53 protein-coding genes (2 of these 53 cut by a window edge) are annotated in these 55,781 nt (G+C 68.1%); 41 read left to right on the top strand and 12 right to left on the bottom strand.

The features are described from left to right. Together WJ16_RS14640 and WJ16_RS14635 are read left to right on the top strand one after the other, a co-directional pair. Positions 1-1,312 carry the 3' portion of a sensor histidine kinase gene (locus WJ16_RS14640; protein ID WP_069257663.1) on the top strand. Its footprint begins 698 nt before the window's first position, so 1,312 of the gene's 2,010 nt are visible here — the last part of the coding sequence; its start codon lies beyond the left edge, outside the window; it ends in the stop codon at positions 1,310-1,312. A gap of 94 nt (positions 1,313-1,406) precedes the next feature. Further along, positions 1,407-2,762: a sigma-54-dependent transcriptional regulator gene (locus WJ16_RS14635; protein ID WP_069257662.1), complete on the top strand. Its 1,356-nt coding sequence runs from the start codon at positions 1,407-1,409 to the stop codon at positions 2,760-2,762. 97 nt (positions 2,763-2,859) lie between these two features. Here the strand turns inward: WJ16_RS14635 and WJ16_RS14630 are convergent, their stop codons facing one another. Then, positions 2,860-3,393, bottom strand: coding sequence for a TlpA disulfide reductase family protein (locus WJ16_RS14630; RefSeq protein WP_069257661.1), 534 nt, complete (start codon positions 3,391-3,393; stop codon positions 2,860-2,862). A 160-nt stretch (positions 3,394-3,553) separates the two neighbouring features. On the opposite strand from WJ16_RS14630, the gene WJ16_RS14625 reads away from it, so the two are divergent. Further along, entirely contained in the window at positions 3,554-4,126 is a 573-nt protein-coding gene (locus WJ16_RS14625; protein WP_069257660.1) for a hypothetical protein, read from the top strand. 332 nt (positions 4,127-4,458) lie between these two features. Here the strand turns inward: WJ16_RS14625 and WJ16_RS14620 are convergent, their stop codons facing one another. Together WJ16_RS14620 and WJ16_RS14615 are read right to left on the bottom strand one after the other, a co-directional pair. Beyond that, a complete protein-coding gene (locus WJ16_RS14620) occupies positions 4,459-6,102 on the bottom strand; it encodes a YifB family Mg chelatase-like AAA ATPase (RefSeq protein WP_069257659.1) in 1,644 nt (547 codons plus the stop codon). 307 nt (positions 6,103-6,409) lie between these two features. Beyond that, positions 6,410-6,661 (bottom strand): accessory factor UbiK family protein, encoded by a 252-nt coding sequence (locus tag WJ16_RS14615; RefSeq protein ID WP_006489451.1) that lies wholly within the window; start codon positions 6,659-6,661, stop codon positions 6,410-6,412. Between the two features lie 355 nt (positions 6,662-7,016). On the opposite strand from WJ16_RS14615, the gene WJ16_RS14610 reads away from it, so the two are divergent. The 7 genes from WJ16_RS14610 to ptsP (WJ16_RS14580) all read left to right on the top strand — a co-directional run bounded on the left by WJ16_RS14610 (position 7,017) and on the right by ptsP (WJ16_RS14580) (position 14,438). Then, positions 7,017-7,355: a P-II family nitrogen regulator gene (locus tag WJ16_RS14610; RefSeq protein WP_027789049.1), complete on the top strand. Its 339-nt coding sequence runs from the start codon at positions 7,017-7,019 to the stop codon at positions 7,353-7,355. A gap of 37 nt (positions 7,356-7,392) precedes the next feature. Continuing rightward, complete coding sequence (locus WJ16_RS14605; RefSeq protein WP_069257658.1) at positions 7,393-8,901, top strand: ammonium transporter; 1,509 nt, start codon at positions 7,393-7,395, stop codon at positions 8,899-8,901. 246 nt (positions 8,902-9,147) lie between these two features. Beyond that, positions 9,148-10,437 (top strand): glutamate--cysteine ligase, encoded by a 1,290-nt coding sequence (gene gshA, locus WJ16_RS14600; protein WP_069257657.1) that lies wholly within the window; start codon positions 9,148-9,150, stop codon positions 10,435-10,437. 26 nt (positions 10,438-10,463) lie between these two features. Further along, positions 10,464-11,420, top strand: coding sequence for a glutathione synthase (gene gshB, locus WJ16_RS14595; protein WP_069257656.1), 957 nt, complete (start codon positions 10,464-10,466; stop codon positions 11,418-11,420). Between the two features lie 230 nt (positions 11,421-11,650). Next, positions 11,651-12,121 (top strand): PTS sugar transporter subunit IIA, encoded by a 471-nt coding sequence (locus WJ16_RS14590; protein ID WP_069257655.1) that lies wholly within the window; start codon positions 11,651-11,653, stop codon positions 12,119-12,121. Positions 12,122-12,194: 73 nt separating this feature from the next. After that, positions 12,195-12,464, top strand: coding sequence for an HPr family phosphocarrier protein (locus tag WJ16_RS14585; RefSeq protein ID WP_006477716.1), 270 nt, complete (start codon positions 12,195-12,197; stop codon positions 12,462-12,464). 201 nt (positions 12,465-12,665) lie between these two features. Next, positions 12,666-14,438: a phosphoenolpyruvate--protein phosphotransferase gene (ptsP, locus tag WJ16_RS14580; RefSeq protein ID WP_069258078.1), complete on the top strand. Its 1,773-nt coding sequence runs from the start codon at positions 12,666-12,668 to the stop codon at positions 14,436-14,438. A 72-nt stretch (positions 14,439-14,510) separates the two neighbouring features. On the opposite strand, the gene WJ16_RS14575 is transcribed toward ptsP (WJ16_RS14580), so the two are convergent. From WJ16_RS14575 to gpmA, 3 genes are all read right to left on the bottom strand, one after another. Further along, a complete protein-coding gene (locus WJ16_RS14575) occupies positions 14,511-15,263 on the bottom strand; it encodes a HesA/MoeB/ThiF family protein (protein ID WP_069257654.1) in 753 nt (250 codons plus the stop codon). Between the two features lie 105 nt (positions 15,264-15,368). Next, positions 15,369-16,916, bottom strand: a complete 1,548-nt coding sequence (locus WJ16_RS14570; protein ID WP_069257653.1) for a S41 family peptidase — start codon at positions 16,914-16,916, stop codon at positions 15,369-15,371. 281 nt (positions 16,917-17,197) lie between these two features. Continuing rightward, complete coding sequence (gpmA, locus tag WJ16_RS14565; RefSeq protein WP_069257652.1) at positions 17,198-17,944, bottom strand: 2,3-diphosphoglycerate-dependent phosphoglycerate mutase; 747 nt, start codon at positions 17,942-17,944, stop codon at positions 17,198-17,200. A 135-nt stretch (positions 17,945-18,079) separates the two neighbouring features. Between gpmA and WJ16_RS14560 the strand changes: the two genes are divergently transcribed. The 5 genes from WJ16_RS14560 to WJ16_RS14540 all read left to right on the top strand — a co-directional run bounded on the left by WJ16_RS14560 (position 18,080) and on the right by WJ16_RS14540 (position 20,986). Continuing rightward, positions 18,080-18,502 (top strand): rhodanese-like domain-containing protein, encoded by a 423-nt coding sequence (locus WJ16_RS14560; protein ID WP_069257651.1) that lies wholly within the window; start codon positions 18,080-18,082, stop codon positions 18,500-18,502. Beyond that, on the top strand, positions 18,499-18,759 hold the full coding sequence (grxC, locus tag WJ16_RS14555) for a glutaredoxin 3 (protein WP_069257650.1): 261 nt from the start codon (positions 18,499-18,501) through the stop codon (positions 18,757-18,759). Before WJ16_RS14560 ends, grxC begins: the two co-directional genes overlap by 4 nt. A gap of 107 nt (positions 18,760-18,866) precedes the next feature. Then, entirely contained in the window at positions 18,867-19,349 is a 483-nt protein-coding gene (gene secB, locus WJ16_RS14550) for a protein-export chaperone SecB (protein WP_011353285.1), read from the top strand. Positions 19,350-19,377: 28 nt separating this feature from the next. Then, on the top strand, positions 19,378-20,376 hold the full coding sequence (locus WJ16_RS14545; RefSeq protein WP_069257649.1) for an NAD(P)H-dependent glycerol-3-phosphate dehydrogenase: 999 nt from the start codon (positions 19,378-19,380) through the stop codon (positions 20,374-20,376). An 85-nt stretch (positions 20,377-20,461) separates the two neighbouring features. Next, positions 20,462-20,986 carry an O-acetyl-ADP-ribose deacetylase gene (locus WJ16_RS14540; RefSeq protein ID WP_069257648.1) on the top strand — a complete coding sequence of 175 codons (525 nt, stop codon included), beginning with the start codon at positions 20,462-20,464 and terminating at the stop codon, positions 20,984-20,986. A gap of 41 nt (positions 20,987-21,027) precedes the next feature. Here WJ16_RS14540 and trmL read toward each other — a convergent pair whose 3' ends face one another. Further along, the gene (trmL, locus tag WJ16_RS14535) at positions 21,028-21,498 is read right to left on the bottom strand and encodes a tRNA (uridine(34)/cytosine(34)/5-carboxymethylaminomethyluridine(34)-2'-O)-methyltransferase TrmL (protein ID WP_069257647.1); all 471 of its coding nucleotides are present in this window, start codon (positions 21,496-21,498) and stop codon (positions 21,028-21,030) included. 103 nt (positions 21,499-21,601) lie between these two features. Beyond that, positions 21,602-22,405, bottom strand: a complete 804-nt coding sequence (locus WJ16_RS14530) for a ComF family protein (RefSeq protein WP_069257646.1) — start codon at positions 22,403-22,405, stop codon at positions 21,602-21,604. An 81-nt stretch (positions 22,406-22,486) separates the two neighbouring features. Here WJ16_RS14530 and WJ16_RS14525 point away from each other — a divergent pair, with 81 nt between their 5' ends. From WJ16_RS14525 to WJ16_RS14495, 8 genes are all read left to right on the top strand, one after another. Continuing rightward, positions 22,487-23,452 carry a methyltransferase domain-containing protein gene (locus WJ16_RS14525; RefSeq protein WP_069257645.1) on the top strand — a complete coding sequence of 322 codons (966 nt, stop codon included), beginning with the start codon at positions 22,487-22,489 and terminating at the stop codon, positions 23,450-23,452. 196 nt (positions 23,453-23,648) lie between these two features. After that, entirely contained in the window at positions 23,649-24,173 is a 525-nt protein-coding gene (locus WJ16_RS14520; RefSeq protein WP_069257644.1) for a DUF2244 domain-containing protein, read from the top strand. Positions 24,174-24,230: 57 nt separating this feature from the next. After that, positions 24,231-25,829 carry a cytochrome c oxidase subunit II gene (gene coxB, locus WJ16_RS14515; RefSeq protein ID WP_069257643.1) on the top strand — a complete coding sequence of 533 codons (1,599 nt, stop codon included), beginning with the start codon at positions 24,231-24,233 and terminating at the stop codon, positions 25,827-25,829. A gap of 43 nt (positions 25,830-25,872) precedes the next feature. Further along, positions 25,873-27,480, top strand: coding sequence for a cytochrome c oxidase subunit I (gene ctaD, locus WJ16_RS14510; protein WP_021163746.1), 1,608 nt, complete (start codon positions 25,873-25,875; stop codon positions 27,478-27,480). Between the two features lie 85 nt (positions 27,481-27,565). After that, complete coding sequence (locus tag WJ16_RS35290; RefSeq protein WP_167375373.1) at positions 27,566-27,706, top strand: cytochrome oxidase small assembly protein; 141 nt, start codon at positions 27,566-27,568, stop codon at positions 27,704-27,706. 35 nt (positions 27,707-27,741) lie between these two features. Then, positions 27,742-28,350 (top strand): cytochrome c oxidase assembly protein, encoded by a 609-nt coding sequence (locus WJ16_RS14505; protein ID WP_039346202.1) that lies wholly within the window; start codon positions 27,742-27,744, stop codon positions 28,348-28,350. Positions 28,351-28,366: 16 nt separating this feature from the next. Beyond that, positions 28,367-28,567, top strand: a complete 201-nt coding sequence (locus WJ16_RS14500) for a DUF2970 domain-containing protein (protein WP_021163748.1) — start codon at positions 28,367-28,369, stop codon at positions 28,565-28,567. A 138-nt stretch (positions 28,568-28,705) separates the two neighbouring features. After that, positions 28,706-29,563, top strand: coding sequence for a cytochrome c oxidase subunit 3 (locus WJ16_RS14495; protein WP_039346195.1), 858 nt, complete (start codon positions 28,706-28,708; stop codon positions 29,561-29,563). Positions 29,564-29,734: 171 nt separating this feature from the next. On the opposite strand, the gene WJ16_RS14490 is transcribed toward WJ16_RS14495, so the two are convergent. Beyond that, the gene (locus WJ16_RS14490) at positions 29,735-29,944 is read right to left on the bottom strand and encodes a twin transmembrane helix small protein (protein WP_006477735.1); all 210 of its coding nucleotides are present in this window, start codon (positions 29,942-29,944) and stop codon (positions 29,735-29,737) included. A gap of 84 nt (positions 29,945-30,028) precedes the next feature. Here WJ16_RS14490 and WJ16_RS14485 point away from each other — a divergent pair, with 84 nt between their 5' ends. Genes WJ16_RS14485 through WJ16_RS14465 form a run of 5 tightly spaced genes read left to right on the top strand, consistent with a single transcriptional unit; the run spans position 30,029 to position 34,111 of the window. Next, the gene (locus WJ16_RS14485) at positions 30,029-30,739 is read left to right on the top strand and encodes an SURF1 family protein (protein WP_069258077.1); all 711 of its coding nucleotides are present in this window, start codon (positions 30,029-30,031) and stop codon (positions 30,737-30,739) included. A gap of 60 nt (positions 30,740-30,799) precedes the next feature. Then, on the top strand, positions 30,800-31,426 hold the full coding sequence (locus tag WJ16_RS14480) for an SCO family protein (RefSeq protein ID WP_069257642.1): 627 nt from the start codon (positions 30,800-30,802) through the stop codon (positions 31,424-31,426). 25 nt (positions 31,427-31,451) lie between these two features. Continuing rightward, a complete protein-coding gene (locus WJ16_RS14475; RefSeq protein ID WP_069257641.1) occupies positions 31,452-32,564 on the top strand; it encodes a COX15/CtaA family protein in 1,113 nt (370 codons plus the stop codon). Between the two features lie 8 nt (positions 32,565-32,572). Continuing rightward, positions 32,573-33,475, top strand: a complete 903-nt coding sequence (gene cyoE, locus WJ16_RS14470; RefSeq protein ID WP_034189234.1) for a heme o synthase — start codon at positions 32,573-32,575, stop codon at positions 33,473-33,475. 18 nt (positions 33,476-33,493) lie between these two features. After that, positions 33,494-34,111: an SCO family protein gene (locus WJ16_RS14465; RefSeq protein WP_069257640.1), complete on the top strand. Its 618-nt coding sequence runs from the start codon at positions 33,494-33,496 to the stop codon at positions 34,109-34,111. Between the two features lie 141 nt (positions 34,112-34,252). Here the strand turns inward: WJ16_RS14465 and WJ16_RS14460 are convergent, their stop codons facing one another. Continuing rightward, on the bottom strand, positions 34,253-34,543 hold the full coding sequence (locus WJ16_RS14460; protein ID WP_069257639.1) for a YciI family protein: 291 nt from the start codon (positions 34,541-34,543) through the stop codon (positions 34,253-34,255). Between the two features lie 233 nt (positions 34,544-34,776). Between WJ16_RS14460 and WJ16_RS14455 the strand changes: the two genes are divergently transcribed. Together WJ16_RS14455 and WJ16_RS14450 are read left to right on the top strand one after the other, a co-directional pair. Then, positions 34,777-36,417, top strand: coding sequence for a methyl-accepting chemotaxis protein (locus tag WJ16_RS14455; RefSeq protein WP_069258076.1), 1,641 nt, complete (start codon positions 34,777-34,779; stop codon positions 36,415-36,417). Positions 36,418-36,622: 205 nt separating this feature from the next. After that, positions 36,623-37,438, top strand: coding sequence for a MetQ/NlpA family ABC transporter substrate-binding protein (locus tag WJ16_RS14450; RefSeq protein WP_069257638.1), 816 nt, complete (start codon positions 36,623-36,625; stop codon positions 37,436-37,438). 72 nt (positions 37,439-37,510) lie between these two features. Here WJ16_RS14450 and WJ16_RS14445 read toward each other — a convergent pair whose 3' ends face one another. Beyond that, on the bottom strand, positions 37,511-37,819 hold the full coding sequence (locus WJ16_RS14445; protein ID WP_069257637.1) for a VF_A0006 family four-cysteine protein: 309 nt from the start codon (positions 37,817-37,819) through the stop codon (positions 37,511-37,513). 325 nt (positions 37,820-38,144) lie between these two features. Between WJ16_RS14445 and WJ16_RS14440 the strand changes: the two genes are divergently transcribed. From WJ16_RS14440 to nagE, 11 genes are all read left to right on the top strand, one after another. Beyond that, complete coding sequence (locus WJ16_RS14440) at positions 38,145-39,110, top strand: ABC transporter substrate-binding protein (RefSeq protein ID WP_069257636.1); 966 nt, start codon at positions 38,145-38,147, stop codon at positions 39,108-39,110. 144 nt (positions 39,111-39,254) lie between these two features. Further along, entirely contained in the window at positions 39,255-40,151 is an 897-nt protein-coding gene (locus tag WJ16_RS14435; protein WP_069257635.1) for an ABC transporter permease, read from the top strand. 1 nt (position 40,152) lies between these two features. Continuing rightward, positions 40,153-40,947 (top strand): ABC transporter ATP-binding protein, encoded by a 795-nt coding sequence (locus WJ16_RS14430; RefSeq protein ID WP_069257634.1) that lies wholly within the window; start codon positions 40,153-40,155, stop codon positions 40,945-40,947. Between the two features lie 293 nt (positions 40,948-41,240). After that, positions 41,241-41,948 carry a translesion DNA synthesis-associated protein ImuA gene (imuA, locus tag WJ16_RS14425; protein ID WP_069257633.1) on the top strand — a complete coding sequence of 236 codons (708 nt, stop codon included), beginning with the start codon at positions 41,241-41,243 and terminating at the stop codon, positions 41,946-41,948. Next, positions 41,881-43,368: a Y-family DNA polymerase gene (locus WJ16_RS14420; RefSeq protein WP_069257632.1), complete on the top strand. Its 1,488-nt coding sequence runs from the start codon at positions 41,881-41,883 to the stop codon at positions 43,366-43,368. The genes imuA and WJ16_RS14420 overlap by 68 nt, the downstream gene beginning before the upstream one ends. Before the next feature lie 6 nt (positions 43,369-43,374). After that, positions 43,375-46,578, top strand: coding sequence for an error-prone DNA polymerase (locus WJ16_RS14415; RefSeq protein ID WP_069258075.1), 3,204 nt, complete (start codon positions 43,375-43,377; stop codon positions 46,576-46,578). 311 nt (positions 46,579-46,889) lie between these two features. Next, positions 46,890-47,624 (top strand): GntR family transcriptional regulator, encoded by a 735-nt coding sequence (locus WJ16_RS14410; protein WP_069257631.1) that lies wholly within the window; start codon positions 46,890-46,892, stop codon positions 47,622-47,624. Between the two features lie 93 nt (positions 47,625-47,717). Continuing rightward, positions 47,718-48,821 (top strand): N-acetylglucosamine-6-phosphate deacetylase, encoded by a 1,104-nt coding sequence (gene nagA, locus WJ16_RS14405; RefSeq protein WP_069257630.1) that lies wholly within the window; start codon positions 47,718-47,720, stop codon positions 48,819-48,821. Next, complete coding sequence (locus WJ16_RS14400; RefSeq protein WP_069257629.1) at positions 48,814-49,830, top strand: SIS domain-containing protein; 1,017 nt, start codon at positions 48,814-48,816, stop codon at positions 49,828-49,830. Before nagA ends, WJ16_RS14400 begins: the two co-directional genes overlap by 8 nt. A gap of 15 nt (positions 49,831-49,845) precedes the next feature. Next, positions 49,846-52,428, top strand: coding sequence for a phosphoenolpyruvate--protein phosphotransferase (gene ptsP, locus WJ16_RS14395; RefSeq protein WP_069257628.1), 2,583 nt, complete (start codon positions 49,846-49,848; stop codon positions 52,426-52,428). 97 nt (positions 52,429-52,525) lie between these two features. After that, positions 52,526-54,295: an N-acetylglucosamine-specific PTS transporter subunit IIBC gene (gene nagE, locus WJ16_RS14390; protein ID WP_069257627.1), complete on the top strand. Its 1,770-nt coding sequence runs from the start codon at positions 52,526-52,528 to the stop codon at positions 54,293-54,295. Positions 54,296-54,482: 187 nt separating this feature from the next. Here nagE and WJ16_RS14385 read toward each other — a convergent pair whose 3' ends face one another. After that, positions 54,483-55,781, bottom strand: the 3' portion of a protein-coding gene (locus tag WJ16_RS14385) for a family 20 glycosylhydrolase (protein WP_069257626.1). 1,197 nt of this gene lie beyond the right edge of the window; 1,299 of the gene's 2,496 nt are visible here — the last part of the coding sequence; its start codon lies beyond the right edge, outside the window; it ends in the stop codon at positions 54,483-54,485.

Raw genomic sequence — 55,781 nt, 5'->3', positions numbered from 1 at the left:
CCACGGCGTCGTGTTCCTGTCGTCGGTGCCCGCGTGGAAGTACCACACGCTGCGCCCGCTCACGGGCCCCGTCGCCGCGTCGATCTATGAGACGCGCCAGTACGCGCAGCAGCCCGTCACGCCGCTGCCGCTGCGCATCGAGCAGGTGCTCGGCGCCGATGCGGAAATCGTGCGCCTGGGCCCGGGCCTGCGCGCGCCGCGCTTTCTCGCCAGCAAGCGCCGGATCGGCGAGCCCGACTGGCTGCTCGTCACGCTCGCGCCGATCGCGCCCGTCGACGCCGATGCGCGCAACGCGACGATCGTCACGGGTTTCGGCTTCGTGTCGGTCGCGTTGCTCGCGTTCTACTGGCGCATGCGCCGCGCGCGCGTGCGTGAAATGATCCGCGGCCGCGCGCTGCTGCAGCAGGCGTACGCGGAGCTGAACCGGCGCGTCGAGGAGCGCACGGCCGACCTGTCGGAAGCGAACGTGCAACTGCAGAAGGAAGTCGGCGACCGGATCCGCGCGGAGCAGGAGCTGCGCGCCGCGCACGACGAGCTGATCCAGGCGAGCAAGCTTGCCGCACTCGGCCAGATGGCGGCCGGCATCACGCACGAACTGAACCAGCCGCTCGCGGCGCTGCGCAGCTTCTCGGACAACACGCGCGTGCTGCTCGACCGCGGCGAGCAGGCGGCCGCGCGCGAGAACCTCGAGGCGATCGCCGCGCTCACCGAGCGGATGGGCAAGATCACGAACCAGTTGAAGCTGTTCGTCGGCCGCGCGAAGCCGCGCAACGAGCAGGCGCTCGTCGTGCGCGCGCTGCGCAGCGTGCTGTCGCTGCTCGCCGAGCGGCTGCGCGGCGTCGCGCTCACGCTGACGCTGCAGGATGCGACCGTGTCGCCCGCGCACGACGCGCCGCTCGACCTGGCGCGCGACTATCCGGAACTCGTCGCGCGCTGCGAGGATCTGCGCCTCGAACAGGTGCTGATCAACCTGCTCGGCAACGCGCTCGACGCGGTCGCCGGCGTGGCGGCGCCCGCGATCGAGGTGACGATCGCGGTGTCGGCCGCGACGCTCGCGGTCGAGGTGCGCGACAACGGCTGCGGCATCGCGCCCGACCTGCTGCCGCGCCTGTTCGAGCCGTTCTTCACGACCAAGGAAATGGGGCGCGGGCTCGGGCTCGGCCTCGCGATCTCGTCGTCGATCGCGAGCGACGCGGGCGGCGCACTGACCGCGCGCAACGCGCCGTCGGGCGGCGCGCTGTTCGTCTTGACGCTGCGCCGCGCCCGCACGCATCATCCGGACTCCGTGTCCGAGCCGGCGGGCTCGCGCTAGGCGCGCCACGCCGCCCGCCCGATCGGCGCACGATCGGTATCAACGACGCCGCGCGCGCTGCCGCCGCGCGGCCCGTCAGGAGCAAGTGAGTACGATGGCCAACCGGCTGCAAGTGATCTATATCGAAGACGACGCGCTCGTTCGCCGGGCGAGCGTGCAGAGCCTTCAGCTGGCGGGCTTCGACGTCGCCGGCTTCGAGTCGGCCGAAGCGGCCGAGAAGGCGATCGTCGCCGATACCGCCGGCGTGATCGTCAGCGACATCCGGCTGCCCGGCGCGAGCGGGCTCGACGTGCTCGCGCAATGCCGCGAGCGTGTGCCCGACGTCCCGGTGATCCTCGTCACCGGGCACGGCGACATCTCGATGGCCGTGCAGGCGATGCGCGACGGCGCGTACGACTTCATCGAAAAACCGTTCGCGGCCGAGCGCCTGATCGAGACGGTGCGCCGCGCGCTCGAGCGCCGCGAGCTCGTGCTCGAGAATCACGCGCTGCGGCGCGAGCTGGCCGGGCAGAACGTCGTCGCGCCGCGCATCATCGGCCGCAGCCCGGCGATCGAGCAGGTGCGCAAGCTGATCGCGAACGTCGCGCCGACCGACGCGTCGGTGCTGATCAACGGCGACACCGGCGCCGGCAAGGAACTGATCGCGCGCAGCCTGCACGAGCTGTCGCCGCGCCGCGACAAGCCGTTCATCGCGGTGAATTGCGGCGCGCTGCCCGAGCCGATGTTCGAATCCGAGATGTTCGGCTACGAGCCAGGCGCATTCACCGGCGCCGCGAAGCGCCGCGTCGGCAAGCTCGAATACGCGTCCGGCGGCACGCTGTTTCTCGACGAAATCGAAAGTATGCCGCTTGCGTTGCAGGTGAAGCTGCTGCGCGTGCTGCAGGACGGCGTGCTGGAGCGGCTCGGCTCGAACCAGCCGATCCGCGTGAACTGTCGCGTGGTCGCGGCCGCGAAGGGCGACATGAGCGAGCTCGTCGCCGCCGGCACGTTCCGGCGCGACCTGCTGTACCGGCTCAACGTCGTGACGATCGCGCTGCCGCCGCTCGCCGAGCGCCGCGAGGACATCGTGCCGCTGTTCGAGCACTTCATGCTCGATGCGGCCGTGCGTTACGCGCGGCCCGCGCCGGTGCTGACCGACCGGCAGCGCGCGAGCCTGATGCAGCGCGACTGGCCCGGCAACGTGCGCGAGCTGCGCAACGCGGCCGACCGCTTCGTGCTCGGCGTGGCCGACATGCCGCAGGAGACGGGCGCAAGCGGCGACGCGGCCGACAACGAGCAGACGCTGAAGGAGCGCATCGAGCAGTTCGAGCGCGCGGTGATCGCCGAGGCGCTGAACCAGACGGGCGGTGCGGTCGCCGCGACGGCCGACCGGCTGCATGTCGGCAAGGCGACGCTGTACGAGAAGATGAAGCGCTACGGGCTGTCGGCGAAAGGCGAAACCGAGCGCTGAAAAGCAGACGGACCGCGGAACCGGGTTGCCCGGTCGTGCGGTCCGTCGTGACGGGAAGGGCGCCGGATGCGGCCCTTCGATCCGGATGCCGCGGCGCTCAGGCCGCGTTGCCGAGCGCCTTCTTGAGCAGCGCGTCGAGTTCCGCGAACTGCGGCGCGCCGACGTAGCGCTTCAGGATCTTGCCGTCCTTGTCGACGACGAAGGTCGTCGGCGTGAGCTGCACGTTGCCGAACTGCTTCGCGGCGCTGCCGTCGTCGAGCGCGACCTTGAACGGCAGCTGGCGCGTTTGCGCGTAGTTCGCGACGTACATCGGCGGATCGTAGTTCATCGCGACCGCGACGAATTCCAGCCCCTGGCCCTTGAAGCGGTTGTAGGTCTCGACCATCTGCGGCATTTCCTGCATGCAGGTCGCGCAGCTCGTCGCCCAGAAGTTGACGAGATAGACCTTGCCTTTCAGGTCGCCGGCGGTCGAGACTTTCTGGCCCGACAGCAGCGTGAACGTCGCGTCCGGCACGCTGGATTTGCCGTTGAACGCGAAGAAGCCGGCGACGACGATCGCCGCGACGACGACGGCGGCGACGATGTAGCGGACGGGGCCGGCGCTGCGGCGGGCGGGAGGCGTGGTGTTCATCTGGTGCTCTCGGAGTCGGTCGATGACGCGGATCAAAGCGAAGGACATCGAAATTCGGCGCTCATTTTAGCGCGAATGCGGGTTACGCACCGACGGCGGTCACCCATCCCCGGTTTCACGTTCGGCGGATAATGCGCGTTTTGCCTGCCCGATCCACGCCATGCCGAAGGAAGTCACCGTTTCGTTGCGCCCCCTTTTTTGTCCACTGCGACACTTCGCCGCGCTTGCGTGCGCGAGCGTCGCGCTGGCCGCGTGCTCGCCGTCGTACGACTGGCGCACGCTGCACAACGACGCCGGCTACACCATCGACCTGCCGGCGAAGCCGACCGTCGAGGAGCAGCCGGTGGCGATCGGCGGCGTGCCGATGCCGATGCGGATGCAGGCCGCGCACGTCGACGGCGCGGTGTTCGCGGTCGGCACGCTGACGCTGCCCGACGACCGCGACGACACGCGCCGCGCGGCGCTCGAATTCCTGCGCGCGGGGCTGTCCCGCAACCTCGAAGGCGCGCCGCAGACGGCTTCGGTGCCCGTGCCGCTCGCCGCCGGCGGCGCGGTGAACGGGCTCGAACTGCGCATCGCGGGCGCGGCCGCTGGCGGCGACCACGCGCACAAGACGATCGTCGCTCGCCTCGCCGCGCGCGGCCGGCATGCGTACCAGGCCGTCGTGATCGCCGACGGGCCGCTCGCGCAGGAGCAGCTCGAGCAGTTTTTCGGGTCGTTCAAACTCGACTGACGGCGGCCGGCATCGGCCGCCGACACACTGTGACAACTGAAAGTTCATTCGCAGCTTTCGACGCTAGTCGCCGGATTTTGCGAGGTTTTTTCGACTATCCACAGCGCATGTGGATAACTTTGTTGACAAGTAGCACGGATTTCCCGCCGAGCCTCGCCGGACGGCCTTCCGGCCCGTTTGGCCGCCCGCTCGAGGTTTGATAAAAGTCAATCAAAACAAGGAGATACGGATTCCGTGCCGCAAAGACCCCGCCGCGTTCCAATCCGGGGCCGGATTCGTGGAATTGTGCATAAGTCAAGTCTTGACAGCCGGATTTTGTCCTTCCAGGGCATTCAGAGCGCCGTGAGCGCACGCCGGTAGCGGATCGCTTCCGCGATCTGCGCGGCCGTCGGCAGCGGGTCGCCGGCCAGATCGGCGATCGTCCGGGCGACCTTCAGCACGCGGTAATACGCGCGCGCCGACCAGCCGAAGCGCTCGCCGGCCTCGCGCAGCAGCCGTTCGCCTTCGTCGGTCGGCCGGCACAGGTCGTCGGTCTCGCGGCCGCTCAGCATGTGATTCGTCTTGCCCTGCCGATCGAGCTGCAGCGTGCGCGCCCGCGCGACCCGCGCTGCCACTGCGGCGCTCGGCTCGCCGGGGGCCGATGCGCGCGTCGCCAGCTCGGCCGGCGACAGCGCGGGCAGGTCGATCTGGATGTCGATGCGGTCGACGAGCGGCCCCGACAGCTTGCGCAGGTAGCGCGCGGCGACATCCGGCGAGCAGCGGCAGCGCCCGGACGGATCGCCATGCCAGCCGCACGGGCACGGGTTCATCGCGGCGATCAATTGGCACGCGGCCGGAAAGTCGGCTTGCTGGGCCGCGCGGGAAATCGTGATGCGGCCGGCCTCCAGCGGCTCACGCAGCATCTCGAGCACGTGCCGGTCGAATTCCGGCAGTTCGTCGAGGAACAGCACGCCGAGGTGCGCGAGCGTGATCTCGCCCGGTTGCGGCGGGTTGCGCCCGCCGACCAGCGCGGCCGCGCTCGACGAGTGGTGCGGCGCGCGGAACGGCCGGCGGCGCCACTGCGCGGGCGAGAAGCCGAGGCGGCTCGCGGAGAGGAGCGCCGCCGACGTCAGCGCCTCGTCGTCGGTCAGCGGCGGCAGCAGGCCCGGCAGCCGCGCGGCCAGCATCGACTTGCCGGCTCCCGGCGGCCCGATCATCAGCATGTGATGGCCGCCCGCGGCCGCGACTTCCAGCGCGCGGCGCGCGCCGCGCTGCCCGACCACGTCGGCCAGATCGGGGGCGGCCGGCACCGGCAGGCCGTCGAGGCACGGCGCCGCGACCGGCGTGAGCCGCCCCTCCGGCGCATCGGCGAGGTGCGCGCACAGCGCGGGCAGGTCGGGCGCGCCGAACACGGTGACGCCCGGCACGAGCGCGGCCTCGGCGGCGCTTTCGAGCGGCAGATACAGCTCGGGGGCCTTCGACGCGACGGCGGCACCCGGCGCCGGGCCGGCCACGCGGCCGCCGTCGTCCGAACCGGAGTCCGAACCGGACGGTGAGACGGAGCGCAAACCGGCAGCCGCGCCGTCTTGTGCAACCTGCCGATCGCGCGCCACCCCGCACGCCATTGCGAACGCGCCACGCATTGGCCGCAGCGCGCCCGTCAGCGACAGCTCGCCCGCGAATTCGCGGCCGGCCAGCGCATCGGCCGGAATCTGGCCGTTGGCGGCGAGGATGCCGAGCGCGATCGGCAGGTCGAATCGCCCGGATTCTTTCGGCAGGTCGGCCGGCGCGAGGTTGACGGTGATGCGCCGCACCGGGAATTCGAAGCCGCAGTTCTGCAGCGCGGCGCGTACGCGTTCGCGGCTTTCGCGCACTTCGAGATCGGGCAGGCCGACGATGGAAAACGACGGCAACCCGTTGGCGAGATGGACTTCGACGGTGACGTCCGGCGCACGGCCGGAGGCGGGCGCGCGACTGCGCACCACGGCGAGCGACATGGCGAGGCTCCTGTAAGCGAGGCGGACGGACGACGGCCGTTCGGGGCCGCATGCCGCGGGAATCGGAGGAATCGGTGCGCGCTTGCCGGCGTGGCGCGGGAAAAGAACGAGGGACTGCGAAGAGCGGGGTGCTGCGAAGAGCGGAGGTGCTACGAAGAACGGGGTGCTGCGAAGAGCTGCGGTGCTGCGGAAAACGATGGACGAAGCGCGTGGACGGCTTCGGTTCACCCGTGCTTCAGGATTTCGAGGCGGCGGGCGCGAGCCGCGCGAGGCGGCCCGCGCCCGGACCTTGCGGCCGGGTGGCGCGTCAGGCTTGCGGTGCGGCGAGCTTCTGCTCGAGTTCCGCGACGCGCTTTTCGAGTTCCTCGAGGCGCACGCGGGTGCGGGCGAGCACTTGTGCCTGCGTGTCGAATTCCTCGCGCGTGACGAGATCGAGCTTCGAGAAGCCTTGCGACAGCATGGCCTTCACATTGCGCTCGACGTCCTTGGCCGGCGAGTTTTTCAGCAGGTCGCTGACGCGCGACTGCAGATCGTTGAAAACGTCGCTGGGTTGCTTCATGTGATTCCCCTTCTTTGCACAAAAAATGTGCATCTTCAGTTGCGTACGTGCCCATGATGCACGCATGACCGGAAATGGTGCGCCGACGGCGCGAATTCCGGGCATGGCGCCCGCATGGGTGAATGGCCCGGCGATCCGGGACGTGCGTGCACTCTAGCAACGATCCTTTCGCCGCGCCAGCAAACCGGGCCACGTTGGCCATTCGGCCGGGCTTCCGCACCTTTCATCGCGCGATGCGACCCCGTGATGAAGCCTTTTGAAACGGTGCGCGAACCGACATGGCATGCGAGTTGCTGAGAAGAGTCCGTTACAACATTCCAATCACTTCGACGGGACAACCCAGCGAGAGGACTTCATGAAACTCATTACCGCAATCATCAAGCCGTTCAAGCTCGATGAGACGCGCGAAGCGCTGTCGGCGCTTGGCGTCTCGGGCATCACGGTGACGGAGGTGAAAGGGTTCGGGCGCCAGAAGGGGCACACCGAGCTGTACCGCGGCGCCGAATACGTGGTCGATTTCCTGCCGAAGATGAAGATCGAGGCAGCCGTGTCCGACGATCTCGTCGACCAGGCGGTCGAGGCGATCGAGCGGGCCGCGCGCACAGGCAAGATCGGCGACGGCAAGATCTTCGTCACGGCGATCGAACAGGTGATCCGGATTCGCACCGGGGAGACCGGCGCAGACGCGCTGTAACAGAACAGACAAGACAAGCGAGAAGAGGAAAACCAAGATGCGCAAACTTCTGATGTCCCTGCTGATGGCCGGCTCGCTGATCGCGGCCGGTGTCGGCCCCGCGCTCGCCGATGACGCGGCGTCCGCCGCGGCTGCATCCGCGCCAGCCGCCATGGCTTCCGACGCGTCGGCGGCCGCCGCGCCGGCCGCTTCGGCGCCGGCCGCGACCGACGCATCCGCCGCTGCCGCCGCACCGGCCTCGGGCGCCACCGACGCGTCGGCTGCCGCCGCCGCTTCGGCACCGGCCGCCCCCGCCGCACCGACCGCACCGTTCTCCGTCGATTCATCGAAGATCAACTCGGGCGACACCGCGTGGATGCTGACCTCCACCGCGCTCGTGCTGTTCATGACGATCCCGGGCCTCGCGCTGTTCTACGCCGGCATGGTCCGCAAGAAGAACGTGCTCGCGACCGTGATGCAGAGCTTCGCGATCACCGCGCTGATCACGGTGCTGTGGACGGTGGTCGGCTACAGCCTCGCGTTCACGCCGGGCAACGGCTTCATCGGCGGCCTGTCGCGCGCGTTCCTGCACGGGATGAACTACGTGAAGGGCGACAAGGCGACGACGCTGACGGTCAGCCATCTCGCGACGACGATTCCGGAATCGGTCTACTTCGTCTACCAGATGACGTTCGCGATCATCACGCCGGCGCTGATCTGCGGCGCGTTCGCCGACCGGATGAAGTTCTCGGCGATGCTCGTGTTCATGACGCTCTGGTCGCTGATCGTCTATGTGCCGATCGCGCACATGGTGTGGGAGCCGACCGGCTGGCTGTCGGCCGACGGCGTGCTCGACTTCGCGGGCGGCACGGTGGTGCACATCAACGCCGGTATCGCGGGCCTGATGTCGTGCCTGGTGCTCGGCAAGCGCGTCGGCTACGGTCGCGAATCGATGGCGCCGCACAACCTCGTGCTGACGATGATCGGCGGCTCGATGCTGTGGGTCGGCTGGTTCGGTTTCAACGCGGGTTCGGCGGTCGCGGCTGACGGCCGTGCCGGCTTCGCGATGCTGACGACGCAAGTCGCGACGGCCTGCGCGGCGCTCGGCTGGATGTTTGCCGAGTGGATCGCGAAGGGCAAGCCGTCGGTGCTCGGCATCGTGTCGGGCGCGGTCGCGGGTCTCGTCGCGATCACGCCGGCGGCCGGCTTCGTCGGTGTGGCGGGCGCACTCGTGATCGGCATCGCGGCCGGCGTCGTGTGCTTCTGGTCGGCGACGTGGCTCAAGTCGAAGCTCGGCTACGACGATTCGCTCGACGCGTTCGGCGTGCACGGCGTGGGCGGGATTCTCGGCGCACTGCTGACCGGCGTGTTCGCGGTCAAGGACATCGGCGGCGCCGACGGCAGCCTGCTGCTGCAGGCCAAGGGCGTCGTGATCACGCTGGTCTACAGCGGCGTGCTGAGCTTCGTGCTGCTGAAGGTGATCGACCTGACGATGGGCCTGCGCGTGTCGGAAGAAGAGGAGCGCGAAGGCCTCGACGTGATCCTGCACGGCGAGCACGTCGAATAAGTCACAAGGATGACCGGCGGGCCGCCGCGACGACGGCGCCCGCCCTGAATGAGCGCAGCGACTTCGGCCCGCCCCACCCGGCGGGCATTTTTTTTCTCCCGTCATTCGCTGCGGGAGCGCATAACCCTTCGCGCTATCGGGTCAATAGCCGAAAACTTCCTCAAAACCCTTGCGAAGCCGGGAACAATCCCCAAATGGGCAGGGCAATTGCTCTACAATCTTCATTCTCCCGCTCGCGAGTGATTCATGGTTCCCCACCTCGTTACCGCGTTAAACGGTCCGCTGCTCGAACTCGAGCAGAAGATCCTCGACGCGACGCCTGCGATCGAACGCTGGTTCAGGCTCGAATGGCAGGAACACACTCCGCCGTTCTATTGTTCGGTGGACCTGCGCAATGCCGGCTTCAAGCTGGCGCCCGTCGATGCGAACCTGTTTCCCGGCGCATTCAACAATCTGCCGTCCGAAGTGCTGCCGCTCGCCGTGCAGGCCGCGATGGCCGCGATCGAGAAGATCTGCCCGGACGCGAAGAACCTGCTCGTGATTCCCGAGCTGCCGACCCGCAACGCGTTCTACCTCGAAAACGTCGCCCGGCTCGCGACGATCATGCGTCAGGCCGGCCTGAACGTGCGCTTCGGCTCGCTCGACCCGAGCATCACCGACATGACGCCGATCACGCTGGCCGACGGCCAGAAGATCGTGCTCGAACCGCTCGAACGTTCGCAGCGCCGCCTCGGCCTGAAGAATTTCGACCCGTGCTCGATTCTGCTGAACAACGACCTGTCGGCCGGCATCCCGGCCGTGCTGGAAAACCTGCACGAGCAGTACCTGCTGCCGCCGCTGCACGCGGGCTGGGCCGTGCGCCGCAAGTCCACGCACTTCGCGTGCTACGACGACGTCGCGAAGAAGTTCGCGAAGATGGTCGGCGTCGATCCGTGGATGGTGAATCCGTATTTCGCGCATGTGGAAGGCGTCGACTGGCAGGCGCATGAAGGCGAGCAGGCGCTCGCCGATGCGATCGACGGCGTGCTGAAGAAGATCGCGCGCAAGTACCGCGAATACGGGATCAGCGAGAAGCCGTACGTCGTCGTGAAGGCCGACGCGGGTACCGCCGGGCGCGGCGTGATGACCGTGCACGACGCGGCCGAGATCGGCCGCATGTCGAAGGCCGAGCGCGCCCAGATGGCCGAGTCGAAGGCCGGCCTCGCGGTGCGCGACGTGATCGTGCAGGAAGGCGTCTACACGTTCGAGCGCGTCGGCGACGAAGTCGCGGAGCCCGTCGTGTACATGATCGACCGCTACGTGGTCGGCGGCTTCTACCGCACGCACGGCGGCCGCGAGCGCGACCAGAACCTGAACGCCCCCGGCATGCACTACGTGCCGCTCGGCTTCGAGCACACCGCGCTGCCGGATGCGGGCGCCAAGCCGGGCGCCGCGCCGCCGAACCGTTTCTACATGTACGGTGTGGTCGCGCGGCTGTCGCTGATCGCGTCGTCGATCGAACTGGAAAAGACCGACCCCGAAGCCATCCAGGTGTAACGGACCTTCGCTACGTACAGGACCTCATGGACATTCTCTTCATCGCCGACCCGCTCGAGCGCTTCAAGATCTACAAGGATTCCACCTACGCGATGATGGCCGAGGCCGCGCGCCGCGGGCACGCGGTGTACGCATGCGAGCCGAACCACCTCGCGTGGACGGGTTCGGCCGTCGAGGCCGACGTCCGGCGCATCACGTTCGTCGGCGAAGCGGACGACCTGCATCGCGAGACGTGGTACGAAGCCGGCCCGGTCGACGCGCGCCGCCTCGAATCGTTCGGCGCGGTGCTGATGCGCAAGGATCCGCCGTTCGACATGGAATACGTGACGTCGACCTGGCTGCTGGAGCTGGCCGAGCGCGCCGGCGCGCGCGTGTTCAACAAAGCGCAGTCGATCCGCGACCATTCGGAGAAGCTCGCGATCGGCGAGTTTCCGCAGTTCGTCGCTCCGACGCTCGTCACGCGCGATGCGAAACGGCTGCGCGCGTTCCACGCCGAGCACGGCGACGTGATCCTGAAGCCGCTCGACGGGATGGGCGGGATGGGCGTGTTCCGCGTGAAGCCGGACGGCATGAACCTCGGTTCGATCATCGAGATGCTGAGCCACGACGGCACGCGCTCGGTGATGGCGCAGAAATTCATCCCCGAGATCAAGGCCGGCGACAAGCGCATCCTGCTGATCGGCGGCGAGCCGGTGCCGTATTCGCTCGCCCGGATTCCGCAGGGCAGCGAGGTGCGCGGCAATCTCGCGGCGGGCGGGCTCGGCGTCGCGCAGCCGCTGACCGCGCGCGATCGCGAGATCGCCGAAACGCTCGGGCCCGTGCTCGCGGCGCGCGGGCTGCTGCTGGTCGGGCTCGACGCGATCGGCGACTGGCTGACCGAGGTGAACGTCACGAGCCCGACGTGCTTCCGCGAGATCATGGAGCAGACGGGCTTCGACGTCGCCGCGATGTTCATCGACGCGCTGGAGCGTGCGGCCGCGTAGGCCGTCTCCCGCGCAACTCCGGCGGCGGCCGCGCAGGTCCCCCGTCGCCGGCGCAGCTTGACCGGCCTGCTACAATGCCCGCTTGTCCGGTGCCGCGATCGCGCACCGAAGGCCCGGCGGTCGGGCCGACACTGTTGCAAGGCTGAACATGAAACGTTCCCCACACTCGCTACGCTCATTGCCCCGCCGCGGGGCGTCGGCCCGCCAGGGGCGGCCGGGAGCGATCTGACATGGCCGGGATTCTGATCATCGCGCACGCCCCGCTCGCCACCGCGCTGCGGGACTGCATCGCGCACATCTATGGCGGCGTGCCTGCCCGCATCGGCTGTATCGACGTGATGGCGGACAGCGATCCGACCCAGGTGATGGCGTTCGCGCACGCGGAACTCGCGCGGCTCAAGGAAGACAACGGCGTGGTCGTGCTGACCGACATGTACGGCGCGACGCCCGCGAACATCGCGGGCCAGCTGGCCAAGATCGACAACGTGCGGGTGCTGGCGGGCGTGAACCTGCCGATGCTCGTGCGGGCCGTCTGCTACCGCACCGTGCCGCTCGACAAGCTGGTCGACAAGGCGCTGTCCGGCGGCGCGAAGGGCGTCCACGAGGTGTCGGCCGGCACGCCGCCGCCGCCGTCCGAAACCGGCTGCGGCCAATGCGCGCCGATTCCGCCCGAACCGCAGCCGCGCACCGAGTCGCACTGAGCCACCGTTTTCCGTTTTAGACCGCTCCGCCGACGCGCGCCGCCGGCGGCCCCGACCGACCCGACCGAGAATCATGCTTCAACAAGAAACCACCATCGTCAACAAATTGGGGCTCCATGCGCGCGCATCGGCCAAGCTTACGCAACTGGCCGGCAACTTCCAGTCGGAAGTCTGGATGACACGCAACGGGCGCAAGATCAATGCGAAGAGCATCATGGGCGTGATGATGCTGGCGGCGGGCATCGGCAGCACGGTGACGATCGAGACCGAAGGGCCCGACGAGCGCGAAGCGATGGACGCACTGCTGAAGCTGATCGCCGACAAGTTCGGCGAAGGCCAGTGATCGCCGCGCGGGATCGTTGCCGTTTTCAGCCGGAATGCCGCGATCTTCGCGGCATTTTTTTCGTCTGAAGCATTGATGCGGAATGCGCAATGCTGCGGTGCATGCAGCCAGCGGGGAGTCGCGGAATTTATAATCGCTAACCGGGGTCATAAGCGCATCGCAGCAGTGTGCCGCGGCTTTACTTGTACAGAGGAGGTGCGCGTGTCCTTCACGCTGCATGGCATTCCCGTCTCACGTGGTATCGCGATCGGGCGAGCGTATCTGATCGCGCCGGCCGCGCTCGACGTCGCCCATTACCTGGTCGACGCGAACCAGATCGATGCCGAGGTCGAGCGCTTCCGCACGGCGCTCGAGGTCGTGCATCACGAACTCGAAGCGCTGCGCGCCGACCTGACCGACGACACCCCGAGCGAAGTCGCCGCCTTCATCGACGTCCACACGATGATCCTGAGCGACGAGATGCTCGTGCAGGAAACCATCGACCTGATCCGCACGCGCCGCTACAACGTCGAGTGGGCGCTGACCGAGCAGCTCGAGCTGCTCACGCGCCACTTCGACGACATCGAGGACGAATACCTGCGCGAGCGCAAGGCCGACATCGAGCAGGTGGTCGAGCGCGTGCTGAAGGCGCTCGCCGGCGCGCCGTCCGCGTCGCAGGCACTCGACCGCGCGGCCAAGAACGGCACGAACGAGATGATCGTCGTCGCGCACGACATCGCGCCGGCCGACATGATGCAGTTCAAGTCGCAGTCGTTCCAGGCATTCGTCACCGATCTCGGCGGGCGCACGTCGCACACGGCGATCGTCGCGCGCAGCCTCGGCATTCCGGCCGCGGTCGGCGTGCAGCACGCGAGCGCGCTGATCCGCCAGGACGACCTGATCATCGTCGACGGCGACCAGGGCATCGTGATCGTCGATCCGGCGCCGATCGTCCTCGAGGAATATTCGTACCGGCAGTCCGAGAAGCTGCTGGAGCAACGCAAGCTGCAGCGCCTGAAGTTCTCGCCGACGCAAACGCTGTGCGGCACCAAGATCGATCTGTACGCGAACATCGAGCTGCCCGACGACGCGAAGGCGGCCGTCGAGGCCGGCGCGGTCGGCGTCGGCCTGTTCCGCTCGGAGTTCCTGTTCATGCATCAGAAGGAGATGCCGGAAGAGGAGGAGCAGTTCGCCGCGTACAAGCGGGCCGTCGAGTGGATGAAGGGCATGCCGGTGACGATCCGCACGATCGACGTCGGCGCGGACAAGCCGCTCGAGGCGCTCGACGAAGGCTATGAAACGGCGCCGAACCCGGCGCTCGGCCTGCGTGCGATCCGCTGGAGCCTGTCCGAGCCGCAGATGTTCCTCACGCAGCTGCGGGCGATCCTGCGCGCGTCCGCGTTCGGCCAGGTGAAGATCCTGATCCCGATGCTCGCGCATGCGCAGGAAATCGACCAGACGCTCGATCTGATCCGCGAAGCGAAGCGCCAGCTCGACGACGCGGGGCTCGCGTACGACCCGAACGTGCGGATCGGCGCGATGATCGAGATTCCGGCCGCGGCGATCGCACTGCCGCTGTTCCTGAAGCGGTTCGATTTCCTGTCGATCGGCACGAACGACCTGATCCAGTACACGCTCGCGATCGACCGCGCCGACAACGCGGTCGCGCACCTGTACGACCCGCTGCACCCGGCCGTGCTGCACCTCATCGCCTATACGCTGCGCGAAGCGAAGCGCGCGGGCGTATCCGTGTCGGTGTGCGGGGAGATGGCCGGCGATCCGGCGCTCACGCGCCTGCTGCTCGGGATGGGACTGACCGAGTTCTCGATGCACCCGAGCCAGTTGCTGGTCGTGAAGCAGGAGATCCTGCGCGCGCACCTGAAGGCGCTCGAAAAGCCGACGGCCGACGTGCTCGCCGCGTTCGAGCCGGAGGAAGTGCAGGCCGCGCTGCAGCGGCTGTCGGTCGCGGAGCCGCGGGCGGACGCTGCTGCCTGACGCTCCGGCGCCGCCGTTAAATGTTGCGAAGTGTCACCAAGCATGCGCCGCCGGGCGCATGCGCGTCGCGCGTCAGTGCCGGCCGCCGCACACGGGGCAGTCGGCCTGGCGCGCGATTTTCATCGTCGTCCATTCCATCCGCAGCGAATCGAGCATCATCAGCCGCCCGTTGAGGGTCTTGCCGATGCCGCCGATCACGCGCAGCGCCTCGGCCGCCTGCATCGCGCCGATGATCCCGACGGTCGGCGCGAACACGCCCATCGTCGCGCACGCGACTTCCTCGAACGGCTGGTCTTCCGGAAACACGCACGCATAGCAGGGCGCGGCCGCATCGCGAAAATCGAACGTGCTGATCTGGCCGTCGAAGCGCAGCGCGGCGCCCGACACGAGCGGCACGCCGTGCGCGACGCACGCGCGGTTGATCGCGTGCCGCGTCGCGAAGTTGTCGGTGCAGTCGAGCACGACGGTCGCGCGCGGTACGTGCGTGTCGAGCCACGCATCGTCGACGCGCGCGGCGACCGCATTCACTTGCACGTCGGGATTCAACTGCGCGAGCGTGTCGCGCCCCGATTCGACCTTGCTGCGGCCGACCGATGCCGTCACGTGCAGGATCTGCCGCTGCAGGTTCGTGAGGTCGACCGTGTCGGCGTCGACGAGCGTGATCGTGCCGACTCCCGATGCCGCGAGGTACATCGCGGCGGGCGAGCCGAGGCCGCCCGCGCCGACGACGATCGCATGCGCATCGAGAAAGCGCTGCTGCGCCTCGATGCCGATTTCGTCGACGAGGATGTGACGGGAGTAGCGAAGGAGTTGATCGTCGTTCATGGGGAGTCGTGGGCGAGGCGGGCGGACGTGTCGTTATTTTAGGCGCGCATGAAAAACGGGCCATCGCGGTCTTCCCGCGATGGCCCGTCGGATGCCGGCCGGCGCTTACTTCGGTGCCGACGCGGGCTTCGGTGCGGAAGCCGGCTTTGCGGTAGCGCCCGATGCCTTCGACGCGGCAGCGGCCTTGCCGCCCGGATTCTTCGTGCTCTCGGCGAGCAGCGACTTCGATTCCTGGACCGGCTTGCCTTCGAGCTTGTTGAGCGCCTGCTGCATCATGAAGTCGTCGGCGCTGCCGAACTCGATCGGCTTGCGATCGCGATCCTTCTGGCGCTGCTCCGGCGTCTTCTTGTCGTTCTGCTCTTCGAGGACGCGCAGCTGATCCATCCGGCGCTGCTCGCGATCTTCCTGTTCCTTCTTCTCGTTCGGATCCTGCGTGTTCGCGAGGTGGTTCGAATAATCGACCTCGCGCGTCACGAGCACGTCGTCCGGATCGCCGTCCGCATACTGATCGACCGGCACGTCCGGCGTGATGCCCTTGTTCTGGATCGAACGGCCGCTCGGCGTGTAGTAGTACGCGGTGGTCAGGCGCAGCGCGGTGTCGGCCGTCATCGGGCGCACCGTCTGTACCGAACCCTTGCCGAACGTCGTCTTGCCCATGATCTGCGCGCGCTTCGAATCCTGCAGCGCACCGGCGACGATTTCCGACGCGGATGCCGAGTAGGCGTTCGTCAGCACGATCATCGGCACGGTCTTGAACACCGGCGGCAGGTTCTTCAGCGGATCGCCGTCGAAGGACGGCAGGCGATAGTTGTCGTACGTATCGCGGTAGACCTGCTTCGAATCGGCGATCTGGCCGTTGGTCGACACGACGACGGAGTCGGGCGGCAGGAACGCGCCGGCCACGCCGACCGCGCTCTGCAGCAGGCCGCCGCCGTTGTTGCGCAGGTCGAGGACGAGGCCCTTCAGGTTCGGCTGCTGGCGCGCGATGTCCTGCAGCTTCGCGGCGAGATCCGGCGTCGTGCGCTCCTGGAAGCTCGTGATCCGGATGTAGGCATAGCCCGGATCGAGGATCTTCATCTTCACGCTCTGGACCTTGATGATCGCGCGCGTGACCGTGACCGGGAACGTGCGGTCGTCGCTCTTGCGGAAGATCGTCAGCGTGACCTTTGTGCCCGGCTCGCCGCGCATCTGCTTGACGGCCTTGTCGAGCGTCATGCCGCGCACCGGCTTGTCGTTGATGCGGGTAATCAGGTCGCCCGGACGGATGCCGGCGCGGAACGCGGGCGTGTCCTCGATCGGCGAGATCACCTTGACGAGCCCGTCTTCCTGCGAGATCTCGATGCCGAGACCCGCGAAGCGGCCCTTCGTCTGCTCCTGCAGCTCGTCATAGTCGGTCTTGTCGAGGAACGACGAGTGCGGGTCGAGGCTCGACACCATGCCCTTGATCGCGGCCGTCAGCAGCTTCTTGTCGTCGACCGGTTCGACGTACTCGCGCTTGATCTGTCCGAATACTTCCGCGAACAGGCGGAGCTGGTCGAGGGGAAGCGGCGCCGTGGCGGTCTGCTCGGCCGATGCGGAAACCTGCAGCGTGGCGAACACGCCCGTGGCGAGGCCCGCGGCAATCAGGCCGATGTTCTTCAATTTCATTCGCATAGAGATCTGGTGCGGTCGGGAAGCGCGTGGCGGTAGCGGGGATGGAGCGGACAAGTATAACTGTTCGTCCGATGACTCAGTGGAACGGCGCGAAAAGCGTCGAAAGGGTCCGGAGCCGGCCCGGCGGGGCACCGCCGGGTGCGCTGCGGGTTCGAAAGCGGATTCGACAGCACCGGGGGCGCGAAGGTTCGCGCGGTGGCCGGGCCGCCGCCGGGGCCGGGCGCGGCATCCCAGGCTCACCCGGCTCACCCGGCTCACCCGGCTCACCCGGCCGGCGCGCGTCAGCCCGCCTTGCCCTGCTTCGCGACGGCGGCCTGCGCCTGCGCGATCGCTTCCTGGTCGCCGAGGTAGTAGTGCTGGATCGGCTTCAGGTTCTCGTCGAGTTCATACACGAGCGGCACGCCGTTCGGGATGTTCAGGCCGACGATGTCGCTGTCCGAGATACCGTCGAGGTACTTGATCAGCGCGCGCAGCGAGTTGCCGTGCGCGGCGATCAGCACCTGCTTGCCGGCGCGCACGGCCGGCGCGATCGACTCGTTCCACAGCGGCAGCACGCGCGCGACCGTGTCCTTCAGGCACTCGGTGAGCGGCAGCTGCTCGCGCGGCACCTTCGCGTAGCGCGGGTCGTTGAACGGCGCGCGCTCGTCGGTCGGCTCGAGCGCGGGCGGCGGCGTGTCGTAGCTGCGGCGCCACACGAGCACCTGTTCGTCGCCGAACTTCGCGGCCGTTTCCGCCTTGTTCAGGCCCGACAGCGCGCCGTAGTGACGCTCGTTCAGGCGCCACGAGTGGACGACCGGCAGGTACATCAGGTCCATCCTGTCCTGCACGTGCCACAGCGTGCGGATCGCGCGCTTGAGCACCGACGTGTACGCGATGTCGAACGTGTAGCCGGCCTCCTTGAGCAGTTCGCCGGCCTGGTAGGCCTCGTTGCGACCCTGTTCGGTGAGGTCGACGTCGACCCAGCCGGTGAAGCGGTTTTCCTTGTTCCACGTCGATTCGCCGTGGCGGATGAGAACGAGTTTGTACATGGATCTTGCGGTCGGTAGTGAAGGAAGCGGGGCGCGTCGCGCGGAACCCGACCGGGGGCCCGCCATCGCGCAAGACGGTTATTTTATAATGGCGGGATTGTCCTCATCCGATTTCTCTTTTTCCGGCGGAATTCCGTGACGTTCTTTACCGATTACACCAACCTGGCCCTTATCGCGATCCTGGTGGTATCCGGCGGCCTGCTGGCCTGGCCCGCGCTGCGCCGCGGCCGTGGCGGCCTGTCCGCCGCCGAGGCGACGCAACTCATCAACCGCCGCAACGCGGTCGTGATCGACGTGCGCGCCGCACCCGATTTCGCGGCCGGCCATCTGCCGTCGGCGCGCCAGGTCGCGGCGGGCGAGATCGGCGCGAAAATTGCGCAGATCGCGAAGAACAAGAGCACGCCGGTGCTGCTCGTCTGCCAGAACGGCCAGCAGTCGCAGAAGGCGGCGCGCGAGGTCGAGGCGGCGGGCTACGCCGAGGTGCACGTGCTCGAGGGCGGCGTGGCCGCCTGGCAGCAGGCCGGGATGCCGGTCGTCAAACAAGGAGTGGCGAAGTGAACAAGGTTTTGATGTACAGCACGCAGGTGTGTCCGTATTGCATTCAGGCCGAGCGCCTGCTGAAGCTGCGCGGTGTCGAGCAGATCGAGAAGGTGCTGATCGACCGCGATCCGGCCCGCCGCGATGAAATGATGACGCGCACCGGGCGCCGCACGGTGCCGCAGATCTATATCGGCGACACGCACGTCGGCGGCTACGACGATCTGTCGAAGCTCGACCGCGACGGCGGCCTCCTCCCGCTTCTGCAAGCAGCCTGATTAGGGCAGAATGGCCGCCGGCCGCGCCGCGGCTTGGGCGCGCAGGATTCATCCGTGGCGGCCGGCGACATGCCGGGCCGCCCCGTCACCACTTTTAGGGAAACACCATGTCCGACGTCGAAAACCAACCGTTCTTCAACATCCAGCGCGTCTACCTGAAGGATATGTCGCTCGAGCAGCCGAATTCTCCGGCGATCTTTCTCGAGCAGGACATGCCCTCGGTTGAAGTCGAGGTCGACGTGAAGGCCGACCGCCTCGCGGAAAGCGTGTTCGAAGTCGTCGTGTCGGGTACCGTCACCGCGAAGGTGAAGGACAAGGTCGCGTTCCTGATCGAAGCGAAGCAGGCCGGCATTTTCGACATCCGCAACATTCCGGACGAACAGCTCGACCCGCTCGTCGGCATCGCCTGCCCGACGATCCTGTTCCCGTACCTGCGCTCGAACATCGCCGACGCGATCACGCGTGCGGGCTTCCCGCCGATCCACCTGGCGGAAATCAACTTCCAGGCGCTGTACGAGCAGCGCCTCGCGCAGCTTCAGCAGCAAGCCGGCGCCGCCGCAGGCGCGCCGAACGGCACGACGCTGAACTGACGATTCCCTCGGAGGACCGGTGCTGGGTATGAAAGTAGCCGTTCTCGGCGCCGGTGCGTGGGGCACCGCGCTCGCGGGCCATCTGGCCGCGCGGCACGACACGCTTCTATGGGCGCGCGACGCCGCGCTCATCGCCGGGCTGCAGGCCCGGCACGAAAATTCCCGCTATCTGGACGGCATCGCGCTGCCTGACGCGCTGCGCTACGACGCCGATCTCGGCGCCGCGCTCGCGCATGGCGCCGCGGACGACGCGCTGTGCGTGATCGCCGCGCCCGTGGCCGGGCTGCGCACGCTGTGTCACGCGATGCGCGACGCCGGCTGCGTGCCGGCGCACGTCGTCTGGGTCTGCAAGGGCTTCGAGGCCGACACGCATCTGCTGCCGCATCAGGTGATCGCGGCCGAGCTGCCCGAACAGCAGAGCAACGGCGTGCTGTCGGGCCCGAGCTTCGCGCGCGAGGTCGGGCAGTCGCTGCCCGTCGCGCTGACGGTGGCGAGCGCGTCCGCCGAATGCCGCGAACGCACGCTCGCCGCGTTCCATCACGGCGCGATGCGCATCTATACGGGCGACGACGTGGTCGGCGTCGAGGTCGGCGGTGCGGTGAAGAACGTGCTCGCGATCGCGACCGGCATTGCCGACGGCCTCGGCCTCGGGCTGAATGCACGCGCCGCGCTGATCACGCGCGGCCTCGCCGAAATGTCGCGGCTCGGCGTCGCGCTCGGCGGTCGCGCGGAAACCTTCACGGGCCTGACTGGCCTCGGCGACCTGATCCTCACCGCTACGGGCGACCTGTCGCGCAACCGCACGGTCGGCCTGCAACTGGCGGCCGGCCGCACGCTGAACGATATCCTCGGCGCGCTCGGCCACGTGGCCGAAGGCGTGCGCTGCGCGCAGGCCGTGCTGGCCATCGCGCGCGCGCAGTCGATCGAAATGCCGATCACCGAAGCCGTGTGCGGCGTGCTGTTCGACGGCATCGCGCCGCGCGACGCGGTCAGCGGCCTGCTGCGGCGCGACGCGCGCGCCGAATAGCGCGGCCCGGCGCCGGGTTCGCCGCGGGCGCGCGGCGTCAAAGCGCGCTACGCTTGAACCGTCTCCGGCGTTCCGGGAGGTTGTCATGCTGCGGATCCATTCCACCACGCTCGATGCGCAGGTCGTCGACATCACGACGCTCGATGTCGACGCGATCGTCAACGCCGCGAACGGCTCGCTGCTCGGCGGCGGCGGTGTCGACGGCGCGATCCACCGCGCGGCCGGCCCCGGCCTGCTTGCCGAATGCCGCACGCTCGGCGGCTGCGCGACCGGCGACGCGAAGCTCACGCGCGGCCACGCGCTGCCGGCGCGCTACGTGATCCATGCGGTCGGGCCCGTCTGGTACGGCGGCGGGCGCGGCGAGCCCGAACTGCTCGCGTCGTGCTACCGGCGCGCGATCGAGCTGGCCGAGGAGGTGGCGGCGACGTCGATCGCGTTCCCCGCGATCAGCTGCGGCGTGTATCGCTATCCGGTGGGCGACGCCGTCGACATCGCGGTGGGCACCGTCGCCGAAATGCTGCCGCAGGCGCCGAATCTCGCACGCGTGGTGTTCGCGTGCTTTTCCCCCGACATCTACGACCTGTATCGCGCGCGGCTCGCGCGGGCGTGATGCATCCCGCGTTCCGCGCCGCGGGCAGGGTGGCTCGCGCGTCAGGCGCCGCCTTCGAAGCCGGCCTGGCGCCACGCCTCGAACACGACCACCGCGACCGTGTTCGACAGGTTCAGGCTGCGGTTGTCCGGCCGCATCGGCAGGCGCACGCGCTGTTCGTTCGGAAAGCGTTCGAGCAGTTCGGCGGCCAGGCCGCGCGTTTCCGAGCCGAACACGAACCAGTCGCCCGGCAGGAACGCGTGATCGTGGAAGCGGCCCGAGCCGCGCGTCGTGAATGCGAACATCCGGGCGGGATCGGGCGTTTCCGCCGCGAAGAACGCGTCCCAGTCGCGGTGCACGCGCATCTGCGCATACTCGTGATAGTCGAGGCCGGCGCGGCGCATCCGCGCGTCGTCGAGCGGGAAGCCGAGCGGCTCGATCAGGTGCAGGCGCGCGCCCGTGTTGGCGCACAGGCGGATCACGTTGCCGGTGTTCGGCGGAATTTCGGGGGCGACGAGGACGACGTTGAACATGTTTCTGTCTGGCTGGGCCGGACGGGGCGACGCAACGCGCGCTCCGGGCCGGCCGGTTCGTGACGGCCGCCGCCGTGTACGGGCGGCGGGCCTCTCTATCTAATTAATCCCTGGCGGTGCGCAGCGCAACCAGATTCGTCACGCGTGCGGCGCCCGCCGCCTTCAGCGCGTGCGCGGCGGCCTCGAGCGTCGCGCCGGACGTCATCACGTCGTCGACGAGCGCGACGTGGCGGCCGGCGACCGCACTTGTTACCGCGAATGCCGCCGTCACGTTGTCGTGCCGGGCGCGCCGGTCGAGCCGCGACTGCGGCGCGGTGTCGGCGACGCGCGCGAGCAGCGCCGCATCCGCGCGCACGCCGAGCCGCCGCGCGAGCGGGCGCGCGATCGCCCACGCCTGGTTATAGCCGCGCGCGACGAGCCGCCGGGACGACAGCGGCACCGGCACGACCAGGTCGAAGCCGCCGGCGCCGGGCGTATCGTCGATCAACCGCGCGAGTCGCGCGGCGAATTCGCTGCCGAGCGCGAGTTGCCGGTGAAACTTCAGGCCGCGCGCGAGCGCATCCAGCGGCGCGCGGTAATCCGCCAGCGCCAGCGTCGCATCGAACGGCGGCGGCGCCGTACGGCACGCGTCGCAACGGTAGGCGGCCGCTCGGCGGGCGCCGGCGCGCATGCCGCGGGACGGCTGCGAACGCGATGGGCCGGCGCCGAGCGGCAGCGCGCAGACGTCGCAGCGCAGCCGCGCTTCGTTCCAGTACGCGGCGTCGCAAGCGTTGCACATCACGGCGTGTGACAAATTGCCGCACAGTGCGCAGCGATTCGGCAGCGCGAGCGCGGCGACGCGCGCGGCCAGCGCACCAACCTGCGACAAAGCGACGCGCATCGTGCGTCGGGCGGAACGACGGATCATCGCAACACTCCTGACACCCCGCCTCAATGAAGCCCGCGGGGCGAGCGAGTATACTTCGGGCTCTTCGCCAGTGTGCCCGACATGTCCCCAGCTTCGACTTCAACCGGCCGTCCGGCCAATGACGCAAGGCGCCTGCGGCGGATCTTCGACCGCCGTGCCGCCACGTTCGATGCGGTCGCGTTCCTGCCGCGCGAGATCGCGCAGCGGATGAACGAGCGCCTCGAATACATCAAGGTGAGCCCCACAGCCGTGCTGGACGCGGGCTGCGGCCCGGGCGACGACCTGCCGGCGCTGCGCGCGCGCTTTCCGGAGGCGCCCGTATTCGGCGTCGACCTGTCCGGCACGATGCTGGCGCGAGCCGGCCAGCGCGAGGTCGAGCAGACGAGCTGGCGCCGCTGGCTGCCGGCGTCGCTCGGCCGTGCGCTGGGCCAGCGCGGCCCGCGCGTCGCGCAGGCCGATTTCGCCGCGTTGCCGTTCCCCGGCGGCGCGTTCGACCTGATCTGGTCGAATCTCGCGCTCCACTGGCATTCGCGCCCCGACGCGGTGCTGCCCGAATGGCAGCGCGTGCTGCGGGTGAACGGGCTGCTGATGTTCAGCACGCTCGGCCCCGACACGCTGCGCGAACTGCGCGCGGCCTGCGCGGACGCCGAAGCGGCGCTCGGCATCGCGCCGCCCGCCGCGCGCGTGATCGATTTCGTCGACATGCACGACCTCGGCGACATGCTCGTCGAGAGCGGCTTCGAGATTCCCGTGATGGACCAGGAAGTGCTGACCGTCACCTACAAATCCCCCGATTCCCTGCTGGCCGACGTGCGCCGCTGGGGCGCCTATCCGTTTGAGCGGACGGCGCCGCAGCACGCGGGGCGGCGCTTTCGCGCGGCGCTCGGCGACGCGCTGGACGCGCGCCGGCGCGAGGACGGCACGATTCCGCTCACATTCGAAGTGATCTACGGCCACGCGTGGAAGGCCGTGCCGCGCACGACCGCCGAAGGGCACGGGATCGTGCGCATCGAGGACATCGGAAAGGGCCGTCCGAAGAATCGGTAGAGCGGTAAAGAGGGGTTTTGTTATGTCTGAAATTAGCAGCGCAAAGCGGGGTCGAATTGGCGCCTGAAATGGCCGGAAAGCTTGTCGCGCTTGGCTCGCGGGCCGATAGTCGCTTGCTTGTGGATGCCATTGAACCCGCCTATAATGCGTCAGCTTGTCGTCCCGGGGGTCCCCGCAATACGGGGCGACGAGTCCGATGCAGGCATGCATCGCATGCCATTCGCGTGAGGCGGCGATGGGAGCAGCGAGGGTTTTGGCGGAGACGACGAACGACGAGCCGGTCCTCGAAGACTGGCTCATGAAACGCAATTGTTCGGCGTCGCCGCGCCAGTTCATGCTGTTTTACGCGTCGCTCGCGGGCTTCTCGCTGGTGATCGCAACACTGCTGATGTGGCGGGGGGCCTGGCTCGTCATGCCCTTCACCGGAATCGAGTTGCTGGCTGTGGGTGTCGCATTTGCGATCTATGCTCGCCATGCGGTCGATTACGAACGCATCAGACTGTATCCGCACCGGCTCGTGATCGAGCGGATGGATGCGGAGCGGCTCACGCAGATCGAATTCAACCCGCGCTGGGTGCGGGTCGAGCCGGGTGCGACGCCACGCGATCCGATTCGGCTGGTATCGCGCGGGCAGACCGTCGTAATCGGGCAGCATCTCGCGCAGTACAAGCGCGCGCAGTTCGCCGACGAACTGCGCGTATCGCTCAGGCGCTGCGGCTGACGAGGCGCGGGCACCGGCCGGGTACCGGCCGGCGGCTTGCGACGGGGGAGGGTTTGAATGGAAATTTTGGGTAAGGATGCTATGAAAACAATCAAGCGAGCCCTCACGGGCGTGCTGGCATGCAGCGGATTGCTCTTTGCCGGTGCCGCCCTGGCGGTCGGTGATAGCCCGGGCGGCCCCCGCGTCAACGAGATCAACTTTCAGCCGCCGGTCACGAAGATCGCCGAGGAGCTCTACGATCTCCACACGATGATGCTGATCCTGTGTACGGTGATCTTCGTCGGCGTGTTCGGCGTGATGTTCTATTCGATCTTCGCGCACCGCAAATCCAAGGGCCACAAGGCCGCCAATTTCCATGAAAGCACGACCGTCGAGATCATCTGGACGATCGTGCCGTTCGTCATCGTCGTGCTGATGGCGCTGCCGGCCACGAAGGCCGTCGTCGCGATGAAGGACACGACGAACGCCGATCTCACGATCAAGGTCACCGGCTACCAGTGGAAGTGGGGCTACGACTACGTGAAGGGCCCGGGCGAGGGCATCGGCTTCCTGTCGACGCTCAGCACCCCGCGCGACGAAGTGATGGGCAAGAAGCCGATCACCGACACCTATCTGCAGGAAGTCGACAACCCGCTCGTCGTGCCGGTCAACAAGAAGATCCGCATCATCACGACCGCGAACGACGTCGTCCACTCGTGGTACGTGCCCGCGTTCGGCGTGAAGCAGGATGCGATCCCCGGCTTCGTGCGCGACACGTGGTTCAAGGCCGACAAGGTCGGGACGTTCCGCGGTTTCTGTACCGAGCTGTGCGGCAAGGAACACGCGTACATGCCGGTCGTCGTCGAAGTCCTGTCGGATGACGACTACGCGAAGTGGGTCACCGCGCAGAAGGCCAAGCTGGCCAGCGCCGCAGTCGACCCGAACAAGGTCTACACGATGGCCGAACTCGTCGCGCACGGCGAGGAAGTCTACAAGGCGAACTGCGCGGCCTGCCACCAGGTGAGCGGCAAGGGCCTCGGCGCGTTCCCGGCCATGGACGGCAGCCCGATCGTGAACGGCCCGATCGCCGGCCACGTCGAGCGCGTGCTGCACGGCAAGGGTGCGATGCCGTCGTGGGCGTCGCTGTCGGATCTCGACATCGCGTCGGTCATCACGTACGAGCGCAATTCGTGGGGCAACCACAAGAACGACCTGCTGCAGCCGAAGCAAGTGGCCGACGCGCGTAACGGCAAGATGCCGGAAGACGCGGCGGGCGCGGCGGCAGCCGCACCGGAGCAAGCCGCTTCGGCGCCGGCGCAGGCTGCGTCGGGCGCGGAGCAGCCGGCGGCAGCGTCGGCCTCGGCCGCCCTGTCGACGATCTACTTCGAGACGGGCAAGAGCACGCTGCCGGCCGATGCGAAGGCGGCGATCGCCGCCGCGGCCGACTATGCGAAGGCACATCCGGACGCGAAGCTCGCGCTGTCGGGCTTTACCGACAAGACAGGCTCGGCCGACGCGAACGCCGAACTGGCGAAGCATCGCGCGCAAGCCGTGCGCGACGCGCTGAAGGCAGCAGGCGTGGCGGAAGACCACATTATTCTCAAAAAGCCGGAAACGATCACGGGCGGGGCGGACGCGAAGGAAGCCCGGCGTGTCGAGATCGGTCCGGCGGCTTGACGTGTCGCTGAGTTAGTCGACGTATTCGCATTAGGAGATTCTCATGTCTAGCATCGGGCACGACGTAGCCGCGGACCACGCGCACGACGACCACGCGCACGAAATGCCGCACGGCTGGCGGCGCTGGCTGTTCGCCACCAACCACAAGGACATCGGTACGCTGTACCTGTTGTTCTCGTTCATCATGTTCCTGTCGGGCGGCGTGATGGCGCTCGGCATCCGGGCCGAGCTGTTCGAGCCGGGCCTGCAGATCATGCGTCCGGAGTTCTTCAACGAACTCACGACGATGCACGGCCTGATCATGGTGTTCGGCGCGATCATGCCGGCGTTCGTCGGCTTCGCGAACTGGATGATTCCGCTGCAGATCGGCGCATCCGACATGGCGTTCGCGCGGATGAACAACTTCAGCTTCTGGCTGCTGCCGGTCGCGGCCGTGCTGCTGGTCGGTTCGTTCTTCGCGCCGGGCGGCGCGACGGCCGCCGGCTGGACGCTGTACGCACCGCTGTCGACGCAGATGGGCCCGGGCATGGACTTCGCGATTTTCGCGGTCCACATCATGGGCGCATCGTCGATCATGGGCGGGATCAACATCGTCGTGACGATCCTGAACATGCGCGCACCGGGCATGACGCTGATGAAGATGCCGATGTTCGCGTGGACGTGGCTGATCACGGCCTACCTGCTGATCGCCGTGATGCCGGTTCTGGCAGGCGCGATCACGATGGTGCTGTTCGACCGCCACTTCGGCACGTCGTTCTTCAACGCGGCTGGCGGCGGCGACCCGGTGATGTACCAGCACATCTTCTGGTTCTTCGGGCACCCCGAGGTGTACATCATGATTCTGCCGGCGTTCGGGATCGTGTCGCAGGTGATCCCGGCGTTCGCACGCAAGACGCTGTTCGGCTACAGCTCGATGGTGTACGCGACGGCTTCGATCGCGATCCTGTCGTTCATGGTCTGGGCGCACCACATGTTCGCAACGGGCATGCCGGTTACCGGCCAGCTGTTCTTCATGTACGCGACGATGCTGATCGCGGTGCCGACGGGCGTGAAGGTGTTCAACTGGCTCGCGACGATGTGGCGCGGCTCGATGACGTTCGAAACCCCGATGCTGTTCGCGATCGGCTTCCTGTTCGTGTTCACGTTCGGCGGGCTGACGGGCCTGATGCTCGCGATGGCGCCGCTCGACATCCAGTATCACGGCACCTACTTCGTGGTCGCGCACTTCCACTACGTGCTGGTGGCCGGCTCGTTGTTCGCGCTGTTCTCGGGCTGGTACTACTGGGCGCCGAAGTGGACGGGCTGGATGTACAACGAGACGCGCGGCAAGATCCACTTCTGGGCGTCGATGATCTTCTTCAACCTGACGTTCTTCCCGATGCACTTCGTCGGTCTCGCGGGCATGCCGCGCCGCTATGCGGACTACCCGGCGCAGTTCACGGACTTCAACCAGGTGGCGACGATCGGCGCATTCGGCTTCGGTCTCGCGCAGGTGTACTTCCTGTTCGCGGTCGCGCTGCCGGCCTACCGTGGCGGCGGCGAGCTGGAAAAGGCGTCGGACAAGCCGTGGGACGGCGCGACGGGCCTCGAGTGGACGGTGCCGAGCCCGGCTCCCTTCCACACGTTCGAGCAACCGCCGCACGTCGAGTAAGTATTACGGTGCGCCCGGCCGCTGCCTGCTTGCCGAGCAGGCGGGCAGCGGCGGGCGCCGAATCGAGGTTTCAGCGAAGTTTCAGATGACCCGGAATCCACAACAAAGACGAACGCCCGAGCAGATCCGCGCGGGCAACAAGCGGCTCGGTCTCATCCTGCTCGTCATCGCCGCCGTTTTTTTTGTGAGTGTCGTGATCAAGCAGTGGTGGCTGTCCACCCACTGATGCAGTAACTGACGCAGTAGCGAGGAAGTTGTCGTATGTCGAAGCCGGAAGAGGGCGCCGTCGATCGCGCGTTCAATCGTTCGATGCTGGTGAAGCTCTTCGTCGTGGCCGGGCTGATGTTCGGCTTCGGCTTCGCGCTGATCCCGATGTATCGGGCGATCTGCCAGATCACCGGCATCAACAACCTGGTGCAGCGCGACGTCAGCGAGCGCGAGGTGAAGAACTCGCAGGTCGACACCAGCCGCACGGTCTCGATCGAGTTCGATGCGAACGCGCGCGGGCCGCTCGGCTTCAAGCCGGAGCACAACAGCCTCGACGTGCACCCGGGCGAGCTGACGACGATCGTGTACGACGTGACGAACGGGCAGGGCCGGCCGGTCGTCGCGCAGGCGATTCCGAGCTACGCGCCGAAGCAGGCGACGGAGTTCTTCAAGAAGATCGAGTGCTTTTGCTTTACGCAGCAGACGCTGGCCGCGAACGAGTCGCGCAAGATGCCGGTGGTGTTCGTGATCGATCCGAAACTGCCGAAGGACGTGAAGACGATCACGCTGTCGTACACGTTCTTCGAGCTGAATACGCCGGCCACGCCGGCGCCCGCGCCGGGCAAGACCGCGGCGCAGGGCGCGGCGAAGCCGGACGCATGACGACGGAGGCGCGGCGATGACGGAGGTCAAGCGGGGCGGGTCGTTCGGCCAGGCGCTGAAAGCCGTGCTGTGGTCGTTCTTCGGGGTGCGCAAGCGGCGCGACCTGGAGGCCGACGCGACGCAGCTCAATCCGCTGCACGTGCTGATCGTCGCGCTGCTGGCGGCCGGCGTGTTCATCGGGGTGCTGATCCTGATCGTGCGTGCGGTCGTGGGCTGACGCCCGCGGCCACGAAAGAATGCAGTGCGCGGCGCCACGGCGGCGCGTGCAGGAAGGCGCGGTGGTGGTCACGCCGCGCAAGAAATAAAGCCGGAGCGGTTTCCGGTACACAAATTGGACTGAAGTGGAGAATCAAGCATGAGCGGTCAAAACCAGACCCCGTACTATTTCGTGCCGCATCCGTCGCAGCATCCGATCAGCGCGGCCATCGGCCTGCTGGTCATGCTCGGATCGACAGCGCTGTGGATCAACGGTCACGACTGGGCGCCGTTTACGGCACTGCTCGGCCTGCTTTGGTTGCTCTTCACGCTGTATCACTGGTTTGGCGACGCGATCGCCGAATCGGAAGGCGGTCACTACGGCAAGAACGTCGACAAGTCGTACCGCTGGAGCATGAGCTGGTTCATCTTCTCGGAAGTCATGTTCTTCGGTGCGTTCTTCGGCGCGCTGTTCTATGCGCGTGAAATCGCGCTGCACCAGCTCGGCAGCCTCGACTACAAGCTGATCTGGCCGGATTTCTCCGCCGTGTGGCCGAACGAAGGCCCCGCCGCGCTCGCCGGGCACTTCAAGACGATGGGCCCGTGGCCGATCCCGACGCTGAACACCGCGTTCCTGCTGTCGTCTGGCGTGACGCTGACGATCTCGCACCACGCGCTGCGTGACGATCATCGCAAGAAGGCGATCGCGTGGCTGGCCGCGACGCTCGTGTTCGGTATCTGCTTCCTGTTCCTGCAGGGCTTCGAGTATTACCACGCGTACAACGAACTGAACCTGACGCTGAACTCGGGCGTGTACGGTTCGACGTTCTTCCTGCTGACCGGCTTCCACGGCTTCCACGTGTTCCTCGGCGGCACGATGCTCGCGGTGGTGCTGGTGCGGATGATCCGCGGCCACTTCAAGCCCGATCACCACTTCGCATTCGAAGGCGCCGCGTGGTACTGGCACTTCGTCGACGTCGTCTGGCTCGGCCTGTACGTCGTCGTCTACTGGCTGTAAATGGAAAAACGGCCCGCGCAGCAATGCGCGGGCCGTTTTCATTGGAGGCGGCCGGGCAGCGTGGCTGCCGGCCTTCACCACCCGGCGCCGCCGCGACTCAGTCAGGCGGCGCTTTTGCTTGGTGGCGCGGCTGTGCGGCGAAATGTCACAGCGGCCGCGGCGGCAATGCGATCAACGCCCGATCGGCAGGCCGGTCGAATGGATCCAGCCCATCCAGTTCGCGAACAGGATGAGCAGGAACAGCGACACCGACAGCCCGACACGGGTGGCGAGCGACCAGACCATGCGTTTCGTGTGGCCGCGGTCGTGCATCATGAAGTAGAGCGCCGAGCCCATGCTGGCAATGATGAGGACGAAGGCGATGGGAACGAGTATGTGCATGGCACGAACCGGACGACGGCAATTCGGAAGGAAGAGGATAATTATCGCACTTCGCTTGTCAGCAGGTGCCGGGCGGGCCGCATGATGAAGATACGCTGGCTGCCCGCGCTGCTGATTCTCGTCGTCGTCGCGGTCACGATCCGTCTCGGTTTCTGGCAGCGCGACCGCGCGCACCAGAAGGAAGCGCTGCAGGCGAGCATCGCGCGCTACGAGCAGGCGGCGCCCGTCGACGTCGGCGCGCAGCCGATGCCGCTCGCGTCGATCGAATTCCATCGCGTGCGTGCAACGGGCCGCTTCCTGCCCGAGCATGCCGTGTTCCTCGACAATCGGCCGTATAACGACCAGCCGGGTTTTTACGTCGTGATGCCGTTTAAACTCACGGGCGGCGGCGTCGTGCTCGTGAACCGCGGCTGGCTGCCGCGCAATATCGCCGATCGCACCGCGATCGAGCCGTTTGCGACGCCCGCGGGTGACGTCGAGATCGTCGGCATCGCGCGCGCCGATGCGTCGCGCGCGTTCGAGCTGGGCGAAGGCGGGTCGGCCGCGCACCAGAAGATCCGGCAGAACCTGGACGTCGCCGCGTATGCGAAGGAAACGGGGCTGCCGCTGCAGCCGTTCGTGATCCAGCAGACGAGCGACGACGGCGACAAGCTCGTGCGCGACTGGCCGGCGGCGACGACCGGCGTCGAGCGCAATTACGGTTACATGTTTCAGTGGTGGGCGATGGCGGCGGCCGCGCTCGGTTTCGGCCTGTACGCCGCGCGGCGTGCGGCGAAGAAGTCGGCCGGCGCGTGAACGCCATGCCGGGACGCGGCGCCGGCGCCGCGGGTTCGTTTCGAGAGGTCTGATTTGTCCATGCAATCCCCCCGTCAGGGTTCGGCCGCTGCGCCGATGTCGCCGGCGGCCCGCAAGCGCGGCCGCTGGATGCTCGTGCTGCTGGGTCTCGTGTGCGCCGCACCGATGATCGCGTCGTACTTCACCTATTACGTGATCAAGCCGAAGGGCGGGTCGACCAACTACGGCACGCTGATCGAGCCGCAGCGCCCGATTCCGGCGGATCTGCAGGTGACCGACGAAACCGGCAAGACCGTGCCGCTGTCGTCGCTGCGCGGCGTGTGGCTGTTCGTGATGACCGATCGCAGCGCGTGCGACGACGCATGCGCGAAGAAGCTCTATTTCATGCGCCAGATCCGCGTCACGCAGGCGGGCGAGCGGCACCGGATCACGATGGTGTGGCTGCGCAGCGATGCGGGCGCGACGCCGCAGAAGGTGCTCGATGCCTATCCGGACACGCGCCGGCTGGTCGCCGATCCGGCCGCGGTGGCCGCATGGCTGCCGGCCGACGCCGGCACGAAGGACAGCGACCACATCTACCTGGTCGACCCGAACGGCAACCTGATGATGCGTTTCCCGAAAGACCCGAATCCCAGCAAGATCAAGTCGGACGTGACGAAGCTGCTGAAGTGGTCGAGCATCGGTTAAGGCAAGAGAACGAGGCACCATTCCGATGTCGTATCTACTGCAACTCGGCCTGATCGGCTTCTGCATCGCGCTGCTGCCGCTGTCGTACGTGTGGGTGAAGGCCGACGACGACAAGTTTCGCAAGCTGGTGTGGATCACCACCTTCCTGACCCTCGACCTCGTGATGTTCGGCGGCTTCACGCGCCTGACCGATTCGGGGCTCGGCTGCCCCGACTGGCCGGGCTGCTACGGCACGTCGTCGCCGTTCATCGCGCATGCGGCGATCACGGCCGCGCACCAGGCGATGCCGACCGGGCCGGTGAGCATGACGAAGGCGTGGATCGAGATGATCCACCGCTATTTCGCGATGGCGATCGGCGTGCTGATCATCGCGCAGGTCGTGATCGCATGGGCCGCGCGGCTGCGTCGCCGCCCGCTGCACGTGTCGCCGTGGTGGCCGACGAGCCTGCTGCTGCTGATTCTCGTGCAGGGCGCGTTCGGCGCGTGGACGGTCACGATGAAGCTGCAGCCGGTGATCGTCACGATCCACCTGCTGCTCGGCCTCACGCTGCTCGGCACGCTCGGCTGGCTCGCCGCGCGGCAGACGCCGCTGCCGTCGCACGACCCCGAAGCCGGCCGCTATCGCGCGGCCGCGCTCGCGGCGCTCGTGCTGCTGGTCGTGCAGATCGCGCTCGGCGGCTGGGTGAGCACCAACTACGCGGTACTCGCGTGCACCGACTTCCCGACCTGCAACGGCCAGTGGATCCCGCCGATGGACTTCCAGCACGGCTTCCACCTGTGGCGCGCGCTCGGGATGACGAAGGACGGCGAGGCCATCACGCAGGACGCGCTGGTCGCGATCCACTGGACGCACCGCACGTTCGCGTTCGTGGTGGTCGCGTACCTGGTCGCGTTCGCGCTGAAAATGCGTCGCTTCGAGTCGCTGCGGCGGCCCGCGAACGGCGTGCTGCTGGTCGTGCTGCTGCAGTTCGTGACGGGCCTGACCAACATCGTGCTGCAGTGGCCGCTGCCGGTCGCCGTCGCGCACAACGGCGGGGCCGCGATCCTGCTGCTGCTCGTCGTCATGTTAAACTTTCGCATCCTTTCAAGCCGCCCCGGCCGTGTCGCGCAGCCTGCGCGCGACGCCGCCCCGGCGTGACCGTCCCCATGCAAAGCACCCTCTCCCAATCGCCCGGTAGCCGGTTTTCGCAGTACATGGCGCTGACGAAGCCGCGTGTCACGCAGCTCGCGGTGTTCTGCGCGGTGATCGGCATGTTCCTCGCGACGCCGGGCATGGTGCCGTGGCACGTGCTGATCGGCGGCACGATCGGCATCTGGCTGCTGGCCGGCGCCGCGTTCGCGATCAACTGCCTCGTCGAACAGAAGATCGACGCGATGATGCGCCGTACCGCGTGGCGCCCGTCCGCGCGCGGCGAGATCACCACGCCGCAGATCCTGCTGTTCTCGGCCGTGCTCGGCAGCGTCGGCGCATGGACGCTCTACACGTTCACGAACCCGCTGACGATGTGGCTGACGATCGCCACCTTCGTCGGCTACGCGGTGATCTACACGCTGCTGCTCAAGCCGATGACGCCGCAGAACATCGTGATCGGCGGCGCGTCGGGCGCGATGCCGCCGGCGCTCGGCTGGGCCGCGGTCACCGGCGCGGTGCCGGGCGATGCGTGGATTCTCGTGCTGATCATCTTCGTGTGGACGCCGCCGCATTTCTGGGTGCTCGCGCTGTATCGCCGCAAGGATTACGAGAACGCGGGGCTGCCGATGCTGCCCGTCACGCATGGCGAGAAATTCACGCGGCTGCACATCCTGCTGTATACGGTGATCCTGTTCGCCGTGACGCTGATGCCGTTCATCTCCGGAATGAGCGGGGCCGTCTACCTGACGAGCGCGGTGCTGCTCGGCGCGGTGTTCCTCGCGTATGCGTGGAAGATCCACCGCGACTATTCGGACGAACTCGCCCGCAAGGCTTTCCGCTACTCGATCGTCTACCTGTCGCTGCTGTTCGCCGCGCTGCTCGTCGATCACTATGCACGCCCGCTGCTCGGCGTGTAACCGCACGGTTTGAACGCAATGCTCCAATCACGGTTCGGGCGCCGCGCGCGCCAAGGCTGGATGCTCGCCTGCGCAGTCACGGCAGCGCTGCTGCTCGCCGGATGCGACAACGCGCCGAAATTCCAGAATCTCGACATCACCGGCAACACGCAGTTCGGCAACGACTTCTCGCTGCCCGACACGACCGGCAAGGTGCGCACGCTCGCCGACTTCAAGGGCCGTGCCGTCGTGATGTTCTTCGGCTATACGCACTGCCCGGACGTGTGCCCGACCACGATGGCCGAGCTGTCCGAAGCGCTGAAGCAGCTCGGGCCCGATGCCGCGAAGCGCGTGCAGGTGCTGTTCGTCACCGTCGACCCGGAGCGTGACACGCCGGCGCTGCTCGGCCAGTACGTGCCCGCGTTCGATCCGTCGTTCATCGGCCTGCGGCCGGCCGACGAAGCGCAGCTCAAGAAGGTCACGAAGGATTTCCGCGTGTACTACGCGAAGGTGCCCGGCAAGACGCCCGGCAGCTACACGATGGATCACACGGCCGCGAGCTACGTGTTCGACCGCGACGGCAAGCTGCGCCTGTTCGTGCGCGACGGCCAGGGGCCCGGCCCGTGGGTTCACGACCTGAAGCTGCTGGTCGACTGACCGGCCGCCGCCGGGCACTCCGCCCGGCGACCCCGTGACGGCCGTCCCGCGCCGTCACGTTTCTTTTCCCACATCATCCGCATGCGCTGCCTGCCTGCCCGGCGGCGCGTCGGCATGCGCGCGTGATGCGCCGGTGCGCCGTTACGGCAGCGCCGGCACGTTGAAGCCGGAAGCGGCGCGCGTGATCCGGAATTCCGTCACGCGATAGGTGGCGAGCCCCTCGGTGACGAACGGATCGGTCTCGAGGATCGCGTCGAGTTCGTCGCGGTCGATGCGGGCCGCGAGGATCACGCCGCCTTCGCGCGGCACTTTCGGCCCCGCCGCGATGAAGATGCCCTTGTCGAACTGCGGCTGCAGAAACGCGCGGTGGCGTTCGAGCGCGTCGTCGATGCGCTCGAGCGACGCGGTGTAGTGGATGTCGATGACGTACATGGATGGCCCTGGAATGATGCCGGCGCGTCGCGCGCCGGTCGGCCGGTCTTTGTAGCACAGCGGATGCGGGCTGTCGCGCCGGCACGCGGCGGGAGGGGGCGTCGATGGCCGGTTCGCCGCGATCGCGCGTATTCAAGTTGTAAGCCTCGGTGCCGTAAATGAATGGGCAAGCGTTTGCGCGCGGCAGGCCGTTCGCGCGCACCGTGCGCATCGACATCGACAAGGGCACGCAGATGAGCAGAATGAGTTTGAACCGCAAGCTGTGGCTCGCGCTTGCGCTGGTATGGATCGGTCTCCTGGGCGTCGGCGCGTGGAGCGCATACGAGACGCGCGCGACGATGCTCGCTGAACGCAAGGCCGGCATCGCGAATCTCGTCGACTCGGCGGCCGGCATCGTGAATGCGTATCACGCGCTCGCGCAGAACGGCACGTTGCCGGAGGCCGACGCGAAGCGCGACGCGCTCGCGAGCCTGGCCGCGATGCGCTACGGCGATTCGGGCTACGTGTTCGTGATGGATTCGAAGCCGGTCGTGCTGATGCATCCGACGCTGCCCAAGCTGGTCGGCACGCAGGTCGGCGACTATCTCGACCCGGACGGCAAGCCGCTGTTCGTCACGATCCTGAACGCCGCGAAGGAAACCGGCAGCGGCTTCGCCGAATACCGCGGGCGCCTGCCGCACAGCGAGACCGCCGTGCCGAAGATCAGCTACGTCACGCGTTTCGCGCCGTGGGACTGGAACATCTCGAGCGGCGTGTTCCTGAAGGACATCGACACTATCTACTACCGGACGCTGCTCGGCCACCTCGCGGTGGTGTTCGTGATCGGCTTCGCGATCAGCGCGGCGATGCTGGTGATCATCCGCAACGTGCGCGGCAGCCTCGGCGGCGAGCCCGACCAAGCGGCCGCGCTCGCGACGCGCATCGCGCAGGGCGACCTGACGCAGCCGGTGCCCGTCCGCGCGGGCGACCGCACGAGCATGATGGCGGCGATGCACGACATGCAGGTACGGCTGCAGGCGACGATCGGCGGGATTCGCCAGTCGGCCGGCTCGATCGCGTCGGCGAGCCGCCAGATCTCGGCCGGCAACGACGACCTGTCGCAGCGCACCGAGGAGCAGGCCGCGTCGCTGGAAGAAACCGCCGCGAGCATGGAACAGCTGACCGCGACCGTGAAGCAGAACGCCGACAACGCACGGCAGGCGAGCGGGCTTGCGAACAGCGCATCGGAGATCGCGCGCACGGGGAGCGACGTCGTGAACCGCGTGATCGGCACGATGGGCGAGATCGACGACAGCTCGCGCAAGATCGCCGACATCATCGGCGTGATCGAGGGCATCGCGTTCCAGACCAACATCCTCGCGCTGAATGCGGCGGTCGAAGCCGCGCGCGCCGGCGAGCAGGGCCGCGGCTTCGCGGTGGTCGCGGGCGAGGTGCGCTCGCTCGCGCAGCGCAGTGCGACGGCTTCGAAGGAGATCCGCGCGCTGATCGTCGACTCGGTCGAGCGCGTGCGCAACGGCTCGACGCTGGTCGGCCAGGCCGGCACGACGATGGGCGAGATCCTGCAGGCGGTCGCGCGCGTGACCGACATCATGGGCGAGATCGCGGCGGCGTCCGAGGAGCAGGCGAGCGGCATCACGCAGGTCGGGCGCGCGGTCACGCAGATGGACCAGGTGACGCAGCAGAACGCGGCGCTCGTCGAGGAAGCCGCGGCGGCGGCCGCGTCGCTGCAGGAGCAGGCCGCGCGGCTGCACGATGCGGTCGGCGCGTTCCGGGTCGGCGATGCCGACGGCCTGTCATCGCGCGGGGCCGGCGGGCAGGCGGGCGACCCCGCGTTCGGCGCCGCCGGGGCGCACGCCGGCCGCGCGTTGGCGTAAGGGGCGACCGCCTTGGGCGCGGCTCGCACAAACGCAACTAACGGCCGAGTCGTCCGGCCTTCGCCGGCACCGCTGGGGTGCATACCCATATGAGCGGGATGTATTTCACTTCCCGCCGATCCTGTGACACCATTTGGCCCTTCCTGCGAGTCGGGGCATACCCGTATCGCGCCCCATTTCAGTCAAGCAAGAAAGCGAGAAACAGATGAAGCGTCGCAGTCTCCTGAAGGTATTTTCCGTGCTGGCCACCGGTGCAGCGCTGACGCTGTCGGCAGGCGCGCATGCCGAAGACAAGGTGATCAAGGTCGGCACCGTGGCCGGCCCGGATTCGGAAGTGTGGCAGCTCGTGCAGAAGGTCGCGAAGGAGAAGGAAGGCCTGAACGTGAAGGTCATCGAGTTCAACGACTACGTGCAGCCGAACGCGGCGCTCGATTCGGGCGACCTCGACGCGAACAGCTTCCAGCACCAGCCCTACCTCGACAGCCAGGTGAAGCAGCGCGGCTACAAGATCGTCAGCGCGGGCCTGACCTACATCTCGCCGATCGGCGTGTACTCGAAGAAGTTCAAGGCGCTGAAGGACCTGCCGCAAGGCGCGAAGCTCGCGGTGCCGAACGATCCGTCGAACGAGAATCGCGCGCTGCTGCTGCTGCAGACGCAAGGCGTGATCAAGCTGAAGGCGGGCGCCGGCACGGGCGGCAACAACGCGACGGTGCTCGACATCGCCGACAACCCGAAGAAGCTGAAGATCTCCGAACTCGACGCCGCGCAACTGCCACGCGTGCTGTCGGACGTCGACGCGGCCGTGATCAACACGAACTACGCGCTGGCCGCGAACCTGCAGCCGACCAAGGACGCGATCGCGCTCGAGTCGCTGACGAGCCCGTATGCGAACCTGATCGCGGTGCGTGCGAAGGACAAGGATCAGCCGTGGGTGAAGAAGCTGGTCAAGGCGTACCAGTCGCCGGAAGTGAAGGAATTCATCAAGAAGCAGTTCAAGGGCTCGATGGTCGCGTCGTTCTGAACGCGATCGGATGATCGAACGAAGGCCTGCACGTGTGCAGGCCTTTTTTTCGTGTGGCGCGTTCAGCCCCGCTCACATCTCGCCGCGCCGCGAGCAGATCGACATGATCTGCTGGATCGCGTAGTTGTCGCGCACGCCGGGCAGCGACTGCACGACGCACTCGTGAAAGCGCCGCTCGCGCGGCAGCAGCATCGCGTTGTTGCGGTACAGCGCATCGCACGAGCGCTGGATCAACTGGGCCGCCGCGCCGTTGCGGCTTTCGCGCAGCGCATTGAGCATGCAGTCGTCGTATTGCGCGTTGCCGTCGGTCAGTGCGAACGCCGCGCCCGGCAGCGCCAGCGCGGCAGCGACGATTGCGACGGCTCGGATCCCCCGTTTCATCTGCCCTCCGATGGATTGGGTCGGCCGACAGCATAGCGTAAAGTCGCGAGCGCGGCCGACGCGTTGGCCGGCTCGGGCCGGTGCCGCCACCGGCGGGGCTTTGGACGCATTCGCGACGATTCGGGGAGGCTGCGCCCGGCGCGTCGCGCGAAAGCTGGAAGTCAGGCGGTGGTCTGTGGAAATGGTATCCTCGTGCGTTCGCCGCCTCACCCTTTCCCGGGGCGTGCGCGGGCCGATCGTCGCGTCGCGTACGCGCGGCGGCGCCCGTCCGACGGCGGCGGGAATCCATCATCCAGAACCGACACAATACGGGGGAGACACACCCATGAAGCGTTTCAAGACTTTCGCGATCCGTTCGATCACGGCCGGCGTGGCCGCGCTCGCGCTGGCCGGCGCCGCGCACGCACAGACCGTCAAGGTGCTGTCGATCGTCGATCACCCCGCGCTCGACGCGATCCGCGACGGCGTGCGCGCCGAACTGAAGGCGCAAGGCTACGGCGACGACAAGCTCAAGTGGGAATACCAGAGCGCGCAGGGCAACACGGGCACGGCCGCGCAGATCGCGCGCAAGTTCGTCGGCGACCAGCCCGACGTGATCGTCGCGATCGCGACGCCGGCCGCGCAGGCGGTGGTCGCGTCGACGAAGAGCGTGCCGGTCGTCTATTCGGGCGTGACCGATCCGGTCGCCGCGCAGCTCGTGAAGGGCTGGGGCCCGTCGGGCACCAACGTGACGGGCGTATCCGACAAGCTGCCGCTCGATCGCCAGGTCGCGCTGATCAAGCGCGTCGTGCCGAATGCGAAGACGGTCGGCATGGTCTACAACCCGGGCGAGGCGAACTCGGTCGTCGTCGTGAAGGAGCTCAAGGAGATTCTCGCGAAGCAGGGGATGACGCTGAAGGAAGCGGCCGCGCCGCGTACCGTCGACATCGGCCCGGCCGCGAAGAGCCTGATCGGCAAGGTCGACGTGATCTACACGAACACCGACAACAACGTCGTGTCCGCGTACGAAGCGCTCGTGAAGGTCGCGAACGAAGCGAAGATCCCGCTCGTCGCCGGCGACACCGACAGCGTGAAGCGCGGCGGCATCGCGGCGCTCGGCATCAACTACGGCGACCTCGGCCGCCAGACGGGCAAGGTCGTCGCGCGCATCCTGAAGGGCGAGAAGCCGGGCGCGATCGCGTCGGAGACGAGCAGCAACCTCGAATTGTTCGCGAACACGGGCGCGGCCGCGAAGCAGGGCGTCACGCTGTCACCGGATCTGCTCAAGGACGCGAAGACGGTCATCAAGTAAGCATGTAAGCGGTCCGACCGCCGCGCTTGCGGGCCCGATCCGGGCCCGAACGACACCGCCGGACGGGCGGCTCCCACCCGGGGCCGCCCGTTCGCTTCGCCCGGCCGTACACGTGAGGCCGGGAAGCAACAGGATTTCCCCATCATGTCTCTGTTCTCGTTTCTGGGCGCACTGGAGATCGGCCTGATCTTCAGCCTCGTCGCCCTCGGGGTGCTGATCTCGTTTCGCATCCTCAACTTCCCCGACCTCACCGTCGACGGCAGCTTTCCGCTCGGCGGCGCCGTCGCCGCGACGCTGATCTCGGCCGGCTACGACCCGTTCAGCTCGACCTGCATCGCGATCGTCGCGGGCGCGGTGGCCGGCTTCATCACCGGCTGGCTCAACGTGCGCCTGAAGATCATGGATCTGCTCGCCAGTATCCTGATGATGATCGCGCTCTACTCGGTGAACCTGCGGATCATGGGCCGGCCGAACGTGCCGCTCATCACCGAGCCCACCCTCTTCACCGTGCTGCAGCCCGACTGGATGCCCGACTACGTGCTGCGCCCGGCGCTGCTCGCGATCGTCGTCGTGGTCGCGAAGCTCGGCCTCGACTGGTTCTTCTCGTCGCAGCTCGGCCTCGCGATGCGCGCGACCGGCGCGAACCCGCGGATGGCACGCGCGCAGGGCATCGCGACGGGCCGCGCGACGCTCGCCGGGATGGCGCTGTCGAATGCGCTCGTCGCGCTCGCCGGCGCGTTGTTCGCGCAGACGCAGGGCGGCGCGGACATCTCGATGGGGATCGGCACGATCGTGATCGGGCTGGCCGCCGTGATCATCGGCGAGACGCTGCTGCCCGCGCGCCGGCTCGTGCTGACGACGCTCGCCGTCGTGCTCGGCGCGATCGTCTACCGCTTCTTCATCGCGCTCGCGCTGAACAGCGAATTCATCGGTCTGAAGGCGCAGGATCTGAACCTCGTGACGGCCGCGCTCGTCACGATCGCGCTTGTGCTGCCGGCGACGCGCAAGAAGCTGTTTGCGCGCAAGAACGGAGGGGCCTGACATGCTGTCCGCACACGATCTCAAACTCACGTTCAATCCCGGCACGCCGATCGAGACGCGCGCGCTGCGCGGGTTGTCGCTCGACATTCCCGACGGCCAGTTCGTCGCGGTGATCGGCTCGAACGGCGCCGGCAAGTCGACCTTCCTCAATGCGGTCAGCGGCGACCAGCGCGTCGATTCGGGGCGCATCGCGATCGACGGCACGGACGTCACGCGCAAGGCCGCGTGGGATCGCGCGCACCTCGTCGCGCGCGTGTTCCAGGATCCGATGGCCGGCACCTGCGAGGCGCTGACGATCGAGGAGAACATGGCGCTCGCGATGGCGCGCGGTGCGCGGCGCGGCTTTCGTGCCGCGCTCGACCGGCCGTCGCGCGAGCTGTTCCGCGACAAGCTGCGGCTGCTGAACCTCGGCCTCGAAAACCGTCTGACCGACCGGATCGGGCTGCTGTCGGGCGGCCAGCGGCAGGCGGTGAGCCTGCTGATGGCGTCGCTGCGGCCGTCGCGGATCCTGCTGCTCGACGAGCATACGGCCGCGCTCGACCCGAAGACGGCTGCGTTCGTGCTGGAACTGACCGCGCGCATCGTCGCCGAGGGCAAGCTGACGACGATGATGGTCACGCACAGCATGCGGCAGGCGCTCGATTACGGCGAGCGCACGGTGATGCTGCACCAGGGGCAGGTCGTGCTCGACGTGTCGGGCGACGCGCGCAAGGGGCTCGACGTGCCGGATCTGCTGCAGATGTTCGAGAAGGTGCGTCACGAGCAGCTCGACGACGACGCGTTGCTGCTCGGCTGACGGCGGCGGGCGGGCCGGCGCGGTGTGCGATGTGCGCATCGTGCCGGCTGGCCGCTCGGCACGATCCGGCCCGGTTGCGCGATCCGGTTCACGTGGGTCGCCCCGGCGCCGCAAAGGCGTGGCGGGCATTCGCCCGCGCGATCCGGCGAGGCCGGGAACGACGCGCCGTAACAGAGTGAGTTCGCCGGCTTTTCACCGGTCTTTGATCTGACGAAAGAGCGGTTTCGTACCAGGACTGTGCGACGTGCACACATTGCCATATACTGTATATCCATACAGTTGTGGGTGGCGTCATGCTCGCATCCTCCATTTCTCCCGAATCCCTTCATCCATCGCTCTGGCGCGGCTCGCAGCTCGCGCGCGGCGGTCCGCGCACGATCGAGACCGGTTTCGCGCCGCTGTCGGCCGAGTTGCCGGGCGGCGGCTGGCCGGTCGGCGGGCTCGTCGAACTGCTGGCCGCGCAGCCGGGCTGCGGCGAGATGCGGCTGCTCGCCCCCGCGCTTGCCCGCACCGTCAGCGCCCGGCGTCCGCTCGCGCTCGTCGCGCCGCCGCAAGCGCCGCATGCAACCGCGCTCGCCAGTCTCGGCGTGCCGGCCGACGCGCTGCTGTGGCTGCGCGCCGGCACCCGCACGGATGCGCTGTGGGCCGCCGAGCAGGCGCTCAAGACCGGCTGCTGCGGCGCGCTGCTGCTGTGGCAGGACGCGCGGCCCGACGCGCTGCGGCGGCTGCATCTCGCGGCCGCGCGCACGGGCGACACGCTGTTCGTGATGCTGCGCCCGCTGTCGGCCGAGCGCCAACCGTCGCCGGCCGTGCTGCGCGTCGCGCTGTACCCGGTGCCGGGCGGCGTGTCGCTCGACATCGTCAAGCGGCGCGGCCCCGCACGCAGCGAGCCGCTCGTGCTCGACCTGCCGTCGCCCATCGTGGAGAGCCGCTATGCGCGTCTTGCTCGGCATCCATCTGCCGCGCCTGCCGCTCGACGTGTGCGTCGCGCCTCCGTCTGACGGCGAGGCTGGCGGCGCCGGCCGGGCGGTGCTCGAGCAGGGTGTCGTGCTGATCGCCGACGCGGCCGCGCACCGGCAGGGCGTGCGCGCGGGCATGAAGCGCGGCGGCGTGCTCACGCTCGCCCCGCACACGCAGCTCGTCGAACGCGATCCCGCCCGCGAGGCCGATGCGCTGCGCGCGGTCGCGCTCGCGTTGCTGCGCTTTTCGCCGTGCGTCGCGCTCGACGACGAAGCCACGCTGATCGTTGACGTCGGCCCGAGCCTGCGGCTGTTCGGCGGGTTGCCGTCGCTGTGCCGCCAGGTGCGCGCGACGCTCGCGGCGCTCGGCTATGCGGCGCGCCTGTCCGCCGCGCCGACCGGGCGCGGCGCGTGGCTGCTCGCGCGCACGTCGGCCCGGGCGCGCATCCGGCGCCGCATCGCGAGGCCGGCTTCGCTCGTCCGTTCGCTCGACAGGCTGCCGTGCGTGCTGCTGCCCGATGCGCGCCCGTATGCGGGCTGGTTCGACGGCCTCGGTTGCCGCACGCTCGCCGATCTGCGCGGCCTGCCGCGCGCGGGGCTGCAGCGCCGCTGCGGTCCCGCGCTGCTGGCCGCGCTCGATCGTGCGTACGGCGATGCGGTCGAGCCGCTTGCATGGATGGCGGTGCCGCCCGTGTTCGATGTGCGGCTCGAATTGCCGGAGCGCGTCGAATACGCGGAAGCCGTGCTGTTCGCCGCGCGGCGGCTCGTCGCGCAGCTGTGCGGCTGGCTGGCCGCGCGGCAACTGTCGCTGGCCGCGATGACGTTCGATCTCGAGCACGAGCGCGGCCGCCAGGCCGTGCCGCCGACGCCGCTCGAACTCGCGTTCGCCGCGCCCGTGCGCGACGACGCGCACTTCATGCGGCTGCTCGGCGAGCGGCTCGCGCGCGTCGAGTTGCCGGCCGCGGTGATCGCGGTGCGTCTGCAAGCCACGCGCGTCGAATCGGTTGCGCCGCCGGCCGAGGATCTCTTTCCCGAGCCGGGCGGCACGCGCGAGACGCGCGCGCGGCTGTTCGAGCTGCTGGTCGCGCGGCTCGGCGCGGACAACGTGCTGCGCGCGGCACCCGTTGCCGATCACCGGCCCGAGGCCGCGAACCGCTGGCTGCCGCTCGATGCGCAGGCCGGCAAGCCGGCGGCCGGGCCGCCGGCGGTGCCACCGAGGCCCGCGTGGCTGCTGGACGAGCCGCTGCCGTTGCTGATGCGTGAGAACCGGCCGGTCTTTCATACGCCGCTCAGGATGATGTCGTCGGTGGAGCGGATCGAGGCCGGGTGGTTCGACGATCAGTTCGCGGCGCGCGATTACTGCGTCGCGCAGGACGAGGCCGGTGCGTGCTACTGGGTGTTCAAGGAGCGGGCAGGGAGCGAGGCCGAGCCGCGCTGGTTCCTGCACGGCCTGTTCGGGTGAGTGGCGATGGTTGCGGAATTCAGCTGGCTGCCCGATTACGCGGAGTTGTTCTGCCGTTCGAACTTTTCGTTCCTGCATGGCGCGTCGCATGCGGAGGAACTGGTCGAGCGTGCGGCCGAACTCGGTTATCGCGGGATCGCGATCACCGACGAATGCTCGCTCGCCGGCGCGCCGCGCATGCATGTCGCGGCGAAGGCGAAAGGGTTGCCGCTCGTCATCGGGTCGTATTTCGAAGTCACGCCGGATGAGGTCGCGCCCGGCCACGATCCGGGCCCCGGCGCGTTCGGGCTCGTGCTGCTCGCGCAAAACCGCGAGGGCTACGGCAACCTGTCCGAGCTGATTTCGTGGCGGCGGATGGAGGCGCCGAAGGGCACTTACAAGCTGACGTCGCGGATGCTGTCGGCACCGCCTGCCGAGTTTGCGCACTTGCGCGGCATGTCCGACTGCTTCGCGATTCTCGTGCCCACGTATCCGGTGCGTGCCGATGTACTCGATGCGCAGGTCGCGTGGTTTCGCGCGACCTTCGGCGAGCGGGCACGGCTCGGACTCGTGCAACTGCAGCGCGCGCTGGATGGTGTGCAGCGCGACGAGATTCGTGCGGCCGGCAAACGGCGCGGCGTGCCCATCGTCGCGCTCGGCGACGTGACGATGCATAGGCGCTCATGCAAGCCGTTGCAGGACGTGATGACGGCGATTCGCATCGGGATGTCGGTTTCGGAATGCGGCTATGCGCTGGCGCCGAATGCGGAACAGCATCTGCGTTTGCGGCAGCGGATCGGACTGTTGTTCGCGCCGGACGAGATCGCGCAGACGTGCGCGATGCTCGATGCGTGCGGTTTCTCTCTCGACGAGTTGAAGTATGAATATCCGCTTGAACTCGTGCCGCGCGGACATACGCCGACCAGTTACCTGAAGCAGGAGACGTGGGCCGGGGTCGCTCGACGTTATTGGAATGGTGTGCCGGACAAAGTGGCAAAGCAGATCAGGTATGAACTTGGCCTGATCGCGAAACTGGAGTACGAGCCGTTTTTCCTGACCGTCTACGACATCGTCAAATACGCGCGCAGCCAGAACATCCTGTGCCAGGGACGAGGCTCGGCGGCGAACTCGGTCGTCTGCTACTGCCTGGGTATCACCGAGGTGAAACCCGAGCAGAGCACGATGCTGTTCGAGCGCTTCATCAGCGAGGAACGCGGCGAGCCGCCCGACATCGACGTCGACTTTGAGCACCAGCGCCGGGAAGAGGTCATTCAGCATATCTACAGGAAATACGGCAAGGATCGCGCGGCCATCGCGGCCGCCGTATCGACTTACCGCCCGCGCGGCGTACTGCGCGAAACCGGCAAGGCGCTCGGCGTCGATCCGATGCTGATCGATCGCGTCGCGAAAGGGCATCGCTGGTTCGACGGTAGCCGCGATCTGCTGCAGCAATTCGCGTCGACCGGGCTCGATCCCGCAACGCCGCTGATTCGCACCTGGGCCGAACTGGCGGGGCGATTGCTCAATTTCCCGCGCCACCTGTCGCAGCACTCGGGCGGCTTCGTGATCAGCCGCGGCAAGCTCACACGGCTCGTGCCCGTCGAGAACGCCGCAATGGACGGGCGGCGCGTGATCCAGTGGGACAAGGACGATCTCGAAGCACTCGGGCTGATGAAGGTCGACGTGCTCGCGCTCGGCATGCTGTCGGCGCTGCATCGCGCATTCGACATGCGTACCGCGTGGCGCGGGCCGCCGTTACCGGATGGCAAGCCGTTCACGCTGAAGCACATTCCGCAGAACGACGAAGCGACCTACGACATGATCTGTCGCGCCGACACGATCGGCGTGTTCCAGATCGAGTCGCGCGCGCAGATGTCGATGCTGCCGCGCCTGCGCCCGCGGACTTACTACGATCTGGTGATCGAGGTGGCGATCGTGCGGCCGGGGCCGATCCAGGGCGGGGCCGTGCATCCTTATCTGAAACGGCGTCAGGGCATCGAAAAGGTCAGTTATCCGAAGGAGGACCTGAAGCCCGCGCTCGAACGGACGTACGGCGTACCGATCTTCCAGGAGCAGGTGATGCAGATCGCGATGATCGCGGCCGGCTTCACACCGGGCGAGGCGGATAAACTGCGTCGCGCGATGGCCGCATGGAAGCGCAAGGGCAATCTGGAGCAATATCATCGTAAGATCGTCGACGGGATGCGCGAGCGCGACTATCCGCCCGAATTCGCCGAACAGATCTTCGAGCAGATCAAGGGCTTCGGCGATTACGGCTTCCCCGAAAGCCACGCGGCGAGTTTCGCGAAACTCGCGTACGCGAGCAGCTGGCTCAAATGCCACGAACCGGCAATCTTCCTTGCCGCGTTGCTGAACAGCCAGCCGATGGGTTTCTACCCGCCGTCGCAACTCGTGCAGGATGCGAAGCGCCACGGCGTGCAGGTGTTGCCGATCGACGTCACGCACAGCAACTGGGAAGCCGCGCTCGAAGCGCTGCCCGACCAGCCGCCGCCACACGGCCAGCCGGCCGTGCGGCTCGGCCTGTCGCTCGTGCGCGGCCTTGGCGAAGCCGCCGCACGCCGCATCGAAGCTGCACGCACCGCCGGCCCGTTCGACGACGTCGACACGCTCGCGCGCCGCGCGCAGCTCGAACGCCGCGATCTCGAAGCGCTCGCCGCCGCGAACGCGCTCGCGACGCTCGCTGGCCATCGTCGCGATGCGTTGTGGCAGGCCGTCGCCGCGGCGCCGGAGCGCGACCTGCTGGCCGTCGCGCCGATCGACGAAGCGGAGCGGCCCGCGCTCGGCGCGCCGTCGGAAGCCGACGACATCCTCGCCGACTATCACACCACCGGTCTCACGTTGAACCGCCACCCCGTCGCGCTGCTGCGGCCCGCGCTGCGCGCGCGGCGGCTGTCGTCCGCGGCCGAACTGCACGACCGCCCCGACGGCCGGCTCGCCCGCGCGTGCGGGATCGTGACCGCGCGGCAGATGCCGGGCACCGCGAAAGGCGTGATGTTCATGACGCTGGAAGACGAGACGGGCTGCGTGAACCTGATCGTGCGGCCCGAGCTGCTCGCGCGGCAGCGCCGCGAAACCCTCGATTCGCGGCTGCTCGCGGCGTCCGGCGTGTGGCAGGTCGCGAGCGACGTGAGGCACCTGGTCGTGCAGCATTTCGAGGATCTGACGCCGCTGCTCGGCGGCCTGCGCACGTCGAGCCGCGAATTCCACTGATGCCTCGCGCGGATGCGCGTGCTGCTGCCGGGCATACCAGTTGGCTCAACTGGTTCTATTCCGGTCTCATATTCCTGCCCAAAACACGGCCGCAACGCGCAGGGGAACTGTCCCCTTGCATACCACTTCGGGTAAATCCCTACCTCGCACTTCGTTGTAAACAAAGGGTTTGTCGGCACTAAAACGCTTGCCTGGCAAGGCTTTCGGCGATTCCTACGTGGCTAATACCAGTTCATTGACTGGTATTATGGTGGTTATATAATGCCCTCACTTTCGACGGTCTGCGATCGTCGTCCGACACCCGGAGGCACATGGAAACCGGCTGGCCCGAACTGGCGCCCGATCCCCTCAGCGACACGCCGCTCTATCTGCAGCTCGCCCGCAATCTGGCGAGCGCGATCCATGCGGGTGCGTGGCAGGCGGGCGAAGCGCTGCCGTCGGAGCGGCTGCTGTCGGTGTCGGTCGGCGTGTCGCGGATCACGGCCCGTCGCGCACTCGCGCTGCTGGTCGAGCAGGGATTGATCAAGCGGGCGCGCGGGGCGGGCAGTTTCATCACGCCGCGCGTCGCCGATCCGCTGTCGCGTCTCGTCGGCTTCACCGCGAAGATGCGGCAGCGCGGTTTCGTGCCCGATTCGGTGTGGCTGTCGCGCACGCTGCGCGCCGCGAGCCGCGACGAGATCACGCATCTCGGCCTCGCGCCCGGCGCGACGGTGGCGCGGCTCGAACGGCTGCGCCGCGCGGACGGCATCGTGATGGCCGTCGAGCATTCGACGCTGCCGGCCGCGGTGGTGCCCGACCCGCAGGCGCTCGGCGCGTCGCTGTACGAATACCTCGAAGCGCGCGGGATGACCGTCGTGCGCGCGCTGCAGCACTTTCGCGCGGCGAACGCGACTCACGCGATCGCGAAATGGATGGCGGTGAAGCCGGGCTCGGCGCTGCTGGTGATCACGCGGATCGGCTACGGCGCCGACCAGCGCGCGATCGAAGTGAGTGAAACGTATTGCCGCGACGATTACTACGACTTCGTCGCCGAACTGAAACGCTGACGCGCGCTGCCTGCGCGACCGGCGTGAAGCGACGACACGGATTGGCACATCACGACGCGGTTGCCCGCGTCACCAGATCATCAAGAGAACGTCATGCTGACTGGAAACATCCTTACCCCCGACGGCTGGATTCACGGTTCGCTCGATAGCGAGAACGGCCGCATCACGACGCTCGACGGCAAGCCCGTCGATCCGGCGAAGAACGACGCACCTTACATCCTGCCCGGCTTCATCGACCTGCACGTGCACGGCGGCGGCGGCGCCGACGTGATGGAAGGCGGCGATGCGATCGAGACGATCGCGCGCACGCACGCGCAGTTCGGCACGACGAGCCTGCTCGCGACGACGATGACCGCGCCGCGCGACGAACTGATGCAGGTCGTCGCGAATCTCGGCACCGTCGCACGCACGCGTACGCCGGGTGGCGCGCGCGTGCTCGGCGTGCACCTCGAAGGCCCGTACATCAATCCCGGCAAGCTCGGCGCGCAGCCCGACGCGGCCGTGTCGGCCGTGCTCGACGAAGTGCTGAAGTACCTGTCGATCGCGCCGATCCGCGTCGTCACGCTCGCGCCGGAAATCGCCGGCCACATCGAGATCATCGGCGAGATGGCCGCGCGCGGCGTGCGCGTGCAGCTCGGCCACTCGCTCGCGACCTACGACGACGCGGTCGCCGCGCTCAAGCACGGCGCATGCGGTTTCACGCACCTATTCAACGCGATGTCGCCGCTGCATCACCGCAACCCGGGCCTCGTGGGCGCGGCGCTCGCGCATGCCGAATACGCGGAAATCATTCCCGACCTGCTGCACGTGCACCCGGGTGCGATTCGCGCCGCACTGCGCGCGATCCCGCGCCTGTACGTCGTGACCGACAGCACGTCCGCCACCGGCATGCCCGACGGCGAATACCGGCTCGGCAGCCAGCACGTGACCAAATGCCTCGGCGGCGTGCGGCTCGCCGACGGCACGCTCGCCGGCAGCACGCTGACGATGGACCAGGCGCTGCGCAACCTCGTGTCGCTCGGCCTGCCGATCGCCGACGTGTCGAACCGGATGTCGCGCTATGCGGCCGACTACCTCGGCATCGCCGATCGCGGCCGCCTCGAGCGCGGCGCATGGGCCGACCTCGCGGTGTTCGATCGCGACCTGAACCTCACCGCGACCTACGTCGAAGGAGAATCGATTGTCGAATATGCTTAAGGAAGCGCGCGAGTCCGCTCAGGTCGTCGCCGCGCAGATTGCCGACACCACGCGCGTCGAAGCGCTCGCCGGCCAATTGCTCGATCACCCGCCGGCCGTCGCGCTGACGGTCGCGCGCGGCAGCTCGGATCACGCCGCGAACTATTTCGCGAGCCTGACGATGAGCCGCCTCGGCGTGCCGGTCGCGTCGCTGCCGATGTCGGTCGCGACGCTGCAGCAGGCGCCGCTGAAGGTGCAGGACCAGCTCGCGATCGCGTTCTCCCAGTCGGGCAAGAGCCCCGATCTCGTCAATACGATGGCCGCGCTGCGCGAAGCCGGCGCGCGCACCGTCGCCGCCGTGAACGTGCTGCCGTCGCCGCTCGCCGACGCGTGCGAACACCAGTTGCCGCTGCTCGCCGGTCCCGAACTGTCGGTGGCCGCGACGAAGAGCTATATCGCGATGCTGTCGCTGTCCGCGCAGATCGTCGCGTACTGGCAGCGCGACGCCGCGCTGATGACCGCGCTGCGCGGCCTGCCCGACGTGCTCGCGCAGGCCGGCCGGCTCGACTGGTCGCCCGCCGTTGCGGCGCTGGCCGGCGTCGAGCGGATGATCGTGATCGGCCGCGGCCTCGGCCTGGCGATCGCGCAGGAAGCCGCGCTGAAGCTGAAGGAAACGTCCGGCATCCAGGCCGAGGCGTTCTCGAGCGCCGAAGTCCGTCACGGCCCGATGGAGCTGATCGACCGCGACTATCCGCTGCTCGTGTTCGCGCCGCCCGGGCCCGAGCAGGCCGGGCTGCTGCAGCTCGCCGAAGACATGCGCGCACGCGGCGCCGCCGTGCTGCTCGCGGCGCCCGCCGGCACGCCCGGCGTATCGGGCACCGTGCTGCCGCTGGCGCAGTCCGCCCATGCGGCGCTCGACCCGATCGCCGCCATTCTTTCGTTTTACGTGATGGCGGCGGATCTCGCCGTCGCGCGCGGCCGCAATCCCGACACGCCGCGCCACCTGAACAAAGTCACCGAAACGCACTGATAGCCGAGACAGCCGATGAGACGCGCCGAGGAGTCCCAGTTGAAGAACCCCACCCCCGATCAGATCGTTCTGCTTAGCCCGTTGACGGGGCCGATCGTCGCACTGGCCGACGTGCCCGATCCGGTGTTCTCCGGCGGGATGTTCGGCGACGGCATCGGCATCGACCCGCTCGCGGGCCGGCTCGTCGCGCCGTGCGCGGGCGTCGTGTCGCATCTCGCGCGCACGGGCCATGCGGTGACGATCACGACGCCGCAAGGCGCGGAAGTGTTGCTGCACATCGGCATCGACACCGTCGAGCTGAACGGGCAGGGCTTCGTCGCGCACGTCGAGGCCGGCGCGCGCGTCGAAGCCGGTGCATTGTTGATCGAGTTCGACCAGGACGCGGTGGCGCGCAGCGCGCATTCGCTCGTGTCGGTGATCGCGATCGCGAACTCGGACGCATTCGAAGTCGTCGATCGCGCGAGCGGTTTCGCGACGGCCGGCGAGACGCCGCTGCTCGCGTTGCGCGGGAAGGGCGAAGCGGCCACCCAGGCGGCGCAAACGGGCGCGGCCGCGCAGAACGAAGTGCGCCGCGAAATCGTGCTGGCGCAGCCGGGCGGCCTGCATGCGCGGCCGGCCGCGCGGGCGCGCGAAGCCGTGCGCGGGTTCGACGCGACCGTCGACGTGCTGTTCGACGGCCGCAAGGCGTCGATCGCGAGCGTCGTCGGCCTGCTCGGCCTCGGCGCGGGTGAAGGCGCGACGGTCGAACTGGTCGGCCGCGGCGCGCACGCGCAACAGGCCGTCGACGCGGTCGAGCACGAGCTGCTGCGCGAAGCGCACGGCGAAGTCGAGGAAAAGCCGGCGCGACTGAGCTCGCCGGCGCCGCAGACGATCGCGCGCAACCTCGGCGCCCCCATCGACCCGAACACGCTCGCGGGCGTGTGCGCGGCGCCCGGCATCGCGGTCGGCACGCTGGTGCGTCTCGACGATGCGGAAATCGTGCCGCCCGAGCAGGCTGCCGGCACGCCCGCCGCGGAAAGCCGCCGGCTCGACCAGGCGCTGAAGGCCGTCGACGCCGAACTCGACGAAACGGTGCGCAACGCATCGGCGCGCGGCGCGGTCGGCGAGGCGGGCATCTTCGCGGTGCACCGCGTGCTGCTCGAAGATCCGACGCTGATCGACGCGGCGCGCGACCTGATCAGCCTCGGCAAGAGCGCGGGCTTCGCCTGGCGCGCGACGATCCGCACGCAGATCGACACGCTGTCGAAGCTCGACGATGCACTGCTCGCCGAGCGCGCGGCCGACCTGCGCGACATCGAGAAGCGCGTGCTGCGCGCACTCGGCCACACGAACGGCGCCGCCCGTGCGCTGCCCGACGAAGCGGTGCTCGCGGCGGAGGAATTCACGCCGTCCGACCTGTCGTCGCTCGATCGCCAGCGCGTGACCGCGCTCGTGATGGCGCGCGGCGGCGCGACGTCGCATGCGGCGATCATTGCGCGCCAGCTCGGCATTCCGGCGCTGGTCGCCGTCGGCGATGCGCTGTACGCGATTCCGGACGGCACGCAGGTCGTCGTCGATGCGAGCGCGGGCCGGCTCGAACACGCACCGACCGCACTCGACGTCGAGCGCGCGCGGCACGAGCGCCAGCGCCTGGACGGCGTGCGCGAGGCGAACCGGCAGCTGGCGGGTGAAGCCGCCGCGACGGTGGACGGCCGCGCGATCGAGGTCGCCGCGAACATCGCGACGCTCGACGACGCGCATACCGCGGTCGACAACGGCGCCGACGCGGTCGGCCTGCTGCGCACCGAGTTGATGTTCATTCATCGCCAGGCCGCGCCGACGCTTGTCGAACACCAGCAGAGCTACCAGTCGATCGTCGACGCGCTGCAGGGCCGCACCGCGATCATCCGCACGCTCGACGTCGGCGCCGACAAGGAAGTCGACTACCTGACGCTGCCGCCCGAACCGAACCCGGCGCTCGGCCTGCGCGGCATCCGTCTCGCGCAGGTGCGCCCCGACCTGCTCGACGATCAGTTGCAGGGCCTGCTCGCGGTGAAGCCGTTCGGCGCGGTGCGCATCCTGCTGCCGATGGTCACCGACGCGGGCGAGCTCGTGCGCCTGAAAAAGCGCATCGACGAATTCGCACGCGCGCAGGGCCGTACCGAGCCGATCGAGGTCGGCGTGATGATCGAGGTGCCGTCGGCCGCGCTGCTGGCCGACCAGCTCGCGCAGCACGCGGATTTCCTGTCGATCGGCACCAACGACCTGACGCAGTACACGCTCGCGATGGACCGCTGCCAGGCCGATCTGGCCGCGCAAGCCGACGGCCTGCATCCGGCCGTGCTGCGCCTGATCGACATCGCGGTGCGCGGCGCCGCGAAGCACGGCAAGTGGGTCGGCGTGTGCGGCGCGCTCGGCGGCGATCCGCTCGCGGTGCCGATCCTGGTGGGCCTCGGCGTGACCGAACTGTCGGTCGACCCCGTATCGGTGCCGGGCATCAAGGCGCGGGTGCGCCGTCTCGATTACCAGTTGTGCCGTCAGCGCGCGCAGGATCTGCTCGCGCTCGATTCGGCACAGGCGGTAAGGGCAGCAAGCCGCGAAGTCTGGCCGCTCGACTGAGCGTCGACGGCAGGTTCGCGACCGGTTTCACGACGAAAGCAATTAGGTCAACGACGATTAACGACGATTAACGATGAGACAAGGATTGGAGGACTGAATGAACGGGAATCCGTTTCTGAAAATACAGGGCCTGGGCCGGGCGCTGATGCTGCCGATCGCGGTATTGCCGGTCGCCGGCATCCTGCTGCGGCTCGGTCAGCCGGACGTATTCAACATCAAGATGATCGCCGACGCCGGCGGTGCGATCTTCGACAACCTGCCGCTCCTGTTCGCGATCGGCGTGGCGGTCGGCTTCGCGAAGGACAACAACGGCGTGGCGGCGCTTGCGGGCGCGATCGGCTATCTGATCGAAACCGCGATCATGAAGGACATCGATCCCAAGCTGAACATGGGCGTGCTGTCCGGGATCATCGCGGGTGTGGTCGCGGGCCTGCTGTACAACCGCTATAAAGACATCAAGCTGCCGGACTACCTCGCGTTCTTCGGCGGCAAACGGTTCGTGCCGATCATCACGGGGCTGGTGTGCGTGATACTCGGCATCGCGTTCGGGTACGTCTGGCAGCCGATCCAGCATGCGATCGACGCGGCCGGCCAGTGGCTGACGACCGCGGGCGCGATCGGTGCGTTCGTGTTCGGCTTCCTGAACCGGCTGCTGCTCGTCACGGGCCTGCACCACATCATCAACTCGCTCGCATGGTTCGTGTTCGGCAATTTCACGCCGCCGGCCGGCGGCGAGATCGTGCACGGCGACCTGCACCGCTTCTTCGCGGGCGACCCGACCGCGGGCACCTTCATGGCCGGCTTCTTCCCGATCATGATGTTCGGCCTGCCGGCCGCGTGTCTGGCGATGCTGCACGAAGCGCCGAAGGAACGCCGCGCGATGGTCGGCGGCCTGCTGTTCTCGATGGCGCTCACGTCGTTCCTGACCGGCGTGACCGAGCCGATCGAATTCAGCTTCATGTTCCTCGCACCGGTGCTGTACGTGATCCACGCGGTGCTGACCGGGCTGTCGCTCGCGATCTGCCAGATTCTCGGCGTGAAGCTCGGCTTCACGTTCTCCGCCGGTGCGATCGACTACGTGCTGAACTACGGGCTGTCGACGAAGGGCTGGATCGCGATTCCGCTCGGTATCGCGTACGGCGCCGCGTACTACGGGCTGTTCCGCTTCTTCATCCGCAAGTTCAACATGGCCACGCCGGGACGTGAGCCGGCATCGGCCGACGCGGCCACGGAATCGTACGCATCGGGCGGCTTCGTCGCACCGGCCGCGGGCGCAGCCGCGGTTGCCGCCGCACCGCGCGCGCAACGCTACATCGCCGCACTCGGCGGGGCAGGCAACCTGTCGGTCGTCGACGCGTGCACGACGCGCCTGCGCCTGACCGTCGTCGATCCGGAGAAGGTGTCGGAGCCGGAACTGAAGTCGATCGGCGCGCGCGGCGTGCTCAAGCGCGGCGGCAACAGCGTGCAGGTGATCATCGGGCCCGAGGCCGACATCATCGCCGACGAAATGCGTGCCGCGATCGGCAGCGGCGCGGCGGCCGCGGCATCGACGGCGCCGGCCGTTGCCGCGCAGCCCGTCACGGGCGCGGCCGCCGGCCCGCTCGATCCGGAGCCGACGCGCTGGCTCGCGGTGTTCGGCGGCGCGACGAACGTCGTGTCGCTCGACGCAGTGGCGACCACGCGCCTGCGGGTGGTGGTGCGCGATCCGTCGGCGGTCGATCGCGATCGTCTCGGTGCGCTCGACGTCGCATGGGTGTCGCTCGATACGTTCCACATCGTCTGCGGCAACGCGGCCGCGCGTTATGCCGAGCAGCTCGGCGCACGCTTGCCGCCGTCGGGCGGCGGGGCCGCCGCGCAACCGGCCTGACGCGATGAAGCCGGCTCGATCCCCGATGCGGGGTCGGCCGGGCGGTAAAACGAAAACGGCTTGCGATACGTCGCAAGCCGTTTTTCTTTGGCGGGGAGGATGGCGCGATGCGTTTGCCCATCGCGCATCGCTCGACTGTGTCGCCGATCGGCGGATCAGCCGCTCAGCCGTTCAGTTGCTCAGCCGATCACGGATTCGTCAGCGTGAAGGTCGGCTTCCGGTAGCCGACCCCGGCCCGGTCGAGCTTCGGCAATTCGCGTTGCGTGAGCAGCGTCGCGAAGCCGGCCCAGTCGCGCTGCAGCGCGGCCGTGTCGACGTGGTGCGTGTCGCCGCGCTTGAAGCGCACGCCGGCCGCATACGGCAGCTCCCAGTCGGCCCGGTGCCACGCGCGCTCGGCGAGCGCGAGCAGCCGCGGATAGGTCATGTATTCGAGGAAGGTGTCGTTGCGCATCACCTCGCCCCACGCCTGGCCCTGCATGCCTTCGATGCGCGGCGCGGGGCCCGTGCCCGTCACTTCGAACGTGTTGCCGTCACGGTCGCCCATCACCTCCGCGTTCTGCGGCAGATTCTCCGGCGCGAGCGAGAACACCTTGTACTCGTCCGTCGCGTGCGAGCCCCAGTAGTAGCCGCGCTCGCGCGGATTGAGCGTGTACGGGAAGTCGAAGTACAGGTAGTCGGGCAGCGCGAGCACCGTCAGGTAGCCCTTGCCGCTCAGGTCGCGCGCGCTGTCCGATGCGCCCCAGAAGATCGTGTCCCACAGCGACACCATCACGTGGCGCGTGCTGAAATCCTGCGGCCCATTCGCATGCTTGATGCCGTCCTGCCACGCGGCCATCGTGTCGACGCCGTTCGCACTGACCGCCGCGCTCACCTGTTGCGCGAAACGCGTCGGCAGCTCGTCGATCGACTTGATCTCGCCACGCTGGAGCAGCGCCGTGCACGCGGGCGAACGCGCCCACGGCTTGTCCTGCGCGGCGAGATCGATGCGGCCCTTGGTCGGGTCGGTGCCGTTCAGCGGCTGGAAGCCCGCGCCGAGGAAGATGTTCTTCGCCTCGTCGCCGCCGTAGTGCCAGATGTGCAGCGGCGCCTGCGCGTCCGCATGCATCGCCGCGATCTCGCGGATCACCTTCGACGCGAAATTGAGCGCGCCCGGCACGCACGGGTTCAGGTCGCTGCGGCGGTCGTAGAACTGCACCGTCGTCAGGTTCGTCGTGTCCTGCGGGTCGAGCAGCCGGTACGCATTCGCTTCCTGCTCGCGGCCGGCCGCGTGCAGCCGCCGGTAGCGCGACTCCATCGTCACGACGGCCGCGCGCGCATGCGCGGGCATGTCGATCTCGGGGACGATCTCGACGAAATGCGCGGCGGCGTAGCGCACCAGGGCCACGTAGTCGTCGCGCGTCAGGTAGCCGCCGCCCGAACGATTGTCGGGGCCGGAGCCGAGTTGCGGCAGCAGGCAGCGCGTCTCGCTCGGGTCGTGGCAGCGCCG

The organism is Burkholderia metallica, assembly GCF_001718555.1.
GTDB lineage: Bacteria > Pseudomonadota > Gammaproteobacteria > Burkholderiales > Burkholderiaceae > Burkholderia > Burkholderia metallica.
The sequence above is the reverse complement of the archived record's forward strand: the minus strand, read 5'-3'. Positions and strand labels throughout refer to the sequence as shown.

What these genes read in the sequence shown, in the direction of transcription:
- WJ16_RS14585 (WP_006477716.1), top strand. Translation starts at nt 12,195, where the DNA reads ATGCTTCAACAAGAAACCACCATCGTCAACAAATTGGGGCTCCATGCG.
- WJ16_RS14445 (WP_069257637.1), bottom strand. Translation starts at nt 37,819, where the DNA reads ATGAAACGGGGGATCCGAGCCGTCGCAATCGTCGCTGCCGCGCTGGCG.
- WJ16_RS14570 (WP_069257653.1), bottom strand. Translation starts at nt 16,916, where the DNA reads ATGCGAATGAAATTGAAGAACATCGGCCTGATTGCCGCGGGCCTCGCC.
- WJ16_RS14435 (WP_069257635.1), top strand. Translation starts at nt 39,255, where the DNA reads ATGTCTCTGTTCTCGTTTCTGGGCGCACTGGAGATCGGCCTGATCTTC.
- WJ16_RS14485 (WP_069258077.1), top strand. Translation starts at nt 30,029, where the DNA reads ATGAAGATACGCTGGCTGCCCGCGCTGCTGATTCTCGTCGTCGTCGCG.
- ptsP (WP_069257628.1), top strand. Translation starts at nt 49,846, where the DNA reads ATGAGACGCGCCGAGGAGTCCCAGTTGAAGAACCCCACCCCCGATCAG.
- WJ16_RS14575 (WP_069257654.1), bottom strand. Translation starts at nt 15,263, where the DNA reads ATGAACGACGATCAACTCCTTCGCTACTCCCGTCACATCCTCGTCGAC.
- WJ16_RS14415 (WP_069258075.1), top strand. Translation starts at nt 43,375, where the DNA reads ATGGTTGCGGAATTCAGCTGGCTGCCCGATTACGCGGAGTTGTTCTGC.
- trmL (WP_069257647.1), bottom strand. Translation starts at nt 21,498, where the DNA reads ATGTTCAACGTCGTCCTCGTCGCCCCCGAAATTCCGCCGAACACCGGC.
- secB (WP_011353285.1), top strand. Translation starts at nt 18,867, where the DNA reads ATGTCCGACGTCGAAAACCAACCGTTCTTCAACATCCAGCGCGTCTAC.
- WJ16_RS14635 (WP_069257662.1), top strand. Translation starts at nt 1,407, where the DNA reads ATGGCCAACCGGCTGCAAGTGATCTATATCGAAGACGACGCGCTCGTT.
- WJ16_RS14630 (WP_069257661.1), bottom strand. Translation starts at nt 3,393, where the DNA reads ATGAACACCACGCCTCCCGCCCGCCGCAGCGCCGGCCCCGTCCGCTAC.
- imuA (WP_069257633.1), top strand. Translation starts at nt 41,241, where the DNA reads ATGCTCGCATCCTCCATTTCTCCCGAATCCCTTCATCCATCGCTCTGG.
- WJ16_RS14505 (WP_039346202.1), top strand. Translation starts at nt 27,742, where the DNA reads ATGTCGAAGCCGGAAGAGGGCGCCGTCGATCGCGCGTTCAATCGTTCG.
- WJ16_RS14440 (WP_069257636.1), top strand. Translation starts at nt 38,145, where the DNA reads ATGAAGCGTTTCAAGACTTTCGCGATCCGTTCGATCACGGCCGGCGTG.
- WJ16_RS14530 (WP_069257646.1), bottom strand. Translation starts at nt 22,405, where the DNA reads ATGATCCGTCGTTCCGCCCGACGCACGATGCGCGTCGCTTTGTCGCAG.
- nagE (WP_069257627.1), top strand. Translation starts at nt 52,526, where the DNA reads ATGAACGGGAATCCGTTTCTGAAAATACAGGGCCTGGGCCGGGCGCTG.
- WJ16_RS14605 (WP_069257658.1), top strand. Translation starts at nt 7,393, where the DNA reads ATGCGCAAACTTCTGATGTCCCTGCTGATGGCCGGCTCGCTGATCGCG.
- WJ16_RS14610 (WP_027789049.1), top strand. Translation starts at nt 7,017, where the DNA reads ATGAAACTCATTACCGCAATCATCAAGCCGTTCAAGCTCGATGAGACG.
- cyoE (WP_034189234.1), top strand. Translation starts at nt 32,573, where the DNA reads ATGCAAAGCACCCTCTCCCAATCGCCCGGTAGCCGGTTTTCGCAGTAC.
- WJ16_RS14400 (WP_069257629.1), top strand. Translation starts at nt 48,814, where the DNA reads ATGCTTAAGGAAGCGCGCGAGTCCGCTCAGGTCGTCGCCGCGCAGATT.
- WJ16_RS14615 (WP_006489451.1), bottom strand. Translation starts at nt 6,661, where the DNA reads ATGAAGCAACCCAGCGACGTTTTCAACGATCTGCAGTCGCGCGTCAGC.
- WJ16_RS14520 (WP_069257644.1), top strand. Translation starts at nt 23,649, where the DNA reads ATGCAGGCATGCATCGCATGCCATTCGCGTGAGGCGGCGATGGGAGCA.
- WJ16_RS14465 (WP_069257640.1), top strand. Translation starts at nt 33,494, where the DNA reads ATGCTCCAATCACGGTTCGGGCGCCGCGCGCGCCAAGGCTGGATGCTC.
- WJ16_RS14450 (WP_069257638.1), top strand. Translation starts at nt 36,623, where the DNA reads ATGAAGCGTCGCAGTCTCCTGAAGGTATTTTCCGTGCTGGCCACCGGT.
- WJ16_RS14490 (WP_006477735.1), bottom strand. Translation starts at nt 29,944, where the DNA reads ATGCACATACTCGTTCCCATCGCCTTCGTCCTCATCATTGCCAGCATG.
- WJ16_RS14500 (WP_021163748.1), top strand. Translation starts at nt 28,367, where the DNA reads ATGACGGAGGTCAAGCGGGGCGGGTCGTTCGGCCAGGCGCTGAAAGCC.
- WJ16_RS14475 (WP_069257641.1), top strand. Translation starts at nt 31,452, where the DNA reads ATGTCGTATCTACTGCAACTCGGCCTGATCGGCTTCTGCATCGCGCTG.
- WJ16_RS14625 (WP_069257660.1), top strand. Translation starts at nt 3,554, where the DNA reads ATGCCGAAGGAAGTCACCGTTTCGTTGCGCCCCCTTTTTTGTCCACTG.
- WJ16_RS14495 (WP_039346195.1), top strand. Translation starts at nt 28,706, where the DNA reads ATGAGCGGTCAAAACCAGACCCCGTACTATTTCGTGCCGCATCCGTCG.
- WJ16_RS14545 (WP_069257649.1), top strand. Translation starts at nt 19,378, where the DNA reads ATGAAAGTAGCCGTTCTCGGCGCCGGTGCGTGGGGCACCGCGCTCGCG.
- WJ16_RS14620 (WP_069257659.1), bottom strand. Translation starts at nt 6,102, where the DNA reads ATGTCGCTCGCCGTGGTGCGCAGTCGCGCGCCCGCCTCCGGCCGTGCG.
- WJ16_RS14540 (WP_069257648.1), top strand. Translation starts at nt 20,462, where the DNA reads ATGCTGCGGATCCATTCCACCACGCTCGATGCGCAGGTCGTCGACATC.
- WJ16_RS14460 (WP_069257639.1), bottom strand. Translation starts at nt 34,543, where the DNA reads ATGTACGTCATCGACATCCACTACACCGCGTCGCTCGAGCGCATCGAC.
- coxB (WP_069257643.1), top strand. Translation starts at nt 24,231, where the DNA reads ATGGAAATTTTGGGTAAGGATGCTATGAAAACAATCAAGCGAGCCCTC.
- WJ16_RS14420 (WP_069257632.1), top strand. Translation starts at nt 41,881, where the DNA reads ATGCGCGTCTTGCTCGGCATCCATCTGCCGCGCCTGCCGCTCGACGTG.
- WJ16_RS14455 (WP_069258076.1), top strand. Translation starts at nt 34,777, where the DNA reads ATGAGCAGAATGAGTTTGAACCGCAAGCTGTGGCTCGCGCTTGCGCTG.
- gpmA (WP_069257652.1), bottom strand. Translation starts at nt 17,944, where the DNA reads ATGTACAAACTCGTTCTCATCCGCCACGGCGAATCGACGTGGAACAAG.
- gshA (WP_069257657.1), top strand. Translation starts at nt 9,148, where the DNA reads ATGGTTCCCCACCTCGTTACCGCGTTAAACGGTCCGCTGCTCGAACTC.
- ctaD (WP_021163746.1), top strand. Translation starts at nt 25,873, where the DNA reads ATGTCTAGCATCGGGCACGACGTAGCCGCGGACCACGCGCACGACGAC.
- WJ16_RS35290 (WP_167375373.1), top strand. Translation starts at nt 27,566, where the DNA reads ATGACCCGGAATCCACAACAAAGACGAACGCCCGAGCAGATCCGCGCG.
- nagA (WP_069257630.1), top strand. Translation starts at nt 47,718, where the DNA reads ATGCTGACTGGAAACATCCTTACCCCCGACGGCTGGATTCACGGTTCG.
- WJ16_RS14525 (WP_069257645.1), top strand. Translation starts at nt 22,487, where the DNA reads ATGTCCCCAGCTTCGACTTCAACCGGCCGTCCGGCCAATGACGCAAGG.
- WJ16_RS14480 (WP_069257642.1), top strand. Translation starts at nt 30,800, where the DNA reads ATGCAATCCCCCCGTCAGGGTTCGGCCGCTGCGCCGATGTCGCCGGCG.
- WJ16_RS14590 (WP_069257655.1), top strand. Translation starts at nt 11,651, where the DNA reads ATGGCCGGGATTCTGATCATCGCGCACGCCCCGCTCGCCACCGCGCTG.
- WJ16_RS14430 (WP_069257634.1), top strand. Translation starts at nt 40,153, where the DNA reads ATGCTGTCCGCACACGATCTCAAACTCACGTTCAATCCCGGCACGCCG.
- WJ16_RS14410 (WP_069257631.1), top strand. Translation starts at nt 46,890, where the DNA reads ATGGAAACCGGCTGGCCCGAACTGGCGCCCGATCCCCTCAGCGACACG.
- gshB (WP_069257656.1), top strand. Translation starts at nt 10,464, where the DNA reads ATGGACATTCTCTTCATCGCCGACCCGCTCGAGCGCTTCAAGATCTAC.